Annotated in this window: 54 protein-coding genes, 1 tRNA gene, 3 pseudogenes and 1 other annotated feature; of the genes and pseudogenes, 55 read left to right on the top strand and 3 right to left on the bottom strand. The window is 37.8% G+C overall.

Annotated elements, in window-relative coordinates; translation table 11 throughout:
- Nucleotides 1-15 precede the first annotated feature (15 nt).
- The 22 genes and pseudogenes from A5819_RS12285 (at nucleotide 16) to A5819_RS12385 (ending at nucleotide 23,643) form a co-directional block, all read left to right on the top strand.
- Complete coding sequence (locus A5819_RS12285; RefSeq protein WP_086279068.1) at nucleotides 16-1,128, top strand: ABC transporter substrate-binding protein; 1,113 nt, start codon at nucleotides 16-18, stop codon at nucleotides 1,126-1,128.
- 26 nt (nucleotides 1,129-1,154) lie between these two features.
- Entirely contained in the window at nucleotides 1,155-2,324 is a 1,170-nt protein-coding gene (locus A5819_RS12290; protein ID WP_086279069.1) for a double-cubane-cluster-containing anaerobic reductase, read from the top strand.
- Nucleotides 2,321-3,073: an acyl-CoA dehydratase activase gene (locus A5819_RS12295; RefSeq protein ID WP_086279070.1), complete on the top strand. Its 753-nt coding sequence runs from the start codon at nucleotides 2,321-2,323 to the stop codon at nucleotides 3,071-3,073. The genes A5819_RS12290 and A5819_RS12295 overlap by 4 nt, the downstream gene beginning before the upstream one ends.
- Nucleotides 3,074-3,182: 109 nt before the next feature.
- Nucleotides 3,183-5,759 carry a selenium-dependent xanthine dehydrogenase gene (gene xdh / locus A5819_RS12300; protein ID WP_086279071.1) on the top strand — a complete coding sequence of 859 codons (2,577 nt, stop codon included), beginning with the start codon at nucleotides 3,183-3,185 and terminating at the stop codon, nucleotides 5,757-5,759.
- Nucleotides 5,760-5,879: 120 nt separating this feature from the next.
- Entirely contained in the window at nucleotides 5,880-6,476 is a 597-nt protein-coding gene (locus A5819_RS12305) for an NTP transferase domain-containing protein (RefSeq protein ID WP_086279072.1), read from the top strand.
- A 4-nt stretch (nucleotides 6,477-6,480) separates the two neighbouring features.
- Nucleotides 6,481-7,632 carry a selenocysteine lyase SclA gene (gene sclA / locus A5819_RS12310; RefSeq protein ID WP_086279073.1) on the top strand — a complete coding sequence of 384 codons (1,152 nt, stop codon included), beginning with the start codon at nucleotides 6,481-6,483 and terminating at the stop codon, nucleotides 7,630-7,632.
- A gap of 18 nt (nucleotides 7,633-7,650) precedes the next feature.
- Nucleotides 7,651-8,673 carry a selenide, water dikinase SelD gene (gene selD / locus A5819_RS12315; RefSeq protein WP_086279074.1) on the top strand — a complete coding sequence of 341 codons (1,023 nt, stop codon included), beginning with the start codon at nucleotides 7,651-7,653 and terminating at the stop codon, nucleotides 8,671-8,673.
- 16 nt (nucleotides 8,674-8,689) lie between these two features.
- Nucleotides 8,690-9,280, top strand: coding sequence for a sulfurtransferase-like selenium metabolism protein YedF (gene yedF, locus A5819_RS12320; protein WP_086279075.1), 591 nt, complete (start codon nucleotides 8,690-8,692; stop codon nucleotides 9,278-9,280).
- A gap of 14 nt (nucleotides 9,281-9,294) precedes the next feature.
- Nucleotides 9,295-9,552 carry a DUF3343 domain-containing protein gene (locus A5819_RS12325; protein WP_086279076.1) on the top strand — a complete coding sequence of 86 codons (258 nt, stop codon included), beginning with the start codon at nucleotides 9,295-9,297 and terminating at the stop codon, nucleotides 9,550-9,552.
- A complete protein-coding gene (yqeC, locus tag A5819_RS12330; RefSeq protein ID WP_086279077.1) occupies nucleotides 9,540-10,271 on the top strand; it encodes a selenium cofactor biosynthesis protein YqeC in 732 nt (243 codons plus the stop codon). The genes A5819_RS12325 and yqeC overlap by 13 nt, the downstream gene beginning before the upstream one ends.
- On the top strand, nucleotides 10,259-11,089 hold the full coding sequence (yqeB, locus tag A5819_RS12335; protein WP_086279078.1) for a selenium-dependent molybdenum cofactor biosynthesis protein YqeB: 831 nt from the start codon (nucleotides 10,259-10,261) through the stop codon (nucleotides 11,087-11,089). The genes yqeC and yqeB overlap by 13 nt, the downstream gene beginning before the upstream one ends.
- A 296-nt stretch (nucleotides 11,090-11,385) precedes the next feature.
- Nucleotides 11,386-11,829, top strand: a complete 444-nt coding sequence (locus A5819_RS12340) for a flavodoxin (RefSeq protein ID WP_086279079.1) — start codon at nucleotides 11,386-11,388, stop codon at nucleotides 11,827-11,829.
- Between the two features lie 64 nt (nucleotides 11,830-11,893).
- A complete protein-coding gene (locus A5819_RS12345) occupies nucleotides 11,894-12,733 on the top strand; it encodes a sulfide/dihydroorotate dehydrogenase-like FAD/NAD-binding protein (RefSeq protein ID WP_086279080.1) in 840 nt (279 codons plus the stop codon).
- Nucleotides 12,726-14,153, top strand: a complete 1,428-nt coding sequence (gene gltA, locus A5819_RS12350; RefSeq protein WP_086279081.1) for an NADPH-dependent glutamate synthase — start codon at nucleotides 12,726-12,728, stop codon at nucleotides 14,151-14,153. Before A5819_RS12345 ends, gltA begins: the two co-directional genes overlap by 8 nt.
- 22 nt (nucleotides 14,154-14,175) lie before the next feature.
- On the top strand, nucleotides 14,176-17,715 hold the full coding sequence (gene nifJ, locus A5819_RS12355) for a pyruvate:ferredoxin (flavodoxin) oxidoreductase (protein WP_086279685.1): 3,540 nt from the start codon (nucleotides 14,176-14,178) through the stop codon (nucleotides 17,713-17,715).
- Nucleotides 17,716-18,062: 347 nt separating this feature from the next.
- Nucleotides 18,063-18,788: a hypothetical protein gene (locus A5819_RS12360; protein WP_086279082.1), complete on the top strand. Its 726-nt coding sequence runs from the start codon at nucleotides 18,063-18,065 to the stop codon at nucleotides 18,786-18,788.
- A gap of 66 nt (nucleotides 18,789-18,854) precedes the next feature.
- Nucleotides 18,855-19,589, top strand: a complete 735-nt coding sequence (locus A5819_RS12365; RefSeq protein WP_086279083.1) for a GntR family transcriptional regulator — start codon at nucleotides 18,855-18,857, stop codon at nucleotides 19,587-19,589.
- A 17-nt stretch (nucleotides 19,590-19,606) separates the two neighbouring features.
- The gene (locus A5819_RS12370) at nucleotides 19,607-20,236 is read left to right on the top strand and encodes a class II aldolase/adducin family protein (RefSeq protein ID WP_086279084.1); all 630 of its coding nucleotides are present in this window, start codon (nucleotides 19,607-19,609) and stop codon (nucleotides 20,234-20,236) included.
- Nucleotides 20,237-20,241: 5 nt separating this feature from the next.
- Complete coding sequence (locus A5819_RS19855; RefSeq protein ID WP_176271420.1) at nucleotides 20,242-20,379, top strand: hypothetical protein; 138 nt, start codon at nucleotides 20,242-20,244, stop codon at nucleotides 20,377-20,379.
- Between the two features lie 11 nt (nucleotides 20,380-20,390).
- A pseudogene (mtnA, locus tag A5819_RS12375) lies at nucleotides 20,391-21,076 on the top strand (S-methyl-5-thioribose-1-phosphate isomerase).
- A 15-nt stretch (nucleotides 21,077-21,091) separates the two neighbouring features.
- Nucleotides 21,092-22,289, top strand: a pseudogene (locus tag A5819_RS12380) (NupC/NupG family nucleoside CNT transporter).
- A gap of 79 nt (nucleotides 22,290-22,368) precedes the next feature.
- Nucleotides 22,369-23,643: an NCS2 family permease gene (locus tag A5819_RS12385; protein ID WP_086279085.1), complete on the top strand. Its 1,275-nt coding sequence runs from the start codon at nucleotides 22,369-22,371 to the stop codon at nucleotides 23,641-23,643.
- Between the two features lie 188 nt (nucleotides 23,644-23,831).
- Here A5819_RS12385 and A5819_RS12390 read toward each other — a convergent pair whose 3' ends face one another.
- Complete coding sequence (locus A5819_RS12390) at nucleotides 23,832-25,232, bottom strand: TrkH family potassium uptake protein (protein ID WP_086279086.1); 1,401 nt, start codon at nucleotides 25,230-25,232, stop codon at nucleotides 23,832-23,834.
- 315 nt (nucleotides 25,233-25,547) lie between these two features.
- On the opposite strand from A5819_RS12390, the gene A5819_RS12395 reads away from it, so the two are divergent.
- From A5819_RS12395 to upp, 8 genes are all read left to right on the top strand, one after another.
- Nucleotides 25,548-27,065, top strand: a complete 1,518-nt coding sequence (locus tag A5819_RS12395) for a flavocytochrome c (RefSeq protein WP_086279087.1) — start codon at nucleotides 25,548-25,550, stop codon at nucleotides 27,063-27,065.
- A gap of 119 nt (nucleotides 27,066-27,184) precedes the next feature.
- Nucleotides 27,185-27,643, top strand: coding sequence for a GNAT family N-acetyltransferase (locus A5819_RS12400; RefSeq protein WP_086279088.1), 459 nt, complete (start codon nucleotides 27,185-27,187; stop codon nucleotides 27,641-27,643).
- Nucleotides 27,644-27,864: 221 nt separating this feature from the next.
- Nucleotides 27,865-28,461, top strand: coding sequence for a thymidine kinase (locus A5819_RS12405; RefSeq protein WP_086279089.1), 597 nt, complete (start codon nucleotides 27,865-27,867; stop codon nucleotides 28,459-28,461).
- A gap of 58 nt (nucleotides 28,462-28,519) precedes the next feature.
- Entirely contained in the window at nucleotides 28,520-29,593 is a 1,074-nt protein-coding gene (gene prfA / locus A5819_RS12410; protein WP_086279090.1) for a peptide chain release factor 1, read from the top strand.
- A complete protein-coding gene (gene prmC, locus A5819_RS12415) occupies nucleotides 29,586-30,419 on the top strand; it encodes a peptide chain release factor N(5)-glutamine methyltransferase (RefSeq protein WP_086279091.1) in 834 nt (277 codons plus the stop codon). Before prfA ends, prmC begins: the two co-directional genes overlap by 8 nt.
- Nucleotides 30,420-30,438: 19 nt before the next feature.
- Nucleotides 30,439-31,476 (top strand): L-threonylcarbamoyladenylate synthase, encoded by a 1,038-nt coding sequence (locus A5819_RS12420; protein ID WP_086279092.1) that lies wholly within the window; start codon nucleotides 30,439-30,441, stop codon nucleotides 31,474-31,476.
- Between the two features lie 55 nt (nucleotides 31,477-31,531).
- Nucleotides 31,532-32,770 carry a serine hydroxymethyltransferase gene (gene glyA, locus A5819_RS12425; RefSeq protein WP_086279093.1) on the top strand — a complete coding sequence of 413 codons (1,239 nt, stop codon included), beginning with the start codon at nucleotides 31,532-31,534 and terminating at the stop codon, nucleotides 32,768-32,770.
- Between the two features lie 79 nt (nucleotides 32,771-32,849).
- Entirely contained in the window at nucleotides 32,850-33,479 is a 630-nt protein-coding gene (gene upp, locus A5819_RS12430) for a uracil phosphoribosyltransferase (RefSeq protein ID WP_086279094.1), read from the top strand.
- A gap of 91 nt (nucleotides 33,480-33,570) precedes the next feature.
- Here upp and A5819_RS12435 read toward each other — a convergent pair whose 3' ends face one another.
- Complete coding sequence (locus A5819_RS12435) at nucleotides 33,571-33,807, bottom strand: hypothetical protein (protein WP_086279095.1); 237 nt, start codon at nucleotides 33,805-33,807, stop codon at nucleotides 33,571-33,573.
- A gap of 137 nt (nucleotides 33,808-33,944) precedes the next feature.
- Between A5819_RS12435 and A5819_RS12440 the strand changes: the two genes are divergently transcribed.
- The 19 genes from A5819_RS12440 (at nucleotide 33,945) to A5819_RS12530 (ending at nucleotide 49,518) form a co-directional block, all read left to right on the top strand.
- A tRNA-Thr gene (locus A5819_RS12440) sits at nucleotides 33,945-34,017 on the top strand.
- Nucleotides 34,018-34,211: 194 nt separating this feature from the next.
- Nucleotides 34,212-35,306, top strand: coding sequence for a MucBP domain-containing protein (locus tag A5819_RS20115; RefSeq protein WP_369596907.1), 1,095 nt, complete (start codon nucleotides 34,212-34,214; stop codon nucleotides 35,304-35,306).
- On the top strand, nucleotides 35,210-35,491 hold the full coding sequence (locus A5819_RS19865; RefSeq protein ID WP_254907312.1) for a MucBP domain-containing protein: 282 nt from the start codon (nucleotides 35,210-35,212) through the stop codon (nucleotides 35,489-35,491). The genes A5819_RS20115 and A5819_RS19865 overlap by 97 nt, the downstream gene beginning before the upstream one ends.
- A 321-nt stretch (nucleotides 35,492-35,812) precedes the next feature.
- Nucleotides 35,813-35,998 (top strand): hypothetical protein, encoded by a 186-nt coding sequence (locus A5819_RS12450; protein ID WP_086279096.1) that lies wholly within the window; start codon nucleotides 35,813-35,815, stop codon nucleotides 35,996-35,998.
- Nucleotides 35,999-36,229: 231 nt separating this feature from the next.
- Nucleotides 36,230-36,490 carry a hypothetical protein gene (locus A5819_RS12455; RefSeq protein WP_139843300.1) on the top strand — a complete coding sequence of 87 codons (261 nt, stop codon included), beginning with the start codon at nucleotides 36,230-36,232 and terminating at the stop codon, nucleotides 36,488-36,490.
- A gap of 131 nt (nucleotides 36,491-36,621) precedes the next feature.
- On the top strand, nucleotides 36,622-37,182 hold the full coding sequence (locus A5819_RS12465; RefSeq protein WP_254907268.1) for a phage major tail protein, TP901-1 family: 561 nt from the start codon (nucleotides 36,622-36,624) through the stop codon (nucleotides 37,180-37,182).
- An 84-nt stretch (nucleotides 37,183-37,266) separates the two neighbouring features.
- Entirely contained in the window at nucleotides 37,267-37,674 is a 408-nt protein-coding gene (locus A5819_RS12470; protein WP_086279099.1) for a tail assembly chaperone, read from the top strand.
- A gap of 53 nt (nucleotides 37,675-37,727) precedes the next feature.
- Nucleotides 37,728-38,048: a hypothetical protein gene (locus A5819_RS12475; RefSeq protein ID WP_086279100.1), complete on the top strand. Its 321-nt coding sequence runs from the start codon at nucleotides 37,728-37,730 to the stop codon at nucleotides 38,046-38,048.
- Complete coding sequence (locus A5819_RS12480) at nucleotides 38,032-40,959, top strand: hypothetical protein (protein WP_086279101.1); 2,928 nt, start codon at nucleotides 38,032-38,034, stop codon at nucleotides 40,957-40,959. The genes A5819_RS12475 and A5819_RS12480 overlap by 17 nt, the downstream gene beginning before the upstream one ends.
- Complete coding sequence (locus tag A5819_RS12485) at nucleotides 40,959-41,678, top strand: hypothetical protein (RefSeq protein WP_086279102.1); 720 nt, start codon at nucleotides 40,959-40,961, stop codon at nucleotides 41,676-41,678. The genes A5819_RS12480 and A5819_RS12485 overlap by 1 nt, the downstream gene beginning before the upstream one ends.
- Complete coding sequence (locus tag A5819_RS12490; RefSeq protein WP_086279103.1) at nucleotides 41,678-43,090, top strand: phage tail protein; 1,413 nt, start codon at nucleotides 41,678-41,680, stop codon at nucleotides 43,088-43,090. Before A5819_RS12485 ends, A5819_RS12490 begins: the two co-directional genes overlap by 1 nt.
- Nucleotides 43,091-43,101: 11 nt before the next feature.
- Nucleotides 43,102-43,833 carry a hypothetical protein gene (locus tag A5819_RS12495; protein WP_086279104.1) on the top strand — a complete coding sequence of 244 codons (732 nt, stop codon included), beginning with the start codon at nucleotides 43,102-43,104 and terminating at the stop codon, nucleotides 43,831-43,833.
- A 15-nt stretch (nucleotides 43,834-43,848) separates the two neighbouring features.
- Nucleotides 43,849-44,319, top strand: coding sequence for a hypothetical protein (locus tag A5819_RS12500; RefSeq protein ID WP_086279105.1), 471 nt, complete (start codon nucleotides 43,849-43,851; stop codon nucleotides 44,317-44,319).
- A 163-nt stretch (nucleotides 44,320-44,482) separates the two neighbouring features.
- Nucleotides 44,483-45,667 carry an FtsW/RodA/SpoVE family cell cycle protein gene (locus A5819_RS12505; RefSeq protein ID WP_086279106.1) on the top strand — a complete coding sequence of 395 codons (1,185 nt, stop codon included), beginning with the start codon at nucleotides 44,483-44,485 and terminating at the stop codon, nucleotides 45,665-45,667.
- Nucleotides 45,668-45,685: 18 nt separating this feature from the next.
- The gene (locus tag A5819_RS12510) at nucleotides 45,686-46,042 is read left to right on the top strand and encodes an arsenate reductase family protein (RefSeq protein ID WP_086279687.1); all 357 of its coding nucleotides are present in this window, start codon (nucleotides 45,686-45,688) and stop codon (nucleotides 46,040-46,042) included.
- Nucleotides 46,039-46,371, top strand: coding sequence for a glycine cleavage system protein H (locus A5819_RS12515; protein ID WP_303393683.1), 333 nt, complete (start codon nucleotides 46,039-46,041; stop codon nucleotides 46,369-46,371). Before A5819_RS12510 ends, A5819_RS12515 begins: the two co-directional genes overlap by 4 nt.
- 55 nt (nucleotides 46,372-46,426) lie before the next feature.
- Nucleotides 46,427-46,671, top strand: a binding site (T-box leader).
- Between the two features lie 242 nt (nucleotides 46,672-46,913).
- A complete protein-coding gene (locus A5819_RS12520) occupies nucleotides 46,914-47,951 on the top strand; it encodes a methionine ABC transporter ATP-binding protein (protein WP_086279107.1) in 1,038 nt (345 codons plus the stop codon).
- A gap of 49 nt (nucleotides 47,952-48,000) precedes the next feature.
- Complete coding sequence (locus A5819_RS12525) at nucleotides 48,001-48,630, top strand: methionine ABC transporter permease (protein ID WP_176271467.1); 630 nt, start codon at nucleotides 48,001-48,003, stop codon at nucleotides 48,628-48,630.
- A 36-nt stretch (nucleotides 48,631-48,666) separates the two neighbouring features.
- Entirely contained in the window at nucleotides 48,667-49,518 is an 852-nt protein-coding gene (locus A5819_RS12530) for a MetQ/NlpA family ABC transporter substrate-binding protein (protein WP_086279688.1), read from the top strand.
- A gap of 47 nt (nucleotides 49,519-49,565) precedes the next feature.
- On the opposite strand, the gene hemH is transcribed toward A5819_RS12530, so the two are convergent.
- Nucleotides 49,566-50,507, bottom strand: coding sequence for a ferrochelatase (gene hemH, locus A5819_RS12535; RefSeq protein WP_086279109.1), 942 nt, complete (start codon nucleotides 50,505-50,507; stop codon nucleotides 49,566-49,568).
- Between the two features lie 317 nt (nucleotides 50,508-50,824).
- Between hemH and sufC the strand changes: the two genes are divergently transcribed.
- The 6 genes and pseudogenes from sufC to A5819_RS12565 form a co-directional block, all read left to right on the top strand.
- Nucleotides 50,825-51,595, top strand: a complete 771-nt coding sequence (sufC, locus tag A5819_RS12540) for a Fe-S cluster assembly ATPase SufC (protein ID WP_086279110.1) — start codon at nucleotides 50,825-50,827, stop codon at nucleotides 51,593-51,595.
- Nucleotides 51,596-51,609: 14 nt separating this feature from the next.
- On the top strand, nucleotides 51,610-52,896 hold the full coding sequence (gene sufD / locus A5819_RS12545; protein ID WP_086279111.1) for a Fe-S cluster assembly protein SufD: 1,287 nt from the start codon (nucleotides 51,610-51,612) through the stop codon (nucleotides 52,894-52,896).
- The gene (locus A5819_RS12550) at nucleotides 52,893-54,128 is read left to right on the top strand and encodes a cysteine desulfurase (RefSeq protein ID WP_086279112.1); all 1,236 of its coding nucleotides are present in this window, start codon (nucleotides 52,893-52,895) and stop codon (nucleotides 54,126-54,128) included. Before sufD ends, A5819_RS12550 begins: the two co-directional genes overlap by 4 nt.
- Entirely contained in the window at nucleotides 54,115-54,582 is a 468-nt protein-coding gene (gene sufU / locus A5819_RS12555) for a Fe-S cluster assembly sulfur transfer protein SufU (protein ID WP_086279113.1), read from the top strand. Before A5819_RS12550 ends, sufU begins: the two co-directional genes overlap by 14 nt.
- Nucleotides 54,583-54,648: 66 nt before the next feature.
- Nucleotides 54,649-56,043, top strand: a complete 1,395-nt coding sequence (gene sufB / locus A5819_RS12560) for a Fe-S cluster assembly protein SufB (RefSeq protein WP_086279114.1) — start codon at nucleotides 54,649-54,651, stop codon at nucleotides 56,041-56,043.
- A 410-nt stretch (nucleotides 56,044-56,453) separates the two neighbouring features.
- Nucleotides 56,454-56,826, top strand: a pseudogene (locus A5819_RS12565) (hypothetical protein); the annotation flags it as partial.

The raw sequence follows: 56,826 nt of genomic DNA on the forward strand, positions 1-56,826 counted from the left end.
AAGGATAGAATTTTAATGAAAAGAAAGATAAATTTGCTTTTAGTATTAGGATTAGCACTAGTTACAACGATTGGTTGCACTACTAACGAAAAAAAAGCCAATGAAACTGAAAAAACGCAAACAGCTATTAGTTCCGAAAACAAACAGTCAGATGGGACACGCACTTTTGTTGATTCTGCTGGGCGTGAGGTAATCATCCCAACACAGATCAATAAAATAGCCCCTTCTGGACCACTGGCTCAAATCGTATTGTATACTAGCTCCCCTGATCTACTTGTTGGTTTAGCCAGCCCTTTTTCGTCAGAGGCTAAAGAATTTATTGATATAAAATATCAGAAATTACCGGAATTTGGACAATTTTACGGAAAAAATGCTAGCTTAAATATGGAAGCCTTGAGTGCTGCTGAACCAGATGTCATTATCGATATCGGTGAGGCTAAAAAAACAGTGAAAGAAGATATGGACAAACTGCAAGAGCAAATCAATATTCCCACGCTTTTCATTGAAGCAAATTTAAAAAATATGCCAGAAACCTACCAGAAATTAGGTGAATTATTAGAAAACACACAAACAACAGAAAAACTAGCTTCCTATTGTCAACAGGTTATAGAAAAAGCTGATAGTGTTCGATCTTCACTAAAAGAATCAGAGCAAAAAAGTATCTATTATGCAGCCGGAAATGCTGGACTAAACACAAATGCTGAAGGGTCATTTCATGCTCAAGTTATTGATGAGATTGGCGCAAAAAATGCGGCAACAGGTGTTGATGTTGTGTCAAAAGGTGGCGGAACCGTTATTTCGATGGAACAGCTAGTTCAATGGCAGCCAGATTATATTTTAGCTGAGACAAAAGCTGTCTATGATCAAATCAAAACTGATGAGTCATGGCAAGAATTAACAGCGGTCAAAGCTGGCAAGGTTTATCAAGTGCCAACTGCACCCTATAACTTCATTAGTTCACCGCCGTCTGTCAATCGGATCATTGGCATTCAGTGGTTAGGGGCGTTAGTTTACCCTGAACAATACAAACTAAATATGGAAGAGACAGTTAACGAGTTTTACAAGCTATTCTACCATGTTGAACCGACAGCAGAACAAGTCAAAATGATTCTGACAAATGCACAATAAAGAGACAAAATAATGGGAGGGATTTTATGCAAATCAAAACAGAATTACCAGAAATAGTTGCGGAGTTCGATGATGCTAGACGTCAAGGTTTTATTCAAGTAAAAGAACTAAAAGAACAAGGAGTACCGGTTGTTGGTGTGTATTGTACTTTCATGCCAGAAGAAATCGTCTTAGCAGCTGATGCTGTCCAAATTAGCCTCTGTTCGACGTCAGATGAAACGATTTCAGCTGCAGAAGAGGATCTACCTAGAAATCTTTGTCCGTTGATCAAATCCAGTTATGGTTTTGGGAAAACTGATAAATGCCCATTTTTCTATTTTTCCGATTTAGTTGTAGGGGAAACAACTTGTGATGGAAAGAAAAAGATGTATGAATACATGGAAGAATTCAAACCACTGTATTTAATGAACTTACCAAACGCACGAAATTCAGAGGCAGCGTTTGGCTTATGGAAAGATGAAATCATTCGTTTTAAAGAAAAATTAGAGTCATTTCTTGATGTGGAGATTACAGAAGAACGCATTCAAAAAGCGGTTCGTCTAAAAAATAGAGAGCGAGCAGCTAGAAAAAAGTTTTATGGACTTGGGAAACTAAATCCCCCTGCAATTGAAGGCTCAGAAATTTTTAAAGTGATGTATGGCGCAAATTATACTTTTGAAAAGGAAAGTCTGATCCAAAAATTAGAGGATGCAACTGCAAAAATCATCGTACAATATTCCGAAAACCATCAGCCTAATGGAAAACCTAGAATTTTAATCACTGGTTCACCAATGGGGGGTGTAACGGAAAAAGTGATTCGTGCAGTCGAAGAAAATGGTGGAACCATCGTAGGATTTGAAAATTGTACAGTAGCCAAGGCTGTTGAACGGCTAGTCGATGAAGAGAATGAAGACGTTTATGAAGCCTTAGCAGAGAAATATATCGATATTGGTTGTGCCTGTATGTCTAATAATACCAGTCGTTTTGATTTATTAAGCCAAATGATCGATGACTATCAAGCTGATGGGGTTTTAGATATGGTGCTACAATCCTGCCATCCATATTCGATCGAAGCATTGAAGGTTCGGCGTTTTTGCCAATCTGAAAAAAATGTACCGTATTTATATTTAGAAACAGACTATTCTACGGCAGATATCGAGCAAATCAATACTCGAGTGACAGCCTTTATCGAAATGTTAGAGGCGCGCTCATCATGAAAGTAATTGGTCTTGATAGTGGATCGACAACAACGAAAGGTGTTCTTTTTGAACAAAACAATCTGGTGAAAAAATACTTGGTACTAACTTCAGGTGATCCCAAACGAGCAGCTGCAGAAGTTGTGACAAAACTAAGTGGAAATGAACCCTGTAAATTGATTACGACTGGCTATGGTCGCAAACTGTTAAAAGCCGATAAAGCAGTTACGGAAATAACTTGTCATGCTAAAGGAGCATCATATCTAAGTACTGGAATTCAAAATGTGATCGATATCGGTGGGCAAGATAGTAAGGTGATCAGGATGGACACTGATGGGCATGTCTTAGATTTTAACATGAATGACAAATGTGCCGCTGGAACAGGACGCTTTGTAGAAGTATTAATGCGGACCTTAGGGGAAAGGATCGATCTGATTGATCCCTTTGTGGCCTTAGCTGAGCCAGTAAAAATCAATAGCATGTGCACCGTATTCGCAGAATCAGAAGTCATTAGCTTGATTGGAAAAGGCGAAAAAAGAGAAAATATCGCTTTAGGAGTCTTGCATTCGATCGCGGCTCGTATTAGTAATCAACATCGACAGATTAATCCTGATCAAGGTCCGATTTTTTTTTCTGGTGGTTTGTCTCATAGTAAGAAAGTTGTAGATTTAGTTGCTGAATATACTCAAAAAGAAGTATACTATGATCAAGAACTATCTCAATACGCAGGCTCGATTGGGGCTGCATTGATCGGTATTCAACAAAAGTGAATAAAAAATATTTTTTTTGCTAAATAATAATTTTTAGACTAAAATTTTATGGTATAATCATAGTGATAAAAAGCTATAATTATAACAGAAATTGAGGTGTAAAGAAAAAATGTATTCATTAGTTGTAAATGGTAAGACAGAGACCTGTGACACGAATAAAAAGTTAATGGACTTTCTTCGTGAAGATTTAAGGTTGACTGGGACAAAAGATGGTTGTAATCAAGGTTCTTGTGGCGCTTGTTCAGTATTATTAAATGGAAGGGTTTCCAAAGCGTGTTTATTTAGCTTAGAAAAGGTAGATGGAAAAGAAATTGTCACGATCGAAGGCTTGGACCAACATCAAAAAGATGTTTATGCCTATGCTTTTGCTAAGACTGGCGCTGTTCAATGCGGTTATTGTATTCCAGGGATTGTTATTTCAGCTCACGGATTATTGAATAAAAAAGCCGAACCTAGTGATGAAGACGTTCGCAAAGCAATTCGTGGGAATATCTGCCGCTGTACAGGTTATGTCAAAATTGTTGAAGCAATTCAATTAGCAGCTAAAATGTTTCGTGAAAAATTGAGCATTCCAGAAGAGCAGTCAAATGGAAAATTAGGAGAAGACTTCAAACGAGTAGATGCTGTTGAAAAAACCTTAGGAACAGGACAATATGTAGATGACATCACAATTGAAGGAATGCTTCATGCATCAGCTGTCCGCAGTGCCTATCCAAGAGCGAAGGTTTTGAAAATCGATATAAGTAAAGCTGTTGAGCATCCAGAATGTGTTACAGTGCTGACAGCAAAAGATGTTCCTGGAAACAATAAAATCGGTCATTTGGAATTTATCTCTGATTGGGACGTTATGATATCAGTTGGGGATACCACACGTTATGTTGGTGATGCGATTGCCTTGGTTGTTTCTACAACAAGAGAAGCTTTAGAGGAAATCAAAGAATTAGTAGAAATCACTTATGAAGAACTGACACCAATAACTTCATGTGAGGCCGCATTAGTAGAAGATGCACCATTGATTCATGAAAAAGGCAATATTTTATCTCATGAACATCTTATTCGTGGTAATGCGGATGAGCAGTTGGCTTCATCTGAATATGTTGTAACCCAACATTATTCAGTTCCGATCAATGAACATGCATTTATGGAACCTGAATGTGCCATTGCAATGCCTGAAGGTGAGGATGGTATTTTACTATATAGTGCAGGTCAAAGTATCTATGATGAACAACGAGAAGTTGCTCGTATGTTAGGGGTGGAAAAGGAAAATATTCATGTTCAAGCGAAATTAGTCGGCGGCGGTTTTGGCGGAAAAGAAGATATGAGCGTGCAACATCATGCTGCTCTTGCGGCTTGGTGTTTACAAAAACCAGTCAAAGTTTTACTTAGCCGACAAGAAAGCCTAATGATTCATCCAAAACGTCATGGCATGGAAATGGACTTCACCACAGGTTGTGATGCACAAGGAAATCTAACGGCTATGAAAGCTGTCATTTATGCAGATACGGGAGCCTATGCTTCTTTAGGCGGTCCTGTTCTTCAACGAGCATGCACACATGCGGCTGGTCCCTATAAATACCAAGATATTGATGTCGAAGGTTATGCTGTGTATACAAATAATCCACCAGCTGGTGCTTTCAGAGGTTTTGGGGTTTGCCAAACAGCTTTTGCAATTGAAAGTAATCTTAATCTATTAGCGGAAAAAGTCGGTATTTCTCAATGGGATATTCGCTATAAAAATGCAGTAGAACCTGGAGATTCTTTGCCAAATGGTCAATTAGTTTCAAAAAATGCCGCATTGAAAGAAACGTTATTGGCTGTTAAAGATGCCTATGAAAACGCTGAAATTGCTGGAATTTCTTGTTTCTTTAAAAATAGCGGGATCGGCGTTGGATTATCAGATGTTGGTCGTTGTATTGTTTCAGTTGAAGACGGTAAGGTTCATGTTAGAACTAGTGCGGCTTGTATTGGACAAGGGATGGCAACAGTGACAACTCAAGTCGCATGTGAAACCTTGGATCTACCGCCAGAAATGATTATTGCTGAAGCGCCAGATACGCGCCGAACACCAGATTCCGGTACGACAACAGCCTCTCGCCAATCCTTATTTACAGGTGAAGCGACCAGAAGAGCAGCGATGCAATTACGTTATGAGCTTGATATGGGGCGTGCGTTGTCTGATTTAGAAGGACAAGAGTTTTACGGAGAATATTCAGCTAAAACAGATCCTTTGATCAACGATAAGAAGAGTCCTGTTAGTCATGCAGGCTATGGTTATGCAGCAGAAGTTGCGATTTTAGATGAAAAAGGCAAAGTCGAAAAATTTGTGGCAGCATATGACATGGGGCAAGTCGTCAATCCTAAGGCAGCAGAAGGGCAAATCGAAGGTGGGATCGTAATGGGGATGGGTTACGCATTGACCGAGAAATTTGTCATGGAAGATGGTTATGTCAAAGCAAAATACGCTACGCTAGGCTTGCTAAATGCTGCTCAAGTGCCACCAATCGAAACAATTTTAGTTCAAGCGAACAATATTCATGATGGCTTGGCTTATGGAATCAAAGGTGTGGGAGAATTAGCAACGATCCCGACCGCACCAGCTTTGGCTGGTGCTTACTATGCACTTGATGGAAAACTAAGACCCACATTACCTATGGAAGATACTTTTTATCAAAAGAAAAAGAAATAACTGAATGATTCTGTGAGGTGCTGAAAAAACGATACACAAAAGCTCAAAAAACGCATCCGATAAAGACAATTGGGTGCGTTTTTATTTTTAACGATCGATGAAATCAAAAGGAGTAAACCAATGCTGAAAGTAAGTGCAATCATTATGGCTTCAGGATGTTCTGTACGAATGGGAACAAATAAACTCTTTCTTGATTATCAAGGGGAGACTTTTTTGGAGCGGACGTTAAACCTCACTAAAAAAATGCCATTTTTTGAACGGATTTTAGTTATTTCACCTGAAAACTTGCAAGGATTAAAGTTACCTACTGATCTAAAGGTCGTTCAAAATATAGAAGCACAGAAAGGGCAAAGTGCAAGCGTTCGTTTAGGAACAAAAGCGGCTACTGGAGAAGGCTATCTTTATTTAACTGTGGATCAACCACGATTAACGCAAGCGTTGCTTGAATCCCTTTTTTCAGCTTACTCTAAAGAAACCATCGTTTTTCCAATTGATCAAAGGGAAGCACCATGTAGTCCTATGTTTTTTGGTGAAGCGTTTCGTTCTGAATTACTAAAGGTCACAGGAGCTTCTGGTGGTCGAGTTGTTCGGGATAATCATCCAGAAGCTTGGCGTAAAATTCGTGTAGACAGGCCTGAATGTTTGATTGATATCGATACGCCAGCAGAATATCAGAATTTAACCAATCAAAGCATTTGTCACAGTAGGAAGGGATAAAAAGATGAAACAGTCTGTGTATCTAAACCATGCAGCTACTTCAAATCACAAATTTGAAGCGACTATTCAATCATTATGTCAATACTTAGAAAGAAATAATAATTTAAATACGAATCGTGGTTCACAAAATATCGATGAACTTGAAGTGGTTTTTGAGGCTCGCCAATTGTTGGCGGAATTTTTTCATGCACCTGATCCGGCACATATTATTTTTACGGCAAATGCAACGACTTCACTAAATATGGTGCTAAATGGTCTATTAAAACCAGGGGATCATATCTTAACAACTGAAGTAGAACATAACGCCGTGGCTAGACCTTTACACCTGCTAGAAAAGCGACAGAATATTTCAGTGACACGTATTCCTTGCAAATTAGATGGCAGGCTTGATCCAGAAATAATTGAATCACTGATTCGTCCGGAAACAAAAGTCATAGTGATGACACACGCATCCAATGTATTAGGGACGATTTTACCTGTGAAAGAATGCTTTGAAATTGCAAAAGCACACGGTATCATCACAGTTTTGGATAGCGCACAAACTGCGGGTTTTTTAGCAATTGATATAGAAGAGATGTTGATCGATGTTTTGGCATTTACAGGACACAAGAGTCTAATGGGGCTTTCTGGAATCGGAGGATTTGCTCTAGCACAAAATATGGAGCACAAAATCAAGCCCTGGATGAGTGGTGGTACGGGCAGTGCCTCGTTATCACTTGCGCAGCCTGACTTTTTACCAGATAAATTTGAACCGGGCACACAAAATATGTTAGGAATTTTAAGTTTGAAGAGTTCACTTGAATCTATAAAAGAACTTGGGCTCAACAAAATCGCAGATCATGAGCGCGCCCTGACCTCGCGATTTTTGACGGGATTAAAAAAATTGCCTGTAACAATTCTAGGATGTACAGAAGCAATTCAAAGGGTACCCGTTGTTTCAATCAAGTCAGCAAGGGTTGATTCTGGAGAACTTTCTCAGCAATTATTTGATCGCTATCAGATTGTCACACGATCGGGATTACATTGTTCTCCGTTGGCACACCAAACTGCTGGAACGCTAAAAATCGGTGCAGTTCGTTTTAGTTTTGGTTGGAATACGACCTTAGATGAAATTGAGTACACTTTAAAAGCCTTAAAGGAAATTTTGTCAGAATAGAGATGAAGGAGAAAGAGGATGGATTTTTTATCACAATGTACGTCAGGTGGATGTGGTGCCAAAATTGGACCAAATGAATTAGCTGGTTTTTTAGGTGGTTTGCCCAAATTCTCTGATGAAAAGTTATTAGTCGATTTTAATGCATCTGATGATGCAGCAGTCTATCAAGTATCAGAAAATCTTGCGCTGATCTCAACAGTGGATTTTTTTTCACCGATGGTCGAAGATCCCCGCACTTTTGGCAGGATTGCCGCAGCAAATGCACTGAGCGATGTTTATGCAATGGGAGGAGAAGTGTTGTTTGCATTGAACTTAGTTTGTTTTCCAGAGAAAATGGCAAAACAAAAGCTTTCAGAAATCCTGATTGGCGGTGCTGAGAAATTAAAAGAAGCACAGGCTTCATTAGCTGGTGGGCATTCGATCTATGATCATGAACCTAAATATGGATTAGCCGTTACAGGACAAGTGGACCCCAAAAAAATCATTCATAATAATACTCCAAAAGTTGGTGATATTTTGATTCTTACCAAAGCCTTGGGGGTGGGACTAGTTCAATCTGCTGTTAGAGGAGGAGTAGCGTGTAAAACATCAGAAAAGGCAGCAATCGCCTCGATGGAACGACTAAATAAATATGCGGCTGAAAAGATGCATGATTTTCCTGTTCATGCGTGTACAGATGTGACCGGTTTTGGCTTATTAGTGCATGCATCTGAAATGGCGTGTACAGATGTGACGCTTGTGATTGATCCAGAACAATTACCACTTTTACCGCACGCCTATCATTATGCAGAAGAGTTTTTAGCAACAGCGGCCGGACAAAGAAATCGCAAATTCTTGGAAACTAAAATTGACTTGACCAACACTACGCCAGCGTTTCAGGAGATTTTATTTGATCCTCAGACCTCGGGCGGATTACTGATTAGTGTCGCTGCACAGAAGGCTGTAGAATGTCTTGCGGCAATCCAAAAAGATGATCCAATAGCGGCGATTATCGGGGAAGTTTGCCAGAAAGAATCAGATCAGTCGATTATTATTGTATGAGAAAGAAGGAGCAGCAATGAAAAAAATTAATGCTTTAGGTAAACCCTGTCCAATTCCAGTGATTGAAGCAAAAAAAGCGATTCGGGAAATCAAGAATGATGGTGGGCTTATTGAAATCACCGTAGATAATGAAGTTTCTGTGAAAAATATCGAGAAAATGGCTAAGGGATTGGGGCTTAAAACAACCAGTCAAACACTAAAAAACGATGAATTTACGGTTGAAATCGTCGTTCCCAAAAATCAAGATCAGTTAAACCAAACAGTATCAGATAGTGAATTAGTCGTTGCTTTTGGACGTAAAACTATGGGGGACGGTGATCCAGATTTAGGGGCGATGCTATTAAAAAGTTATATTTATTCTTTGACTGAACTAGATACACCACCAGAGCATCTCTTGTTCTTTAATAGTGGGGCATTTTTGACGAATCAAGGCTCCAATACATTGAATGACTTGAAAGTGTTAGTAGATAAAGGGACACAGATCAGTACGTGTGGTGCCTGTTTAGATTTTTACCAAATCAAAGAAACATTAGCAATCGGTGAAATCACAAATATGTATGGGATTTCAGAAGTAATGGCGCAGGCGAAAAAAGTCATCAATTTCTAAAACGAGGTGGAAAAATGGAGTATCTTTTAACGTTTCAAAATACCCATTATGCGGTTCATAGTGAGAAAATTTTACTCAATAAAAAAATACCTGTTTCAGTTATGGCACTACCGACAAGCTTAGGCGATTTTTGTGGTATTTGTTTAAGACTGGCGAGAGAAGATTTTGAACAAGGGCGAATGCATTTAGCGGATGCTAAGATACCGATTAAAGGAGTATTTACAATTGAAGGAAGTAACAGTGAAAGGAAGTATGTCCCATGGAAACCTTGAGCGGCTGTTTTGATTTTCAAGGTCAACAAGTCGTTTCATTGATCGGCAGTGGTGGAAAAACAAGCTTGATGTGGTATCTTGCTGAGTATTATCGTGATCAAACTATTTTAGTCAGCACAACGACGAAAATTGGTTATCCAGTGGAACAATCATATGATTATTTTTATAGTGAAGACTTTTCAACACTAGGTAAAGATGGATGTGGGATCACATTGGCAGGTTGTTTGACTGCTGATGGCTATAAATTGGGTGCACTGCCTCTTGCTGTCTTCCGACAATCACTTCAGTATTTTGACAAGGCATTTTTAGAGGCCGATGGTTCCAAGCAATTACCTTTAAAAGGCTGGGAAACCTTTGAGCCTGTTGTGTTGCCGGAAACAACTGTTACGATTGGTTTGATTCCCATCTCTGCTGTAGGAAAAGCTATTGATGATAGAACGATCCATCGTTTGCCGCTTTTTCTGCGTGCAACCGGGGCTACTCAAGGAGCAAAAATCCATGAAGAAACATTAGCTGAAATCATTACTAGTCCCACAGGTTTATGGGAGAAAAGTCAGGGACAACGGATTCTTTGTATCAATCAGGTGGAAACACCAGCGCAATTGAATCAGGCAAAAAAAGTCTTATCCTTATTACCACAAATGTTGTTAAAACGCTTGAGTAAAGTGATTGCCTGCAATATTCAATCGAAAGAAGGCATTGTATTATGGGAAAAATAAAACAATCGATTTCTGAAGCAATCATAGCTGTAAGAGGTGGTGGCGATTTGGCAACAGGCGTGATTCAAAAATTAGTTCATGCCGGTTTTAAAGTCGTCATTTTAGAAACAGCCAAACCTTTAGCAATTCGCCGTACTGTGGCCTTGTGTACGGCTATTTTTCAAGGAAAACAGCAGGTAGAAGATCTAGAAGCTATTTTAGTAGCTGATGTCTCGGAATGTTCCGCAATCTGGGCTGACGGGCAAATCCCCATGCTGGTTGATCCCACAGCAAGTTCATTATCTGAGTTACAACCAACCGTTTTGGTAGATGCAATTTTAGCTAAAAAAAATTTAGGAACGAACAGAAAAATGGCACCCATAACAATTGCTTTAGGACCAGGTTTTTCAGCACCAGAAGATGTTGATGTTGTAGTTGAAACGATGAGAGGGCATTATTTAGGACGCTTGTATTTTGAAGGGCGTGCTATCCCGAATACTGGGACACCTGGTGAAGTTGGTGGAAAGAGTGCGGAACGCGTTATCCATTCGCCAGCCTCAGGAGCTGTCAAACACATAAAAAAACTCGGTGATGTCGTAAAAAAAGGCGAAGTACTTTTTTATGTTGGAAAAGTAGCTGTACAATCACCATTAGATGGTGTTCTAAGAGGGATGATTTCAGATCAAGTATCCTGTCAAACGGGACTAAAATGTGGCGATGTCGATCCTCGTCCTATTGACCAAGTAGATTGCTTTACGATATCAGATAAAGCACGAGCATTAGGTGGTGCTGTTTTGGAAGCGGTTCTTTGGTTAGGGCGAGAAAAAAACTTGTTTTAACACGGATGAAACAGATTTGCTAAAAATTATTTTTTTTACCTAAAAAATATTGTTTTAAAGTAGCTGTTTATGTTATAGTATAAGTGAAGTTTTTACATGATTTTGATCTAAAAAAAGAAAGCGTTTTAGCGCATTTGTTTATATGTGAAAAAGGTAATTTGGAATAAGAGATCCTTAACAGGTACGACAGACATGTAGTTTTGTTGATATTAGGTATGAAAAGAATGAAAAGGGTTACAACTCAATCTTTTTATACTTTAAAATATCATGTAAAAAAGTTGAGAGGATGAGTAAATATGGCATTGGTTAAAATCATTTATGCAAGCATGACAGGAAACACCGAGGAGATTTCAGAAATCATAGAAAGTACCGTACAAGAAGCGGGATTTGATGTAGAAAGAGAAGAGTGTTCAGAAGTAGATGTTGACTTTTTTGATGATGCAGATGCTTGTGTGCTTGCTACTTATACTTATGGCGATGGTGAATTGCCATTTGAATTTGAGGATTTCTATGATGAGTTGGAGGAAAAGGATTTAGCTGGAAAAATTTTTGGCGTTGTTGGTTCTGGAGATCGTGAGTATGGCGATTTGTTCTGCAAATCAGCCCATGATTTTGTAGCGGCTTTAGAAAAATCTGGTGCAAAAAAAGTTGCCGAAACAGTTGAAATTGAAAATAATGCAGAAGATGAAGATGTTGAAGCATTAAAAAAATTCGTTCAGGAACTAACGGCTGGGTTATAGAGATAAGCAGATATCATATGAAAGAAGGAAAAATGAATGAGGCTATTCATTAACGGTAATCCATATGTATAAGATAACCAAAAAGGTTCATCTTTCCAAAAATGAATATGATTTTTGGATCGAAGCTCCTCGAATCGCAGCAAAAGCACAACCAGGGCAATTTGTAATTCTCCGTATCAATGAAGTTGGAGAACGGATTCCTTTGACTATTGCTGATGCGGAACCTTCCAGCGGTAGCATTCGTTTGGTATTTCAAGTAATCGGTAAAACAACTGCTGAACTTGGTACTCTAAAGGTTGGCGATGCTATTTTAGATTTGACAGGACCACTTGGCATGCCGACCAAAATAAAAAATTACGGGACCGTAATGATCGTAGGCGGTGGGGTTGGTATCGCTGCAATTTTTCCAATTGTTAAAGGATTAAAAAAAGCGGGGAATCGAGTTATTACGATTCTTGGTGCCAAAACCGCAGAATTAGTGATTCTTCAAGACGAGTGTCGTGAATATTCCGATGAGTTGATCATTACAACAGATGACGGCACTCTGGGTATGAAAGGACTTGTAACTGAAGCAATGGAACAAGTGATTGCTAGAGAAACAGTTAATTGCAGCTGGGCGATTGGTCCCAGCGTAATGATGAAATTTTGTACGATGACTGCAACAAATCATGAATTACCGATTTACGTTTCATTAAACCCAATCATGATCGATGGAACAGGTATGTGTGGTGGTTGCCGGGTAACGATCGATGGAAGTATTAAATTTGCTTGTGTTGACGGTCCGGAATTTAAAGGAACTGAGGTCAATTGGGAAGCGTTTATCAGTCGGATGAAACAATATAAGACTGAGGAAGAAAATAGTTTAACAAATTACCAAAAAGCGCAGGTGGGGAATCATGGCTAGAAGAAGCAGAACAAAAACACCCATTACTGAACAAGATCCTGCTCTTCGCAAAACAAATTTTTCTGAAGTTTGTTTAGGCTATACAATCGAAGAAGGACAAGCAGAAGCAATTAGATGCTTACAATGTAAAGATGCTCCTTGTATCTCCAATTGCCCTGTGATGATCGATATTCCTGGATTTATCCTTGCAATCAAAGAAGGCCATATGCAAGAAGCCGCTAATGTATTAGGAAAATATACAAATTTTCCAGCTATTTGCGGTCGAGTTTGCCCTCAGGAAAAACAATGTGAGCAAGTTTGTAAATTAGGGATGGCGAAAAATTTTGAACCAGTCGCAATTGGCAAACTTGAGCGTTTGGTGGCTGACTGGGCTTTGGAAAATCAAGACTTTTCTAGACATATTCAGAATGATCAACCAAAAATCGGGCGAATCGCTGTGATCGGCTCCGGTCCATCGGGCTTAACGGTTGCAGGGGATTTAGCCAAAATGAACTATGAGGTCATCGTTTATGAAGCTCTACATGATTCTGGCGGTGTCTTGACGTATGGTATTCCGGAATTTAGATTACCTAAAAGGATCGTAAAAAAAGAGATTGAAAGTATTGAAGCGTTAGGTGTAACGATCGAAACCAATATTGTCGTTGGAAAAACGATCACTATGGATGAGATCATGAACGATTTTGATGCTTGCTATATTTCTGTTGGTGCAGGAGCACCTAATTTTATGGGGATTCCTGGTACAGCACTAAATGGCGTTTATTCTTCTAGCGAATATTTAACACGGATCAATTTGATGCATAGTTATGAATTCCCAAAATATGATACACCGATGAAACAATCGGATAATGTCGTCGTGATCGGTGGTGGGAATGTAGCGATGGATGCCGCACGCTCAGCTAAACGTTTAGGTGCTGAACATGTCAGCATTGTCTACCGTAGATCACTGGAGGAGCTGCCAGCACGTATTGAAGAATATCATCACTCTGTTGAGGAGGATATCATGTATCATTGGCTGACTAACCCTATCGAATATATAGATAATGGTACTGGTGATTTAACTGGTGTGAAATGCGTCAAAATGGAACTTGGTGAACCAGATGAGTCTGGAAGACGTCGCCCTGTTCCAATCAAAAATAGTGAGTTTATTATCGAAGCTGACACAGTGATCGAAGCAATCGGTCAAGGGTCCAATAAAGTCTTATTATCTACTTTCCCAGAACTTACATTAACAAAATGGGGTTACATTGAGGCGGATCCAAAAACGGGAGCAACATCGATTCCCGGCATCTTTGCCGGCGGAGATATTGTTACAGGTGCAGCAACAGTGATTTTAGCCATGGGTGCTGGAAAAGTTGCTGCTGTAGAAATCGACAAGTATGTACGAGAAAAAAAGAAAACGCCCGTAACAACAAAAGTTTGAGGGAAGATAAAAGGTGAGAAAAATGAAAAAAACGAAGACAATGGACGGAAATACAGCCGCAGCGTATATTTCCTATGCCTTTACTGAAGTAGCAGCGATTTATCCGATCACACCAAGTTCTACGATGGCAGAATTAGTCGATGAATGGGCAGAAACTGGCTTGAAAAATGTCTACGGACAAAAAGTCCAAGTAATTGAAATGCAATCAGAAGCTGGAGCCGCAGGTGTTGTTCATGGTTCATTAAAAACAGGTGCTCTAACAACAACCTATACAGCTTCACAAGGTTTGCTGTTGATGATTCCTAATATGTATAAAATAGCTGGTGAACTTTTACCAGGTGTTTTTCATGTAGCAGCAAGAGCGATCACGACAAGTGCTTTGAGTATTTTCGGGGACCATGGAGATGTTATGGCAACTCGTCAAACTGGTTTTTGTATGTTGGCCGAATCCAGTGTACAAGAAGTGATGGATCTTTCAGCAGTAGCACATTTAGCTAGTATCGAAGGTAGCTTACCTTTCGTTAATTTCTTTGATGGCTTTAGAACGAGTCACGAATTACAAAAAATCGAAGTATTGGATTATGCTGATTTAAAAGGGATGCTGGATCAAGATGCAGTGGACCGCTTTAGAAAAAGGGGGATGAACCCAAATCATCCAACAGTTTCAGGAACAGCTCAAAATCCAGACATTCATTTTCAACAAAGAGAAACAGTTAATGCCAATTACGAAGCAATGCCGAGAATCGTTCAAAAGTATATGAATCAAATCAATGAATTACGTGGTACGAATTATGATCTTACAGACTATTATGGTGCGGATGATGCAACAGAAGTCATTATTTCCATGGGATCAGCTTCACCAGTTATTCAACAAACGGTTGATTATTTAAATGAGCAAGGTCGCAGAGTTGGTCTGATCAATATCCATTTATACCGTCCATTTCCAACAGAAAACCTATTAGAAAAATTACCAAAAACAGTGGAAAAAGTTGCGGTTCTAGATAGAACAAAAGAAGCTGGAGCTGACGGAGAACCATTGCTTTTAGATGTTCAAAGCGCGTTATATCAACATGAAAATCGTCCGATCGTAATTGGTGGGCGTTATGGATTAGGCTCAAAAGATGTAACACCTAATCAAATCAAAGCGGTCTATGATCATCTATTATTACCATTTGCTGAATTGAAACAACGTTTTACAATCGGAATCGTAGATGATGTGACCTATCGCTCATTACCGCATGGCGAGGTGTTGGATTTAACCCCTAATTCAACATTCCAAGCAAAATTCTGGGGCTTTGGATCAGACGGAACAGTTGGTGCCAATAAACAGGCAATCAAGATTATCGGTGATAACACTGATTTATATGCTCAAGCTTATTTTAGTTATGATTCTAAGAAATCAGGCGGCTTGACTCTTTCTCATTTACGTTTTGGAGAAGAACCGATCACTTCAACTTATTTAGTAGAACAAGCAGATTTTATTGCCTGTCATAATGCTTCTTATATTCACAATTATGATTTATTAAAAGGCTTGAAAGACGGCGGGACGTTTTTATTGAATACTATTTGGGACAAGGAAAAAGTCTATCGATTACTTCCAGCGAAGCTAAAACAATACATTGCGCAACATAATATTCAATTTTATATTATCAATGCTGTTGAATTAGCTCGAGAAGTTGGGTTGGGTCGCAGAATCAATACGGTAATGTCCACTGCGTTTTTTGAAGTAACGGATATTATGACGCGAGAAGAATACATGCCTTTACTAAAAGCAGAAGTTCAAAAAACATATGGCAAAAAATCAAAAGAGATTGTCAATAAAAACTACCAAGCAATTGATAGAACCTTTGATTCACTTCAAAAAATCGAAGTACCATCAGAATGGGCAACGATCGTCATTGAACCTGAGAAAAAAGATCTAACCTTGCCTAAGTATGTTACGAATATTCTACAGCCAATCAATCGCCAAGAAGGGAACGACTTAACGGTTGGTGATTTAATCGACAATGGCATGAAAACAGGTGAAATGCCAATGGGCACAGCGGCCTATGAAAAACGTGGGATTGCTTTAGAAGTGCCAGAATGGCAGATGGATAAATGTACCATGTGTAATGAATGTGCTTTTGTTTGTCCACATGCAGCGATTCGTCCATTTTTAGCAGATGAAGCTGAGATGGAAGAAGCACCAGAAGGATTTGTTGCTAGAGAAATGCGCGGTGCTGACGGTTTGATGTATCGGATTCAAGTCTCTTTAGAAGATTGTACAGGTTGTGGTTTGTGTGTTCAAGCCTGCCCTGTCAAAGAAAAAGCCATTCTTATGAAACCTTATGAAGAACAAAAAGAGCAAGCAATCAACTGGGCCTTTGCAATGACCTTGCAGCAAAAAGAAAACCCAGTTAGAAAATTATCAGTCAAAGGCTCTCAATTTAATCAGCCATTGATGGAATTTTCAGGAGCGTGTGAAGGGTGTGGCGAAACACCGTATATCAAACTATTAACACAGCTATTTGGGGATCGTATGATGATGGCCAATGCAACAGGTTGTTCTTCTATTTGGGGTGGCTCCTCTCCTGTAACACCTTATACGACCAATGAATGCGGTCAAGGTCCTGCTTGGAGTAATTCACTGTTTGAAGATAATGCTGAATACGGCTACGGCATGTATGTAGCCAATAAAACAAAACGGCAATATTTAGCGGATCAAGTGCAAGAAGCAGTCGATAAAAAACTAGGAACAGAGGAGCTTCATGCTTTAATGGAAGATTGGTTAGAGCATTATTTGGAAGGTGAAGGAACACAGCAACGAGCAACGAAACTAGCTGCTGCTTTGAGTGAGGAATATCAAACAGATCCACTTTTGGAACAAATCTATCAACAAAGTGATTTACTTGTAAAAACCAGTCAATGGATTGTTGGTGGTGATGGTTGGGCTTATGATATTGGTTTTAGTGGAATCGATCATGTTTTAGCGAGTGGAGCCGACGTCAATATTTTTGTCATGGATAATGAAGTTTATGCAAATACAGGTGGTCAAACATCTAAAGCAACACCAGCTGCTGCTATCGCAAAATTCTCTGCTGGGGGAAAACAAACATCTAAAAAAGATCTAGGCATGATGGCGATGACTTACGGAAATGTTTATGTTGCTCAAATTGCATTGGGTGCTAATTCAATGCAGACAATCAAAGCCATTGATGAAGCGGAACGCTATCCAGGACCATCATTGATTATTGGCTACACACCTTGTATCAACCATGGTGTTAAAGGTGGAATGATCGAAACATTGGCATTAGCAAAAGAAGCTGTTGAGTCAGGTTATTGGCAATTGTATCGTTATAATCCACAACTTATTGAAAAAGGTAAAGATCCTATGGTCATTGACTACAAAAAAGCTGATTTCTCTAAAATACGTGATTTCCTTGAAAAACAAACTCGTTTCTCTGCACTTCATACAATCAAAGACAATCAAGAAGTTGTAGAAGATCTTTTAACGAAAACAAAAGATGATGCAGAAGACCGTTCTGAAAATTATGTTAAATTAGTGAGTCAGATAAAGAAATAAAAATAGGGTCGGACAAATGACCTTAGCAGGTAAAATGTCAGAGTTTCAAAAAGCTAATGGAATCGAAATACAGTCTGTTTTTTAGGCGCTTATTAAAATCAGGAGTATGAAACAAAACTAATTTTTAGTTTTGTTTCATACTCCTTTTTATATAATACTAAAAATAGATAGGATGATAGAAACCAGCTAACTACATAGGATTGATAAAGTAATCAGGTAGTAGAAGATAAATAAATCATTTAACCAAAAAACTAAATTTAGTTCAATTTACTGATTGATAACGCTATCATTTCTGATATTATAATAAGTAAAGAGGTCTGACTTGTTGGTGAGGAGGACAGAGAATTATGGAAGAAAAAGTATATTTGCCAAATATCAAAGTACACGCTGGAGAAATAGCCAGCAAAGTGATTGTTTGTGGTGATCCAGGGCGTGCTAAACAGATTGCAGAGCTATTGGATGACGCACAAGAGCTATCATTTGCAAGAGAATATCGGATTTTTAATGGGGTTTATCATGGAACTAACGTGACAATTGCCAGTCATGGAGCAGGTTGCCCAGATGCAGTAGTTTCTTTTGAAGAGTTGATTAAAGCGGAAGCAAAAGAAATCATTCGTGTCGGAACAGCTAGTTCATATGTAGAGGAATTACCACCAGGTAGTTTGATTGTTGCAGATTCGGCAGTTCACGAAGACGGTTTAACTTACCAATTGGTTCCTAGAGGAATGCCGGCTGTTGGGGATCTTTCTTTAGTACAGAAAGTAGAAAAAAATGCTGCAACGAAAGATATTCGCTTTAAAAGAGGTACGATTTTTACCTTAGATGTTTTTTATTCAGGAGCAGTGGCATTTCCTCATATGGAATACAAAGCAGCAGGAGCATTGGGAGCTGAAATGGAGCTTGCATCATTGTATATCATTGCACGGATGCGTGGAGTAGCAGCGGCAGGGATCTTTGCTTTAGATGGTTATGCGTTTTCTGATATGATTGACTATAATCCTCATACCGAAGTTGTTGGAAAAGTAGTAGAGGCTGAAATTACGATTGCCTTAGAAGCTTTATGTGATGAATAATTGATTTCAACTCATTATTATTTCTGAATATGCTATAATTTATAGACAATTATTCAGGAGGATCTAATGACAAATTTTAAAATTAAAAAACAAACATTAGCGCAAGCGACGTATCAAAAATTAAAAACATTAATAGAAAGTAAAGAGTTATCGGAAGGGAAAAAGCTTTCCTCAGAGTTAAATCTGTCTAAAATGCTAGATGTAAGCAGACCTATTTTAAGAGAAGCTTTATTACGATTAGAGACGGAAGGTTACATTGTGAGAAAACATGGTGCTGGTACTTTCGTATTAGACAGTAAACCAAATTTACGCTCAGGATTAGAAAAACTTGATAGTATTACTGAATTTGTGACAGAACGCGATTATCAAATTGGTACAAAAATTACAGAAACGTTGCGTGCAGTTCAAGACCAAAAGATTGCTTCTGATTTATTATTGGAAACTGATCAAAAATTGGTTTATTTTCAGCGAGTCCGCACAGCAGACGGTGTTGCCTTTTCAATTGATAATGTGTATATTCCGGAAAAATATTTAGATGAACAATTATTAGAAGTTCAATCAAAAGAATCGATGTTGGAATATTTTGATCATGTTTTACAGCATAAAATCAAGAAGTCCGATTGTTTGTTTTATGCTGAAAATGCTAACCAAAAAACCGCAAAACAGCTGGAAATTGAAGAAAATCAAGCAGTTCAAATAATGGAACAAACCTTCTTTAATACCTTGAATCAGCCGGTTTTTTATTGTAAAACGACCGTTTCAAATACTATCTTACAGTTTTATTTTGTTCGTAACCGATAATTTAAAGAGGATTATCAATGAAAACACCACTTAAAAAAGTTGTATTAGAAACAGCTTTAACGGCTTATGAAAATGGGTTAATGGCAGGAACCAGCGGCAACTTCAGTGCGATTGATCGAGAAGCTGGAGTGATGGTGATCACGCCAAGCAGTATTCCTTATAGAGAACTTCAGGAAGATGATATGAGTGTCATTGATCTGGAAGGATTACTGATTTCAGGAATGAAACCGTCTTCAGAATGGCAAATGCATATAGAAATCTATCGAACTTCACAACAAACAGGGGCAATTGCCCACACCCATTCTCCTTTTGCAACGGCATTCGCTGTATTGAATGAAGTTATTTCAACGGTTTTGATTGAAATGGCTCTGTTGGGAGGCGCAATTCCTGTGGCACCCTTTGCAATGCCTGGTTCAATTGAATTAGGGGTTGCCGTAGCGGAAACATTGAATAAATATGAAGTAAATGCTTGTCTGTTGGAAAGCCATGGTGCATTAGCCATTGGAACAACGATGGCACAGGCCTATTCAAATGCTGTCTATTTAGAAGATGTTGCTAAGATTTATCATTATGCGCGGACTGTGGGTCAGCCGAAAATTGTGAAAGAAACAGCCATTAATCAAATGTTGGCTAGTATAAAGGGGTAGATAGCATGTTGCAAGTAGAATCAGTCCGTTATTTAAAAGAAGAGAACCAAATTATTATTTTAGATCAAACCTTATTACTAATAAAACAAGAATATCTAACTATCTCAACAATCTTGTTAGCGATCATTCGCACCAAAGTGTAGCGCAATTAAAAGTGCAATTGATAGAAGAAGCTGATTTAATTAAAAAAGAAGATGCTCAAATGTGTAAACAAATTGGGGAACATGCGCTAACTTTATTGGAGGATGGCCAAACGGTTCTAACGCATTGTAATGCTGGGGTCATTGCAACGGCGCAATATGGAACCGCTTTAGCTCCGGTTTATTTAGCGAAAGAACGTGGTATGACACTGCGAGTCTATGCTGACGAAACACGGTCACTGCTACAAGGAGCACGTTTGATTACTTGGGAATTGATGAAAGTCGGGATCGATGTCACATTGATTACCGATAATATGGCGGCGATGGTCATGCAGCAAGGGAAAATCGATGCAGTTATTGTTGGGTGTGACCGGATTGCGGCCAACGGGGATGTGGCGAATAAAATTGGAACATACGGTGTTGCTGTTTTAGCTGAAAAACATGGGATTCCATTTTACGTTGTAGGTCCAACTTCAACAATTGATATGGACACTAAAACAGGTTCAGAGATTCCAATCGAAGAGCGTGAAGCAATAGAAATTACCAACGGTTTTGGCAAACAAACGCGCCAGATGGTGTAAAAGTCTATAATCCAGCATTTGACGTTACGCCACATGAATTAATTACAGCGATCATTACTGAAAAAGGGGTTATCGAGCGGCCTGATGAAGCTAAAATGCGGGCTATGTTTGGTGAATAAAAGGAGTTAGAGAAGATGACAATATATTTATTGATCAATATACTTGGTGTATTACTATTTATGGGGATTGCTTGGTTATTTTCAAAAGATCGCAAAACAATTTATTGGCGGTCTATTATTGTGTTAGTGTTGCTAAATATTTTTCTAGCCTAGTTTTTGACCTCATTTTCGGCTGGACGTTTTGCCATTGAAAAAGTCGCTGATGGTTTTAATTGATTGATCGAAACCTCATTTTCTGGTATCGGTTTTGCTTTCTCTAGTATGGTGAATGTCAAAAATATGGATGTTGTTGTTAGCGCCTTGATGCCGATTTTATTAGTGGTGCCCCTATTTGATATTTTAACGTATATTGGGGTCCTGCCATTTATCATTAAATGGCTAGGAAAAGGATTGTCTAAACTGACAGGACAACCAAAATTTGAATCTTTCTTTGCAGTTGAGATGATGTTTTTAGGAAACACAGAAGCTTTAGCCGTTTCTAGTGGTCAATTAAAACGGTTGAAAAGTGCGCGAATTCTGACAATCTCAATGATGTCGATGAGCTGTGTCTCTGCAGCGGTGATTGTTGTCTATCTTCAAATGTTGCCAGCCCAATTTGTGTTGACCGCTATTCCGCTAAATATTATCAATGCAATGATCGTAACAAGTGTCTTAAATCCAGTCACGATTACAGAAGAAGAAGATACGATTTATAAAATCGAAAAAACAGATCGTGAACCATTTTTCTCATTTTAGGAATTCTATTTTGGAAGCAGGGAAACTGATTTTGATCATTAAAGCGATGATTATTTCATTCGTGGCTTTAGCAGCGTTGATTGATAAAGTTTCAGCTCTATTTCCAGGAGGTCTATCTTTAAGTAAAATTTTAGGAGTGTTTATGACGCCCTTTGCATTTATTTTAGGTTTACCTTTGGACGAAGCCTTTGAAGCAGCTCAATTTATGGGGACAAAATTAGTTACAAATGAGTTTGTAGCAATGGGGGAATTGAATCCGCAGTAAGCATCTTTAAGCAAACATATGGCTGCTGTATTAAGCACATTTTTAGTGTCATTTGCGAATTTTTCTACGATAGTTATGATTTTAGGGTGTCTAAATGGTATCTTAAAGAAAGAGGTTTCAGATGAAGTATCAAAAAATGTTCCTTATATGTTATTATCAAGAGTGTTAGTGTCATTATTAAGTGCAGGTATGGTCGGTTTGTTTAGTTGGTAACAGTGTTTTGTTGATTAGAAATAGTATGATAAAAAAAAATCGTACTTGCATGTGAATCTGAATAATAAGGAGAGTTTATATGTTTCAATGGAAAAAACTTAGCAAAGCAGACCTAAAACGTGAAATTTTGGCTGGAACAACGTCATTTTTCGCCATTTCTTACATCATAATGGTAAATACAGTGATATTAGCAGAGGCAGGTATGCCAAAAGAATTGACAGTCTTTGGGACGATCTTTATTTCGATTATCGGATCGATTTTGATGGGATTCATTGCAGATGCACCAATCGTTTTAACAACGGGAATGGGTGTGAATTCTTTCTTTACCTACACCTTGGTTCTGTCTTTAGGCTTGACTTGGCAACAAGCTCTAGCCGTTAGTTTTTGTGCTGGTATCGTCTATCTACTGGTGGCTTTCACGAAGTTAAGCAAGCTGTTTGCAGAAGTTGTTCCTGAAACGTTAAAAACTGGGATTACTGTGGGGATTGGTTTTTTTCTGGTGCTGATTGGGTTAGAAAAAGGGCATCTTATTGTTCGAGGTGAACATACATTTACTCAATTAGCGTCATTAAGTGATAGTTTGACATTACTAACCTTGTTTTCGTTGGTTTTAACTGTTTGTCTTTTTTTAAAAGGGATTCAAGGTAGTTTTTTCATTGGGATTGTTGTGGTGACGATCATTGCCAATCTCATGGGTTTAGTGAATTCAACCGAGCATTTTTCATTGAGTTGTTTAAAGAGTTATACTCAAATTTTTTCAAAGTTAGATTTTAGCACATTCTTTTCTAAAAGCTTTTTACTAGGCGTGTTTGCTTTATCAATGATTTTGATCTTTGAATCGATGGGATTACTGAAAGGCTTGATGCCTGAAGCCGACGAAAAAAAATATTTACGAGCGTATCGTGTGACAGGATTTATTACACTGTTATCTGGTATCTTTGGCACAAGTCCAACTGTAGCGGCGGCGGAAAGTGCTACTGGGATCGAAGAAGGTGGTAAAACTGGAATCACGTCAATTACCAGTGGTGTTTGTTTCTTCTTAGCATTATTAGCGTTACCATTTCTTTCTTATATTCCTGACTCAGCACTGGCGCCGGCAATCATTATAACGGGGTTCTTGATGATTCAACAAATCAAAACACTGCATTTTGACGATTTTAGTGATTATTTTCCAGCGATGTTGATGATTGTCTTGATTCCCTTTACGATGAACATTTCTGACGGAATGGCCTTTGGGTTTGTTGCGTATCCTTTAACAAAATGGGTTGCTGGTAAAAAATCAGAACTTTCATTGCCAATGTGGCTGATTTCAGGTTTATTCTTGATGTATTTGATTGTTAATGTATTAATCTAAACTAGAAACTTGAGGCTGTGACAGAAGTGTTTAACCCCGAGAAATAGGAGGGAATTCACGAAAATTGCTCTTCAAATTTTTGTGAATTTCAGCTTATTTCCAAAGGGGTTGCTTCTGCTCCCACCGTTTATTCGCATTTAGGGTGTGAAATAAAAGTGCTTTTTACTTTTGTCCCACACCCAAGTTTTTTATCCAATAATAATTTTTTCAGAAGGATACTCATACCCAATATCCCGAGTTTCTTTTGGTACAAACAACATTAAAGTATACAACATACCAATACGCCCAATAAACATCAATAGTGCAATCATTAGCTTACCAACAGTTGTTAAATCCGAAGTGATACCTAAAGACAAACCAGTTGTACCAAAAGCTGAAGCCACTTCCACAATAATGGCGATCAGTGGATGGTCTTCGGTTGCTGTTAAAAATAAAACAGCAAAGAAACACATGATCAAGGAAAGCATAAAAACAACGATTGATTTTTTTACATCATCATCATCGATCCGCCGACCAAAAACATTGATCTTATCTTCGCTCTTTAAAAAGGCATATAAATATAAGCCAATGATAGCAACGGTTGTTGTTCGGATACCCCCACCGACAGAACTAGGACTACAGCCAATGAACATCAATAGAGAAAAAACAATTAAGGTTGTTACCTGAAAGTCGCCTAAATCATTGATCTGCAAGCCTGCATTTCGTGTAGTCATAGAATAGAACATCGAAGTAATCCATCGCTGAATCTCACCCATTCCGACAAATAAATGATCTTTCTCCAATAAATAAATCAAAATCGTTCCACCGACAAATAAAATCACAAAGGCTAAAACGGCAATTTTGCTAAATAACGAGAAGCGGAAAGGGAGACCGCGTTTTTTCTTTTTAAAGAAAAGCCATTCACGAAATTCCATCAATACTGGAAACCCAATCCCACCGACAAAAATCAAGAACATGATCACGAGTAAAAAAAGATAATCGTGGGCAAACGGAATAATCGAATCACCAGTCACATCAAATCCAGAGTTGGTCACAGCTGAGATCGACTGATAAAATCCAAAGAAAATTGCTTTTGACCAGGTTTTATAATAGCCTGAAAAATAGAAATAAATTGAGAAAAATGTTCCAAAAATCACCTGAAACCATAAAATGATTGTAAATGTGATCCGAATCAAACGAACGATTCCACTCAGTTTTGGCTGATTCATATCGGTCATGATCAATTGTCGCTGTTTTAAAGAAATCCTCCGTTTGGATAGAATGATAAAGGCTGTAGAAATCATCATGATCCCTAAACCACCGATCTGAAAGAGGACTTCGAGTAAGATCACGCCACGATCATTAAAAACAGAATTAATATCGAAGGTAGACAAACCAGTAACACTAACGGTACTGATCGCCATAAAAAGCATATCAATAAAACGAACATGAGAATTTGGTTCTCTAAAAAACGGTAAACAAAATAATAAATAAGAAACGACTGTCATAATAATATAATAAGAAACAATTATCTGAATAGATGAAAAATGAGTAGAAATAAAACGCCTTCCCTTGCGTTGCGCCAGCCATAAAAGCCGAAATCGATTCATAATGGACCTCCTGAACATCGTTAAAACAAGTATAGCAGAAAATAAATGATGGGCAAACAAAGAATAAATACTTAGAAGAAATAAGAAATTGATTAAAAAAAGCCAGAATATTGCACAAATTAATCAGAACATGTTATTTTAATTGTGAGAGAAGTAACATTCATATGTTGATTCTTTTTAAAAAGGAGTGAAATCAATTTTTTTTCTGGTATTTACGCTTTTATCGAATGTGAATAGAATCACATTTGTGTGAAGGAGTTTAAAAAATTGTGTAATCAGGATTGTATGGATAAAAATTACTGAGGTGGGGAAAAAATGAAAAAAGTTATCATGAGTTTAGTATCATTAAGCTTATTTGCAGGAATCGCTGTAGGGTGTACGAGTGATCAAGACAAAACAGCTAAGAAAAGTAAAGAATCAAAAGAAAGCACAGAAGTAACTTCTGGTGCTTCAGCCAATGGCTATACAGATTTAAGTGAATTAGAAGACCAATACGATATCGTGATCATCGGCGCAGGTGGTGCTGGAATGACGGCAGCACTGCAAGCAAAAGAAGCAGGAATGAATCCGGCTATACTAGAAAAAATGCCTGTTGCTGGTGGAAACACGATCAAATCATCATCAGGTATGAACGCTTCTGAGACAAAATACCAAAAAGAAGAAGGCATCACAGACAGTAACGATAAATTCTTTGAAGAAACCTTAAAAGGCGGAAAAGGCACGAATGATAAAGAACTATTACGCTTTTTCGTAGACCATTCAGCAGATGCGATCGATTGGTTAGATACAAAAGGGATCGAGCTAAGCAACTTGACGATCACAGGCGGTATGAGCGAAAAACGTACTCATCGTCCAGCTGACGGATCAGCAATTGGCGGTTATCTGGTAGACGGACTAGTTCGCAATGTTAAAGAAGAAAAAATTCCACTTTTTGTGAATGCCAACGTAACTGAAATCACCGAAAAAGACGGACAAGTCAATGGTGTCAAAGTTAAACTGAACGATAAAGAAACCAAAGAAATCAAATCAAATGCTGTAATCGTAACAACTGGTGGGTTTGGTGCTAACAAAGAAATGCTAGAAAAATATGATCCAAAATTAAAAGATTACGTAACAACAAATCAAGAAGGAACAACAGGTGACGGGATCAAGATGATTGAAAAACTTGGTGGTGCCACAGTTGATATGAAAGAAATCCAAATTCATCCAACTGTTCAGCAAGATAAATCATTCTTGATCGGCGAAGTTGTTCGTGGTGAAGGAGCTATTTTAGCTTCGCAAGAGGGAACACGTTTTGTTAATGAGATGGATACTCGTGATAAAGTTTCCGCTGCAATCACTGCATTACCAGAAAAATCAGCATACTTAGTGTTCGATCAAGGTGTTCGTGAGCGTGCCAAAGCGATTGATTTTTATGATGAACAAGGCTTTGTTGTAGAAGGTGAAACGATTGAAGAACTAGCGAAAAAAATCGATATGCCTGAAGCAAAATTAAAAGAAACAATTGAGCAATGGAACAAAGAGGTCCAAGCAAAATCTGATACTCAATATAATCGTGCAACAGGTATGGATCATGATTTATCAACTGGACCTTATTACGCAATCAAAATCGCACCAGGAATCCATCATACAATGGGTGGTGTGAAAATCAATACGAAAACAGAAGTATTGAAAGAAGATGGCGCACCAATCAAAGGTTTGTATGCTGCTGGTGAAGTAACTGGTGGACTACATGGTGCAAACCGTATCGGCGGAAACGCTGTAGCGGATATTATCATCTTTGGTCGTCAATCAGGAACAGAAGCAGCGAGCTTTGCTTCAGCACAAAAATAAATAGTTTGATTAAGCTGACAGATATAACACTTATGTGTATCTGTCAGTTTTTTTATTAGTGATTGTGAGAGTGTATAAATAACGCTATACTATAAATAAAATCAGAATTCGGAGAAAAAATGAAAGAATTTACAATAGTAAAAATAAAAGAGCATCCTAAGTTTCTACCAGAAGCGGCTGAATGGTTTCATCAAAAATGGAAGATACCAATTGAAGCTTACATTCAAAGCATGGAAGAATGCATAAATTCAAATACTTCTGTTCCCCAATGGTATATTGTTTGTGATGACAAAAAAATTGTAGCAGGTATCGGAGTCATAGAAAATGATTTTCATGATCGAAAAGGTTTAACACCTAACATATGTGCTGTCTACGTTGAAGATTCTTATAGAAATCAAGGGCTAGCAGGAAACATGCTTCAATTCGTTTGCGATGATTTCAAAAACAAAGGCAACGATTATCTTTACCTTATAACGGATCATTCTACATTTTACGAAAGGTATGGTTGGGAATTTATATGTATGGTTCAAGGTGATGGAGAACTCACAAAGACTAGGATGTATAGGCGCAAATTATAAGTAAATAGTAGATGATTCTATAGGCATAACCTATTTCTTAAATGTTGATAGTGAAAATTAACGATAGCGGTTAAGTAAAGAAGCAGTTTTTCTTTGCTATTTTCGTTTACAGATATGGTTTCTTTTCAAAAACTAAGAAAGCAATTTTTCAAAAATACTGCTTTTTTATCAAAAATATAGTAAAATACGAGAGAAACTACACGAGAGGTGACGACAAAGGAATGGCACAATTATTTTTTAAATATGGCGCAATGAACAGTGGGAAAACCATTGAGATCTTAAAAGTAGCACATAACTATGAAGAACAGGACAAACCTGTTGTGATTATGACAAGCGGACTGGATACTAGAGATGGCGTTGGTGTCGTTTCAAGTCGTATCGGACTTAGAAGAGAAGCAATCCCGATTTTTAAAGAAACAAACGTTTATCAAGTGATCCAAGAGCTAGATTATAAACCCTATTGTATTTTGGTTGATGAATCTCAATTTTTAGGAAAACAACATGTGATCGAATTTGCTCGCGTGGTGGATGAATTGAATATTCCAGTCATGGCGTTTGGCTTGAAAAATGATTTTCGGAATGAACTATTTGAAGGTTCAAAATATTTGATGCTGTATGCAGACAAACTAGAAGAGCTAAAAACGATTTGCTGGTTCTGCCACAAGAAAGCAACAATGAATTTACACTATATTGATGGTCAACCAGTATATGAAGGGACTCAAGTGCAAATCGGCGGTAATGAAGCCTATTATCCTGTATGCCGTAATCACTATTTCCATCCACCAATCGATGGTGAACAAGTAACAAACAATGAATAAAGTAAAAAATGAAAAATAAAATAGACTTATTACTTAACTATAAAAGGAGCAACTAACTATGTACGATCAGTTACAATCAATTGAAGATCGCTATGAAGAGCTGGGCGAATTATTAAGCGATCCTGCAGTCATCAGTGATACGAAACGCTTTATGCAATTATCAAAAGAAGAAGCAAACACTCGTGAAACTGTCGATGTTTATCGCCGTTATAAACAAGTCGTCGAAGGGATCAGCGATACAGAAGAATTATTAGGTGAAAAACTAGATGCTGAGATGGCTGAAATGGCGAAAGAAGAACTTTCAGAACTAAAAAAAGAAAAAGAAGTGCTGGAAGAACGTATTAAAATACTACTATTGCCGACAGATCCAAATGATGACAAAAATATCATCATGGAAATCCGTGGTGCCGCAGGTGGCGATGAAGCAGCTTTATTTGCTGGTGACTTATTCGGTATGTATCAAAAGTATGCAGAATCCCAAGGGTGGAAGACAGATGTTATGGAGGCCAATATTACGGGGATCGGTGGCTATAAAGAAGTAATCATGATGATTTCTGGAGACAATGTCTTCTCTAAATTAAAATACGAAAGTGGTGCACATCGTGTTCAACGTGTCCCTTCAACAGAATCTCAAGGTCGGATCCATACCTCAACTGCAACAGTTGTTGTTTTACCGGAAGCGGAAGAAGTAGAATTAGATTTAGCCGATAAAGATATCCGTACAGATATTTACCATGCGAGTGGTGCTGGTGGTCAGCATGTCAATAAAACTGCTTCTGCTGTACGTTTGACTCACATTCCAACAGGGATTGCGGTTGCAATGCAAGATGAACGTTCTCAAATCAAAAACCGTGAGAAAGCTATGAAAATTTTACGTGCCAGAGTCTATGACCAAATGCAACAAGAAGCGCAAAGCGAATATGATGCAAATCGTAAATCTGCTGTAGGAACTGGAGACCGTTCAGAACGAATCCGTACCTATAACTTCCCACAAAATCGTGTGACGGATCACCGTATTGGGTTAACAATCCAAAAATTAGATCAAATTTTAGCTGGGAAATTAGATGAAATCGTTGATGCTTTAGTTTTATACGATCAAACATCAAAATTAGAAGAGATGCAAAATGGGTAACCGTTATTTTGAAGTCCTTGAACGGGCTTTTTCTTTTTTAGAAAAACAAGGGATAGAAGGATACAGTATTCTCTTTGTCTTTCTTGAAAGAAAAGGTTGGACTAAAACGGATTGGTTACTTCATTTAAAAGAAGAAATCTCACCAGAAGAGGAACAGCAAATTGCGGAAGATTTAAAGCAACTTGGGCAGAATTATCCGCCACAATATTTGTTAGGCTATAGTGATTTTTTCGAGCACCGGTTTTTAGTGAATGAGCATACCTTGATTCCTAGACCTGAAACAGAAGAACTAGTTGATCGTTGTCTAAAGGAAAATCTCAATCAGCCGTTAATTGTTGTGGATGTTGGAACTGGAACGGGCGCAATTGGAATCAGTTTAAAATTGGCTCGACCTGATTGGCAGGTAACAGCAATCGATATTTCTAAGGAAGCACTAAAAATAGCAGAACAAAATGCAGCACGTTTGGGAGCTACAGTTGATTTTATTCATGGTGATGGACTAAAACCAATCAAAGGGACCAAAATCGATATCTTGATTTCAAACCCTCCCTATATCAGTAATGCCGAATGGGATTTGATGGATAAAAGTGTTCGGACCTTTGAACCAAAAACGGCATTGTTTGCGGAAAACGACGGTTTAGCGATTTATCAACAGTTAGCTGAGGAAGCAAAAGATTGGCTAAATCCAAATGGTAAAATCTATTTAGAAATCGGTTTTCAGCAAGGGCAAGCTGTTAAACAGTTATTTCAGCAAGCCTTTGCGCACAAGCAAGTAGATATTGCTCAAGACTTATCTGGAAATGATCGAATGATCATCGTTTCATAAAAAGAGGAGGGATCAGCAAGTGAAAACAAAACAATTTACAGCAGATGAACTTGAGCAAGCGGCAACACTCATTCGCCAAGGTGAATTGATCGCTTTTCCCACTGAAACAGTCTATGGACTGGGTGCAAATGCATTGAATGAAGCTGCGGTAAAGCAAGTATATGCTGTTAAAGGACGTCCTAGTGATAACCCACTAATCGTTCACGTAAGTGATTTTGAAATGGTCAAACAATATGTAGCAGATTTTCCAGTGCAGACTAAAGCGTTAGTTGATACTTTTTGGCCGGGGCCATTGACGTTGATTTTTAATGTAAAACCAAATGCTTTTTCTACTACTGTAACTGGTGGGTTGAAGACCGTTGCTTTTCGGATGCCCAATAATGCTGAAACATTGAAGTTGATCAAAAGCGCAGGAGTGCCGTTAGTTGGACCCAGTGCCAATACTTCTGGTAAACCTAGTCCGACGACAGCTCAGCATGTTTATCATGATCTTCAAGGGAAAATAGCTGGTATAGTCGATGATGGCCCAACACAAATCGGTGTGGAGTCAACGGTATTAGATTTAACTGCGAAAAATGGTGTTCCAGTAATATTAAGGCCTGGTGCAATCACGAAAGAACGTTTAGAACAAGTTATTGGTCAGGTAATGATCGATCAGCACTTAATTAGCGAAAAAGAAGCACCTAAAGCGCCGGGAATGAAGTATAAGCATTATTCTCCAGATGTACCTGTGTGGATCGTAGACGGTGATCAGAAGGTGTTTAAAAAGGCCATCACTTGGGCCAAAAATAACAATCAGCGGATCGGGTTATTTGCAGATGAGCAAATAACGGCAACATTTTCAGCTGAAGTTGAGGCAGTCTTTTCTTTTGGCGAGCATTCAGTTGAACAGGCGACTAAATTGTTGTTTGCTGGACTTAGAAGTTTAGACGAACAAGCGATAGATGTGATTTTTGCTCAAGCTTTTCCTGAATCAGAGTTGGGAATTGCCTATATGAACCGATTAAAAAAGGCAGCAAATCAAAATATTTTAAAAAAAGATTCGATTTTCAAGTAGAGAGCATTTAATTATGATACAATCGATACAAACAAATGAAATGGAGGCTTGTTTAATGGATTATAAAACATTTGATTCTGATTTATGGGATGCAATTGCCAAAGAGAACGACCGTCAAGAAAATAACTTAGAGCTGATTGCATCGGAAAACGTTGTTTCTAAAGGAGTTATGGCAGCACAGGGAAGTATTCTTACTAATAAGTATGCTGAAGGCTATCCAGGCAAACGTTACTATGGTGGTTGCGAGTTTATCGATATCATTGAAAATTTAGCAATCGATCGTGCCAAATTATTATTCGGGGCAAAATTTGCTAATGTTCAGCCGCACTCAGGTTCACAAGCCAATTCGGCTGCTTATCTTTCGTTGATCGAACCAGGAGATACCGTTTTAGGGATGGATTTGTCTGCGGGAGGACATTTAACTCATGGTTCACCAGTTAATTTTAGTGGTAAAACATATAATTTTGTTAGTTATGGTGTTGATCCAACCACTGAAGTGATTGATTATAATGTTGTACGTATTTTAGCGCGCGAACATCAACCAAAGCTGATCGTTGCTGGGGCTAGTGCATATTCTCGGACAATCGATTTTGCCAAATTCCGTGAAATCGCAGATGAGGTTGGCGCTAAATTAATGGTAGATATGGCACATATTGCAGGTCTTGTAGCTGCTGGTTTACATCCTAATCCAGTACCATATGCTGATATCACGACATCTACGACACATAAAACATTACGCGGACCACGTGGCGGCCTTATTTTAACAAATGACGAAGAGCTAGCGAAAAAAATCAATAGCAATATATTCCCTGGTATTCAGGGCGGACCATTAGAACATGTAATTGCTGGTAAAGCAGTTGCGTTTAAAGAAGCATTAGATATTACGTTTAAAGAATACAGTGAACAAGTTATTGAAAATGCTAAAGCGATGACAAAGGTTTTCAATCAAACACCTGAGGCTCGTTTAGTGAGTGGCTCTACTGATAATCATTTATTATTGATCGATGTGAGTGGTTTTGGGTTAAATGGTAAAGAAGCAGAAGCGATTTTAGACAGTGTCAATATCACGGCTAATAAAAATTCAATTCCATTTGAACAACTTAGTCCATTCAAAACAAGTGGGATTCGTCTTGGAACACCTGCAATCACTACACGAGGATTTAAAGAAGATGATTGTGTAGAAGTAGCGAAATTGATCGTGAAAGTCTTAAATGACCACGAAAATGAAGCAATTTTAACAGAAGTCCGGACAGCTGTTAGCGAGCTAACAAAAAAATATCCACTTTATAAGTAAAAGTTTCGAGTGATTGACTAGTCAATCGCTCGATTTTGTTTTACAATAGGAAGGAATAAATTATTGAAGGAGAATGAGCATGGGAAAATTCCAAGTTATTGATCATCCACTGATCCAACACAAATTAACAATCATTAGAGATAAGGATTGTGGAACAAAGGTTTTTCGTGAAGTTGTGAATGAGATTGCAATGCTTATGGCTTATGAAGTTTCAAGAGATATGCCTTTAGAAGATGTTGTTATCGAGACACCAATCTGTAAAACAACACAAAAAACATTATCTGGTAAAAAGGTTGCAATCGTACCGATTTTACGCGCAGGTATTGGAATGGTAGATGGTATTTTGGAATTGATTCCAGCCGCAAAAGTTGGACATATCGGTTTATACCGTGATCATGATACATTAGAGCCAGTAGAGTATTTTGTAAAAATGCCTGAAGATATTGATGCACGTCAATTATTCGTGGTTGATCCAATGTTAGCAACTGGAGGATCAGCAATCATGGCGATTGATGCATTGAAAGCGCGCGGCGGCAGCAATATTAAATTCGTTTGTCTAGTAGCCGCTCCTGAAGGGATCAAAGCTTTACAAGAAGCTCATCCAGATATTGATATCTATACTGCAGCGTTAGATGAAAAATTAGACGAAAATGGTTATATTGTTCCTGGTTTGGGCGATGCTGGGGACCGTTTATTTGGAACGAAGTAATAGCAAAAGAACGGGTAAAAACAGGAAGATGTTTTTACCCGTTCTTTCTTCTAAAATAAAAAATCCATCCAGTAATTATGGATGGAAAAATCTATACTTTTTTAAGTTTTTTGTAATTGATGACGATCACACCATTACTTTTAACCATTAAATCGGTGTTATCAGAATTCTCATCAATTTCCACTACAGCAGAATTATTTAACTGTTTTGTGATAATTCCCGTTTGTAGCTGACCATGCATCAAGAAAGTGACCTGAGTATCAACAGTGAATAAATCCCCTTCTGAAGAAGGCTCAACAGGACGATTAAAGTTACCGAAATTAGACATTCAACAAAACTTCCTTTCTTAACTTATTTTATTATACCATAAATGAAGAAAAATTTCAGAAAACTACTTTTATTTAAAAAAAGGTACCGTTTTTCCTTTACAAAAGGTAGGTTTAGTCTTATAATTTTGAATATATTGCCAGCTTAGCTCAGTTGGTAGAGCAATGCACTCGTAACGCATAGGTCACAGGTTCGATCCCTGCAGCTGGCATAATGATAAAGCTTGACTCCTCAATGTTTTAGTCGTTGATGGGGCGGGCTTTTTTATTTTGTCCCTAAATATAGCTAAAAAATAAGTCGTTTTTGAAAATGCTCTAATTTTTTATTCTACGAATATAAAAAAACACCTTAGACCGTAATGCTGTGTTACGATTCTTTTGGTAAAAAAACGTAGATGAGGGATAAATGATGAAAAAACTGTACTACTATACAGGACTTTTATTTTTAGGATTTTTGTTGCTAGCTTCACCATCTGTGTTTGCTCAAGGAAATACTTCTAGTTCAGCAATAAAAACGTCAGATGATGGAAACGACTATGTTATTGTAGGAAAAGCTTTTCACGATATTTTCTCTGAACCAACTATGATAGATTTAAATCAAAATAAGACGGTCTACTTTCTACAAGAAATAATTGTAAATCAGGGCACGATGTCAAAATATTTAGCAAAATTTATTAACCAAGATGCGACAGGGATTTCTTGGTTTCAATTTACGTCCTACCCTACCGTTGCAAAGGGAAATGGCAAGCCAACCTATACAACTGATGGCATTAATTTTAGCGAAACACTTCCCGAATTAAGTGATTTACTAGGGTACAAGATGGAGCTTACTCAAAATATCGTTCATCCAGAAGATGAGACTAATTGGAATGCAGATTTGCTTATATCGTTTACTATGGCGCCAAAGAAAGCAACGATTCTAGAAAATGGTGCTTTAGGTCGGGACATAGTCCCTTTTAGTGGTGGTTATGACTCGGGAGGCTATGGCACATATAATGATTGGAGATTTGGTAGAGGCGTGAACTTTACGAACACTCCGATCTCAGCTGAAGCTGTCGAAGTTGTTTATGAAGACGAAAATGGAATGGAAATTCATGATCCTCAAGTGATTGAAGGGAATATTGGTGAGGAGTATAATGGAGGCACAGAGCAATATAGAGTAGAAATCCCTGGCTATACACTAAATCAAGATAATTTGCCTCAAAATACTATTGGGCATTTTACCGCTCAAAAACAAGTCGTAACCTATGTATATAGTAAGGATTCAGTAAAAGTAGCAGACGTGACAGTAAACTATCAAGATACAACCGGTCATAAGTTGACAGAGGATCTTGTCTTGTCAGGAATGCTTGGAGAGCAATATACCACGGAAAAAAAGAAGTTGAGGGATATGTTTTTCAAGAAGTGCAAGGAAACAAGAGTTGGTTGTTTACAGAAGAACCTCAGACTGTCAGCTATATCTACACAAAGACAACACCAAAAAATTCAACTATTACTATAAAATACGAAGATAGCACTGGGAATAAGTTAGCAGATGATATCTTTGAATCGGGAATAATTGGAGAACTTTATAAGACAGAGCAAAAAGAAATTGTTGGCTATACTTTTAAAAAGGTAATTGGACGTCCTGAGGGTGTATTTATGGATGAGAACCAAATTATTACGTATATTTACGAAAAAATGTAATACGAAATTTCAGTAATAAGACTAGCAATAGTGATAAACTAACGACACCAACTTCTACACCAACACTGACATCTACACTGCCACGTACCGGTGAGAATGATCGGAATTCAACTAATTTAGCCGTAATCGGAAGTCTATTAGCCGGATGTGTTGTTACAGTTTTATTAAGGACCAATAGAAAGAAATGGCAAGAATAATAAAGTCTTAGTTAGAGCACGGGTATTATTCAAAATTTCTTCTACAAGATACGCGTAATTTTTGTATATTTACAAAAAAGAGCCTAAACTGGTTATATAACTAAGTATATAGGAGGAATGCATCATGTCAGAAAAAATTGATAACATCACCAAATTAGCTAATGAAGCAAAAAAAGCAGTCGAACGTTTAGAAGACAAGCGTCAAGAAAATCTTGGAAACTCGATCAATTATATTGAAAATGAATTGCAGATCCAACGTTTATATGCACAAGTTGAAGCGTATGAAAAAGTATTAGATGTTCTAAAATAATCCGAGCAATCAAAATCTAACCAAATAGGTCAGACAAAACGATTTTAGTTTTGTCTGACCTGTTTTTTTATTTGGTTAAGGAATCAGTTGGCAGAATGATGACAGAATAATGGGAGTAACTTGAACGGAACGACATCACAAAATGATCTATTATAAGAAACGTAGTAACCACAAAGATTGGAGGGGAACCTGATCGAAAAAAAGCAAGAATGTAAATATACTGACACTGATGTGGATAGAATTGTTAGACAAAAGCTTGAACGCTGGAAGAAAAAAAATAAAGCCGAGATAACCGATTTTGAACAACATAAAAAAACTCTTTCGTCTTATAAACGGGCAGTGTCGATATTTTTAACACATGGTTTACCTTTTGATGCAGATGTTATGGATTGTGTCGTACATCAAAGTTTGGCAATTACTGAGAAAAATGCGCAAGCCATTGTTAATTATATTGCGTCTATTGGAAATCAAAAAAGCTCATTATTCAAATAAAAAACTATTTTATCGTCCAAGCATTGAAGACATAAAAAGCCATGGAAACGTGCAAGCATTTATCCACGTAAAAAGATTTGGAAAAGCAATTATGATCTATCAAAAAGACAATCAAGAGGAGAGAATCAATTATGGAAAAAGCAATTCATGGTAAAAATGTCAAATTAATGTTTCGTTTATTAAAGGAACGTGCCCACAAAAAAGCGGGATTATTAGCTTTAGAAATGAGTCATACGTATAACCGCGAAACAAACGTAGAAACACAAGCGACGAAAGACGGCAGTGTCGCAACTGGCGGTAGTATTGAGTCAAACATCGAAATGGAATTTTTAAAAACCAATACAGATGTTTTTAGTATGTTGGAATATGCCTATGAAAATGGGGAAGAGATCGAAGTTTGGCGTATCTTTTTTGATAATCCTGTAGAAGGGGCAAAACGTAAGTACAAAGCGCAATACGGTACAGGGATCTTAGGTAATTTTCCGGATGCGGCTGAAGCTGAAAGTAATGCATCTGTCTCAACCATGCTGAATCTAAACGGTTTATTAGTCAATGGAGAAGCAACAGTAGATGCTGAAAATGATGAGCTAGCTAAAGCATTCTTCTATGACACTGTAGTGGATGCTAAACCAGAAGAGCCTAAAGCAATTTATGAACCACAAACAACAAGTCCTGAACTACCAGCAAAATAATAAATGGGTCAACGATAACGATAAGAGACGAGACTACTTCAGTTTGGTCTCTCATCGTTTAAAAAACATATTGGAGGAAATACCATGGCAAAAAAAACAGTAAAAGCAGTAGTAACGATTGCAGAGAAAAAATATCCATTGATTTTTGGCTTTAAATTTTTAAATGACATCAATGCACTTCCCAAAGAATCAGAGCAAGTAGATAATTTGACATTACTGATCGGTGGCTTAATCGATGGTGATCCCAATGCATTAAAAACAGTTTTAATTGCTAGTTTAAGCACATATGGAGAGTTGGAAGAAAAAGATATTATTCATTATTTAGAAACAGCAGACGAGGTTGACGCATTGTTTGAAAATTTTATCGAGTTCTTAACATCAGCACCATTATTGAAAAAAAGAACGCTGAAGATCAAAACCTCGATCGAGCAAATGATGAAAACGGTCGAAGCACAAGCCAAAATCGGTTTGGAGCAAGCTATGACGAAATAGTTCTCAGCTGTTTTCGTTTTTTTCCAGGGATCACACTAAAAGAAATTGAACAAATGACTCCTTGGGAATATTCGCTTCGAACAAAAGCCTATTTACTGAATGAAAATGAAAAAGAACGAAGAGTTTATGCGACAGCTTTTGCGAATCGTTTATTTAAAGCAGAAAAGAAAGGCCGTTTTGCGATAAAAGATGTGAAAAGTATCTATGATTACGAAAGAAATGAACAAAGAATTTTAACAGATCTTCAACAAAAAAGTACACCGAAACAGGAGGATACTGAAAGTTTGTATGTAATGCGTAAACGGCTTTTACAAGCAAAAGAAATTGTGGCTAAAAAGAAGAGAAAGGAGGTAAATGATGGAGGAAACAAATGAGGTAACAAGTTCGCTAAAGCAAGCAGCTGAAATCTTAAGTGAGTTTTCAAAAATAGCTCAATCAGCTAGTCAAGTGAGTGTTCAGTTAGCAAACGCTATAGGAACCGTTGCAGGTGCCATGGACTTACTAAGTGTTTCAAGTGGTTTAGTATCAAGTGTTTTATCAGAATATGAAAAATATGGGCAAGCTTTTGTTAATGTTAAAGACTATTTAGTTGCATTGAATACGACACTTGGTGGAGAGTTTTTAAATAATATTACTAATACAGGTAATAAGATGTCTGAATACTTTTCAACTATGGATTCAACTGCCACAACAGCGATGTCTAATTTTCGCTCAGCAATTGAAGAATCTGGTGGAATCGTGCCCTTTTTCCAAGACAAAATTAGTGGAATGGTCACAAGTACGACAGAGCTATTTGGTGGTATGGTGACTTCTGTCTCAACATCAATGAAAAGTTTTAGGCAATCAGCAATGGTTGGGATGAATGGATTCAAACTTTCAATTGCAAATGCCGGTGGGATCGTACCCTTTTTCCAAAGCCAAGTTGCCAATATGGTTACAGGCGCGATGGGTGCTTTTCAATCGTTCAGTGCTTTTTTATTAGGCAATCCAATAGGTGTTGGCTTAGCATTGATCATTGGAGCGGTTGTAGCAATGACCGTTGCTTGGAAGTCAAATTTCAATAATATCCAAGGATTTGTTTCATCGGCATTTAATGTTATCAAAGGCTCAGTCACTAGTTTAGCACCCGTTTTTAATCAACTAATGGCGGTATTAAAACCAGTCGGAGCTTTTCTAATTCAAACGTTAGTGGTGGCTGCCGCCGCCGTGGTAGACGCCTTTAGATTTTTAGTTGTGACAGTAATGTCCGTTGTTAATGGCTTTATGACTCTGTTAACGCTAGGCAAAAGCGTTGGTAAATTATTATCAGGTGATTTTTCTGGTGCAGGTGAAGAATTTAATAAGGTCAAAGATAGTATTAGTGGTATAGTCGATGATTTTAAAAATCTAGGAGAAAACTCAGCTGTTAAAGGTGTACTGACAGAATCAACCAAAGAACTTGGGAAAGAAGCGACTATCACTGGTGACAAAGTAAAAGAAATGGGCGAAGCTTATAAAACAAGCTTAGATGAAGCTGGTACTAGGATCGATAACTTGAAATCTAAGTATTCAGAAGTCGGACAAGCTGCAATCACAGCTTTTTCTGGTGAAGGCTTGGAGCAATCCACGACCCGTTTTGAAGCGGCTGAGCAAATTATGGGACGACATGCTGATAATCTGAAATCAATCAAAGAAAAAGTCGGTGAAGAACTTGCCAAATCAGATGAACTCACAGGCGAGAAACAAATTGCAGCCCAGAGTAATGCCTATTCAATGATGATTACTCAGGCTAGTGTAGGAGCTAGCGAAATGTTGACAATTGCCAATGCCAACAAAGAAATGTTGCTCACAAATAAAACGTTAGAAGGGCAAGAGCTATCTGAAGAACAGCGAAAAACACTACAAGATCAAAATAATGCTGTTCGTGAAGGTTTAATGGAGCAGCAGCAATTAATCATAGAAGCTAGCCAAGAAAAACTAGCTTTAGGACAGCAACTTAGTGCAACAGAACTAGAAGCGACAATAAGTGCAACACAGGCTCTTTATCAGAATCGCAAAGATCAAATGTTAGCAAATGAAGCCGAAATTGCTGCGTTACAGCAACAAGTCAATGAAACCTCGGACGAAGTTCAAAAAGCCAATCTAAACCAGCAACTAACAGCCTTAACCTTACACAATGAGCAAGCCAAAGAACAGCAAGCTCTAGCAGGTGCAGACATGTTAACGATGTTGCAGCAAAACGAACAATTAAAAGCTGAAACTGTTTCAAACGGTTTAAAAGGTATGGGGGAAATGACGGGGCTAGAGTTAGCTAATATTGTCAGTAAATATGCTGAATCCAACAATAATGTCAACGATCAAATGACTGTACTGGCTGGGATTTTGCAAAGTAGAGGACTTGACGCTAGCGATGCGCTTTTAACTGCTTTACAAAGTGGTGATCTGACTCAAGTTGGGTCTCAGCTAAGTCAAAATGCAATTGAAGGAATCAGTAATTTACCAAATGAATTATTTTTACAAGGTGATATCGGCAAAAATAAATTAATTGAAGGGTTAAAAGCTGGAGAGCTGGATGCCACTGAAGTTGGAGCTTTGCTGATTAGTTCAATGAATACTGGTTCAGCCTCTAAAATTAGTGATGTTCAAACAGGAAGTCGACTTATTTCAACAGCTGGATCGGATGCTTTAAAACAAGGTGAAGGGCAACATAAAGCCTCTGGTGTTAGCAATGCAGGAGCTTATGTGGGAGGCATTACGCAACAGGCTAGTAACGCTGGTAATGCTGGACGAGTGCTTGCAGTAACTACAGGTAATGCAGCTGGTTCAGTCGATTTTTATTCGATTGGTTTCAATATGGCGGCAGGCGTCGCTAATGGAATTAGGGAAGGCCAAGGGGCTGCTGTGGAGGCGATGCGCCAACTAGTAAGTGCAGTCAATGAAGAAGCTAAGAAGAAAGCTGAAATCAAATCACCTTCAAGGCTATTTAGAGATACTGTTGGTAAATTTATCGCACAAGGTGTGGCAGTTGGAATCGAAGAAGATACAGCAGTAGCAGTAGCAAGTGCTAGAAATATGGTGACAGAGATCCAAGATGCAGTATCAGATAAAAATGCTAATATGCCTACTGCAACACTAAAAGTGGAACATGACGTGCAAAACAGCATGGTAAATCAGATGCATGAAATGATTGAAACAATCAAAAATATGAAAGTAGTCTTAGAAAGCGGCGCATTGGTTGGTGGAATCGGCAACCAGATGGATGGCTTTTTAGGTAATCAAGCTGGTTATGCAGGGAGGTATCGTTAATGGCAATAGAAATAACTGAATATATCGAGATGGGGCGTTTCAATAGTAAAGAAGCTGGTTATTATATTTTAGAACACGATTCTCCTAGTCCGGATGAACAAGAAATTATTGAAGGGATTCCTTTTATGCAAGGGGTTTATGATTTTTCAATGTTATTAGGCGAACGTGTTTTTGATAATCGTAAACTCACAATAAAATTGTACCGACCGTTAACGCTTTATGAAGACCGTAAACGTTTAGAACAAGAGGCAAAAGAACAATTGATGTTAAACAAAACTTCAGCAATTACTGATTCTTGGCTAGGTGGTTGTCACTGGCTAGGGAAGTGTACGAGTGTATTTGCAGATGACGATCAAAGTCGAAACTCATTGACTTTAACCTTAACTTTCGATTGTTATCCGTTTGCTTTGAAAAATGCTGCTGGTTATACAGATGAATTTGATGTGGATTATTTTGTTGATGGAGTCGATCAATGGACTGGATTTTTTGTGAAAGGGCAAAGAACTATTTTATTGATCAACGAAGGAGTCAATGCGACAAGTCCAACCATTACTGCAACTGGAAAAATGCAATTAATCACTGGAGCAGGTGAACGATTAGACATCCAAAAAGGACAAAATCAAGATTTGTTTTTCAAATTACAACGTGGTGAAAATTATCTTACCATTCACGGAAATGGTCATCTTAGCTTTGTTACAGAAACTGAGGTGATGGTGTAATGTATCGTGTAACGCTCTTTAAAAATGCACAAGACAAATCAGGAACTGTCATACATGAGCCAGCTAATTATGGGAACAAAGTCAACTCAGGCGACCTTGAACTATCATTAGAGGGTTTAGGGATCAGTACCTTTGAATTTTCCATCAATGTCAATAATCCACTATATAGAAAAACAGAACCTATCGTCAATTTGGTTACTGTTGCTGATCGGAATGGTCAACTATTTAAAGGAAGAGTCGCCAAAATTTCCAATACAATGAACAGCCAAGGTCACTTTATCGAAAAAATTCTATGTGAAGATCAAAAAGCCTTTCTATATGATAGTACGCAACAATATATGAAAGCTAAAATAATGTCTATTAGAGATTTTTTAGGAAAACTTTTGAGTGAACATAATGGCCAAGTAGAAGCAAATAAAAGGATCTATTTGGGCACAGTCACTGTAACGGATTCTGAAGCAGTTTACCGAGGCTCAGACTACGGAAAAACTGCTGATATCATAAAAAATCAATTACTAGATCGTTACGGCGGATATTTAGTTCTTCGAGAAAAAAACGGGCAGCTTTATCTAGATTATTTGGCAACGTTTGGTACTACTTCGACAACACCATTACAGATTGCTCGTAATTTAAAGAGTGCTAGCCGTGAAATTGATATTTCCGAATTAGCAACGAGAATTGTACCTGTAGGGAAAGATTTGGAAGTAAGTGGTGAAACAACGTCTGCAACCAGTCAGTTTCGTCCTAAAACAACGATCGAAAGTGTTAACAATGGAAAGAATTTTTTGGAAGATTCAACTCTTGTCAAAAAATTTGGTGTGATTCAAGCAATTGTCGACTTTCCTAATATAGAGGACAAAAATATGTTAAAACGTCGTGGACTGGAATTTTTGAATAATCAACGCCTGATGCTGATCACCTGGACCGCTGAAGTGATCGAGCTTGGCTTGTTGGATAAACGCTATGAAATCATTGCACTAGGCAATTCTTATCCAGTATCCAATCCTTATTTGTACGAGAAAGAGACGTTGCAAGTCATTGAGAAAAAAATTGATATTTTGAATCCGCAAAAGATTAGATTAACCATCGGCAGCGGGAAAAAAACATTCTCCCAATACCAACTGGAATATCAAGGGATGCGTCAAACAATTGAAATGGTCAAAACCAATGTGGGTGCCAGCAGTCGCACGGTCGATGACTTAAAGGTACAAGCGCAACAATTGAAAGAACAGACAGCGGTTTTACCAGAATTTGAGCGAACCTTAAATGAGCAGCAAGCAGGATTGAAAGAGCAGATCAATGGACTGGCGGAACAAAAAGAGTTGCTCCAAACGCAAGCAACGACCTTAACGGATCAGCAAATCAAAATAGCTGAACTTTTTACAATAATAAAAGAATTACAGAAAAAGTAGGTGAATAGAAAATGCCGGAACAAAAATTTTATGATACACAACCAACAGGTGAAAATCATGAGGTTGATTATAAAGACCCCACAGATGTTGAAGAAATCGAAGAAGCAATCAAATTTGGCGTAATCGATCCCTTGACCCAAAAGTATGCGTTATGGGTGAGAACAAAAATGTGGCGTCGTCATGTAAGAGAAGCGATTGCTAGAATATCAGAATATTCGAGTGTTTTATTCAACCGTATCAAAGAAATTGCTGAGAATACGGAAAAAAGACAAACACAAGTTGAACAACGGCAAACTCAGATAGAAGAGCAATTTAGAGCTGTTCAGCAAAATGCAACAGTTGATAGTGAATTGATTAATGCAAGAAATAGCGATTTGTATGGTAAATTTCCAGTGTTAGATGATCGATTAGAGAATATGGAACAATTACTTGTTAAATTTTTACCGATTGGTTTTGATGTGACGATCGATCACGCTTTAGGTGTACAACCCGAAGTTAATGTTCGAACATGGACTCACGGAATTGGCGTCATGAATTTGGGAACTGAGCCAACTGGATTATTTGGCGGTTCAGCAAGTCAGTCGATTCCTTGCCAAGTAACACATATTGGTGCTAATGAGAGCATCGTTTCACTGCCAGTTGAGTATAAAAATGAAGCCGAGCTAGTGATGCTAGATGAGTTGCATTATATGATTATCGATGAAGAAAATGTACGTTCAATTATTTTTGAATTACGTAAATAAGAAGGAGGAAAAATGATGGAATTAGAAAAAATTTATAGAGGAATGGAAAATGGAGCGGAAACGATTCAAAGTAATTTTTCTACGATAGAAAAAAAGGTAGAAGAAAATATAGTTGATATTGATAAGAATACAAAATTATTTACAAAGAGCCTTTTGATTACTGATAATTCATATTATTCTGAAGGGAGATTTACGTTTAAACGTATAGGTCAAGTGGTGACTCTCTCTATAATTATTACTTTAAAAGGTAAAGCGGAATGGCAAACAATTTTACCAAAAGATGCTTTTCCAAATGGTTTTTTACCAATTGCAAACGCAGATATAGCTGGTCCATTATCATCCAATTCACATGTAGGTTCATTTGCCAATATCTATATGAATAATGCTGGACTTAGAATAATTACAAATGGATCACTTAATTCAGATCAACTTCAAGGGTCTTATACTTATATTACTGATCAGAAATTCCCAGTAATTGAATCTTAAAATTATAAGAATAAGTAATCTATAAAAGGAATTGATAGTAAGTTTATGATCAACAAGTCTTTAATTCCCTAAAGTTTTTCCAAAATCATCAAGACTATACTTTCTTTTCTCCCTATAGAAAGTTATAATAAAAAGCGTATGATATAAGGAAAAGGGATGACGAATGAATAAAAATAAACTAATGCGTAATTTAGATAATAGAATTGATTATGGTGTGATTTTACCTGTATTCCTTCTATCGATCATCGGAATATTGTCACTTTATGTGGCGCTAAGCAATGATCCTAACCGACCAGAGATTGGTAATATGCTTATGAAACAAGGCTTATGGTATTTAGTCGGTGGTGTCAGTATTGTAATTGTTATGAATTTTAGTTCCAAACTTCTATGGCGATTGACCCCTATCTTCTATGCGATTGGTTTAGTCATGATGGGACTACTTTTAAAATTTTACGATCCTTATTTAGAATCACAAACCGGTTCTAAAAACTGGATCAGTATTGGCGGAACGACATTCCAACCTTCAGAATTAATGAAAGTCGCTTTTATCTTGATGTTGGCTTACGTAGTGACGATGCATAATGTGAAAAATGTCAATCGAACGTTAAAATCGGACTTTTGGCTGATTGGTAAAATGATGTTAGTCACGATGCCAGTCATTATTCTAATTTTACTACAAGACGATTTTGGGACGATGTTGGTTTTCTTAGCCATTTTTGGCGGAGTATTTTTAATGTCAGGGATTACTTGGAGAATTATTTTACCAACATTTTTGGCTGCGTTACTAATAGGTGCAGGAACAATTTATTTAGTGACAACGACTACGGGACGTGAATTTTTGTATTCTGTTGGCTTTAAACCTTATCAATTTGACCGAATCGATTTATGGATGAATCCTTTTCATCATGATCCAGATCGTTCTTTCCAACCAGCATTAGCAATAACTGCGATTGGTTCAGGTGGTTTACTTGGTAAAGGCTACAATGTCAGTGATGTTTATGTGCCAGTTAGAGAGTCAGATATGATTTTCACTGTTGTCGGTGAGAACTTTGGTTTCATTGGCGGCTGTTTTATTATTTTGCTATACTTTATCTTGATTTACCGCATGATTCGTGTTTGTTTTGAAACAAATAATGAATTTTATGCCTACATTGCAACAGGGATTATCATGATGATTCTGTTCCATGTATTTGAAAATATTGGTGCAAATATTGGGCTATTGCCTTTAACAGGAATTCCATTACCATTTATTAGTCAAGGTGGTTCCTCGATTTTGGGCAATATGTTAGGCGTAGGATTGATTATGTCAATGAAATATCAAAAAGAAGCAACAATCGAAGACTATTAAATGAAAGAAGGCGTTAAAATGTACACATTTTTCTGGTATCCAAAATGTTCAACTTGTAAGAAAGCAAAGGCTTGGTTAGATGAGCATCAGGTAAAATACGAAACAATCGATATGATCGAAAATCCACCCACTGCAAAACAATTAGCAAGTTGGATGGAGCAAAGTGATTTACCAGTCCGCCGTTTCTTTAATACAAGCGGCATCCGCTATAGAGAACAAGGTTTGAAAGATAAAGTCAACGACTTTTCAATCAAGGAAGCAAGTGAATTATTAGCAACTGATGGTATGTTGATCAAACGTCCGATTTTTGTTAAAGGAGAGCAATTTTTAGCAAACGGATTTAAAGAATCTGATTACAAAGGAGCTACTCAATAATGGCGGAAGAATTGAAAATAATCGATAGCTTGTGGCTCTTAAAAACAGATGCTGGCTATAAAATCGGTTTGACCAATGAAGCGCAAGAAGATCTAGGCAATATTACGTTTGCAACCATGCCGAAAGTAGGGCAAACGTTGAAAAAAGGAGAGTCATTGATCGAATTGGAAGCTGAAAAAGCAGTCAGTGAATTTAGTACACCTCTTAGCGGGACGATTTCAGCGATCAATGAAGCGGCTGAACAAGATCCGAGTACATTGGATGATGCTGATCAAAAGAACGCTTGGATCGCCATTCTAACCGATATCGATGAAGCAGAATTAAGCTAAGCGTGAAAATGATTGACAAGCGATTTGGATATTGCTATAATTTCATCAATATAAAGTGAAAGCTTTGAAAAGAAGAGTACATGTCAAACGTGTTTGAAGAGAGCCTTGTTCGCTGAAAATGGGCAGCATAGTTGAGATGGAAGATGGTCTTTGAGCAGAATAAGTGAGCGCATGTGAACTTATTACGGGAGTGCCCGTTATAGCACAATAGTATGCGAATTCAAGTACTGTATAAGGCTATTATTGTGAAATAATGGTAAATCAAGGTGGTAACACGAAAGACAAGCTTTCGTCCTTTTGTCAGATCGATGACATGGGGCGGAAGCTTTTTGCATGTTCAACACAGTTTACAAAGTAAACTGATGTTGAACAGTACTTGGCGAACGAAGTGAGAGAAGTTTCCTTACTAGTGAATTACATTCCAGGCAGTAGATTAATCACACTGTATTATAAAAAATAATCTACCAGCTATTTCACAACGCAAAGCAAATCATGTAGTATAATAAAAAAGAAGCAAAACCAAAGAAAGTGGAGGGGAAGAAATGCCTCTAATTGAATTACAAAACGTACAAAAACAATTTTCCGGTAAAAGTGGGCAAGTAACAGCGGTGAAGGATGTTTCACTAACGGTTGATCAAGGAGATATTTATGGAATCGTTGGTTATTCAGGCGCTGGTAAAAGTACCTTGGTTCGTTTATTAAATGGTCTAGAATTACCAACACAAGGAGAAGTCATTATTCAAGGTCAAAATGTTGCTCAAATGGCCAACCGAGAGTTACGCCAATTTCGTAAAAAGATTGGGATGATTTTTCAGCACTTTAATCTATTATGGTCAAGAACGATTTTAGAGAATATTATGTTACCTTTAGAGCTAGCAAATGTTCCAAAGAAAGTCAGAAAAGAACGAGCACAAGAACTTTTAAGCTTAGTTGGATTAGAAGGTCGTGGAGATGCTTATCCAAGTCAATTATCTGGTGGACAAAAACAACGTGTAGGGATTGCTCGAGCATTAGCCAATAACCCTGAAATTTTACTTTGTGATGAAGCAACAAGTGCATTAGATCCACAAACTACAGATGAAGTATTGGATCTGCTTTTGGAAATCAATCAAACGTTGAACTTAACCATTGTTTTGATTACCCACGAAATGCACGTGATCCGAAAAATCTGCAACAAAGTTGCAGTAATGGAACAAGGCCAAATCGTTGAAGAAGGTGATGTTTTAGAGGTCTTTAGACATCCTAAACAAGTTGTTACGAAACGTTTTGTTCAACAGGAATTAGAACCAAAAGAAGATACAGAAGAGCTGTTACAAGAGCTGATCAAAGAAAATCCAGCAGGACTTGTCGCAACACTGCAATTTAGCGGTGATAATGCCAACGAGCCTGTGATCTCACAAGCAATTCGTCAGTTTGCTGTAGATATCAATGTGGTTCAAGGTCAAGTTCAACAAGCAAAAGAAGGAGCCTTTGGGACCTTGACTGTCATGATTACAGGAACAACTAGTGAAATAGATAAGGCATTGGCATTTTTCAATGAAAAAGAAGTTGTGATGGAGGTGATTCACCGTGGCGAATGAAACATTTGCAGAGAAATATTTAAACTTTAGCCGAGTGAATCCAGAATCAATGCAGCAGGCGGCGATTGATACATTATTTATGACGGTCGTTGCGATGATTTTTGTTATTATTATTGGTTTTTTATTAGGTTTGTTATTATACAGTTTAAGCCGTAACAAATCACCTTTTGCAAAAATTTGCTATAGTATTTTATCAGTCGTTAGCAATATTTTCCGCTCGATTCCTTATATCGTGTTGATTATCTTGTTGATGGACTTTTCAAGAAAATTAGTTGGCACAGGAATTGGCGCAAAGGCAGCAATTCCATCATTGATCGTATCAGCTGCGCCATTTTATGCCCGCTTAGTCGAAATTGCTTTTCGTGAAGTGGACAGTGGTGTGCTAGAAGCAGCAGATGCAATGGGGGCTTCTAAAATTCAAAAAATCTTTAAAGTCTTGATCCCTGAAAGCACACCAGCGTTATTATCGGGTGTAACGCTAACAACGATCACAATGATTGGCTTTACAGCAATGGCTGGGATCATCGGTGGCGGCGGTCTTGGTGGTTTAGCATATCAAGAAGGATTTAGTCGTAACAATAATACAGTCACGTTGGTTGCAACAGTTTTAATCTTGGTTATTGTGTTTATTATTCAGTTTGTCGGCGATCAATTAGTGAAACGCTCTGACAAACGATAAACAATCAAAATAGAACATAATTGGAGGAAATATATGATGAAAAAGAAATTATTCGGTTTAGCAGCATTGGCAGTTGTAACATTTGGTTTAGTTGCTTGTGGAGGCGCAAAGGACAAAACAACTGATAGTAAATCAGCAGGATCTGCAAAAGAATCTTCAGTTTTAAAAGTCGGTGCATCAGCTTCACCTCATGCAGAAATCCTTGAACAAGTTAAACCAATTTTGAAAAAAGAAGGTGTTGATTTAGAAATCGTTCAATTCGATGACTACATCTTACCAAATAAAAACTTAGCTGAAGGCGATATCGATGCCAATTACTTCCAGCATATTCCGTACTTTAATTTACAAGTCAAAGAAAACAAATATGATTTTGCCAATGCTGGCGGTATTCATATTGAGCCGATGGGTCTATACTCAAAACGAATCAAAGATATTAAAGACTTAAAAGACGGTGCAACGATCATTACGTCAAATTCAGAATCTGACTGGGGTCGAATTATTACGATTTTACAAGATGCAGATTTAGTTACGGTTAAAGATGGTGTTGACTTAGAAACAGCGACATTTGAAGATATTGATAAAAATCCTAAAAACTTGAAATTTATCCATAATATCAATCCAGAGGTACTAACTACAACGTACAATAACGATGAAGCAGATCTTGTAGCAATCAACGCTAACTTTGCTTATAGCGCAGGGTTGAACCCGTTGAAAGATTCAGTTTTACTTGAAAAAGACAACTCACCATATGTAAATATTGTGGCTGTTCGTTCTGAAGATAAAGATAGTGATAAGATCAAAAAATTAGTTGATGCATTGCATAGTAAAGAAATCCAAGATTGGATTCTTGAAAAATGGGATGGATCTGTAAAACCAGTAGATAAATAATAAAAAAGACAGAAAAAATTTTAATCGATTTTTTCTGTCTCTTTTTATTATTTTTGTATCATTTTTTCTAAAATATCAATGAAAATAGGATCAGCATTAAATGGATGAATATAGTGGAAATGTTCACCGCCATTTTCCATAAAATAGCCATAATTTTCTTTTTCAATTTCTTCTATCGTTTCTAAACAGTCAGAAACAAAACCAGGTGTCAGAATCAAAATATTTTTAGCTCCCTGCTTAGGTAACTCTTTTAACGTTTGATCAGTAGCTGGTGTCAGCCATTCAGCAGGTCCAAATTTTGATTGAAAGGTGCTAATGTGCGAAACATCACCGACCTGTTCCATAACAGCTTGGGTCGTTTGTTGACAATGCTCTAAATAATGATCGCCTTTTTCTACATAAGAAACTGGAATACCGTGATAAGAGAACACAATTTTATCTATTTTTCTTTCTGTTAAAGCTTGTTTGATTTGATTCGCTAAGGCTTCGATATATAATGGCTCATCATAAAATGATTGAATAAAATGTAAGCTAGGAATCGCTTCAGCTTTCAAATAAAATTTTGCTACTTCGTCGAATATTGGCGCTGTAGTCGTTGTTGAATATTGGGGATACAATGGAATGATCGTCAAATCAGTTACCCCTAAATCATGCATCTCTTGTAACACTTCTGGAATCAAAGGGCTGCTGTATGACATGGCATAACGCACAACTTGATCTGGAAAGCGTGCTTGCAGTTGCTTCGTTTGTGATTGAGTATAAATAAGTAACGGTGAACCAGCTTCTTGCCAGATTTGTTGGTACAAAGCAGCAGATTTTTTTGGTCTGGTTCGTAGAATGATCCCATGTAAAACAGGAAGCCAAATCAAACGATTAGTATCGATCACTCGTTTATCTCCTAAAAAGCGTTTAAGATAAGCTCGAACTTCCTTGGTTTCAGGTTTATCTGGTGTACCAAGATTAACAAGAATGATGCCTTTTTTAGACATTAAAAACCCTCTTTTCGATTGGCTGGACAAAATGATTTTTGCTCTAGTCAAAATTATTCTGAAATCGTTGTAAATTATCTCACAATATGTGGGGAAAATCAAAGTAATCAGGAATGTATAAAAGCAAGTAACAGAGTAAAATCCAAATAAAAGAACAATAGTTAATTTAGAAAGATTCTAATTAAGTCCACTTTTTCACAAACAAAAGCTAGCTTAATTAAGAATTATTCTAGTAAAGAGATTGCTTATCATTCTCAATTAGGATAAAATGAATGAGAACGATAAAATAATTATTTTTAAGTTGGAGGGAATTATACATGTCCGTTTTAGAGATTAAAAATTTACACGTATCAATCGAAGATAAAAAGATTTTAAAAGGTGTGAACCTGACCATGAAAACAGGAGAAATCCACGCGATCATGGGACCAAACGGAACAGGTAAATCAACGTTATCTGCTGCGATCATGGGAAATCCAAACTACGAAGTCACAGAAGGTGAAATTCTTTTTGACGGTGAAAATGTCTTAGAACTTGAAGTAGATGAACGTGCTCGCTTAGGTCTATTTTTAGCGATGCAATATCCAAGTGAAATTCCAGGTATCACGAATGCCGAATTCATGCGTGCAGCGATCAATGCTAAACGTGATGAAGACGACAAAATTTCTGTGATGCAGTTTATTAAAAAATTAGATAAAAAAATGGAACTACTAAATATGCCCGAAGAAATGGCTGAACGTTATTTGAACGAAGGTTTCTCAGGTGGAGAAAAGAAACGAAATGAAATCTTACAATTATTGATGCTAGAACCAACATTTGCCATTTTAGATGAAATCGACTCTGGTTTAGATATCGATGCTTTAAAAGTTGTCTCAAAAGGCGTGAATGAAATGCGTGGCGAAAACTTTGGTGCATTGATCATCACTCACTACCAACGTCTATTGAACTATATTACACCAGATGTGGTGCATATCATGATGGAAGGCCGTGTCGTGAAAACAGGCGGTGCTGATCTTGCAAAACGTTTAGAAGCAGAAGGCTATGCTGGAATCAGTGAAGAATTAGGTATCGAATACAAAGAAGAAGCGTAAGGAGGACAAGATAAATGAAAGACATCACAACAGCAAATTATCTTGACGACATCAAAGCTTTTTCAGCACGTAACGAAGAACCCTCATGGATGACGGACTTGCGTGCAGCGGCTTTAGAAAAAGCTGAAAACTTAGAATTACCAAAGATTGAACGAGTGAAATTTCACCGTTGGCCTTTGTTTAATGTAAATACAGAAGAATATGCACCACAAGCGATGAATATCCCTAGCTTTGACGCAATGAAAGACAATCCAGTCATCGTACAACAAGGATCGATCACAGCCTTTGAACAACTTTCAGCGAAATTAGCCGATCAAGGCGTGATTTTCGCTGACATATTTACAGCGATGCAAGAGCATGGCGATCTAGTCAAAGAATACTATATGACGAAAGCTGTAGAAATGGACGAAGACAAGCTAACGGCTTTCCATACAGCGTTTATGAACAGTGGTGTATTTTTATATGTACCTAAAAATGTAGTGATCGAAGAACCGATTGAATCGATCTTTATTCAAGATTCAGATAGTGAACAATCTTTCTTCAAACATGTTTTGATCATTGCAGACGAGCACAGTGAATTCAGTTATTTAGAAAGATTCCAAACAATCGGCGAAGGGAAAGCAAAAGTTTCGGCAAACATCGTTGTTGAAGTAATCGCTAAAGCAGGATCAAAAGTGAAATATTCTGCAGTCGACCAATTAGGCGAAAATCTTTCGACTTACATGAACCGTCGTGGACATATTATGCGTGATGCATCTGTTGATTGGGCTTTAGGCGTAATGAATGATGGTGACGTGGTTGCTGATTTTGATTCAGATTTAGTTGGTGAAGGTTCTCATTCAGAAGTGAAAGTTGTGGCAATCAGTGCTGGTAAACAAACACAAGGTATCGATACGCGTGTAACCAATAAAGCCTCTCACTCAGTGGGACATATTTTACAACATGGGGTAATTCGTGAACGTGGTACTTTAACATTCAACGGAATTGGTCATATTCTAAAAGGAGCTAAAGGGGCAGATGCTCAACAAGAAAGTCGTGTCTTAATGCTTTCAGACAAAGCCCGTGGTGATGCCAATCCTATTTTATTGATCGATGAAAATGAAGTAACTGCAGGACATGCGGCCAGTGTTGGTCGTGTTGATCCAGAAGAAATGTACTATTTAATGAGTCGTGGTCTTCGAAAAGAAGAAGCAGAACGTTTGGTTATCCGTGGTTTCTTAGGTTCCGTGATCACAGCGATTCCTGTAAAAGAAGTGCAAAAAGAATTTGTAGACGTAATTGAAGGGAAGTTGAATGCATGATAAACGCAGATAAGATTCGGCAACAGTTTCCCATCTTGTTTCAAGAAGTAAATGATGAGCCGCTTGTTTATCTGGATAATGCAGCAACAACTCAAAAACCCCAAACAGTTTTAGATAGACTGACTTATTATTACGAACATGATAATGCTAATGTTCACCGTGGTGTGCATACGTTGGCAGAACGTGCGACCAAAGATTATGAAGCGGCTCGTGAAAAAGTTAGAGCTTTTATCAATGCGAAAGAAACAGCGGAAACGCTCTTTACCCGAGGCACAACGACGAGTTTAAATTGGGTCGCAAAAAGCTATGGCGATTTAGCGGTTGAAGCAGGGGATGAAATCGTGATTTCCTATATGGAGCATCACTCTAATATTATTCCTTGGCAACAACTAGCAGAACGCAAAGGCGCAACCTTAAAATATATTGAGATCACAGCAGATGGCTTTTTAGATATGGAAAGTGTGAAACAACAAATTACGGATAAAACCAAGATCGTTTCTATCGCACATGTATCCAATGTTTTAGGCGTGATCAATCCAGTGGCAGAGTTGGCAGAGCTAGCTCATAGTCACGGTGCTGTCTTAGTTGTCGACGGTGCTCAAGCTGTACCGCATATGTCAGTGGATGTTCAAGCAATCGATGCTGATTTTTACGCATTTAGCGGGCATAAAATGTGTGGTCCAACTGGAATTGGTGTATTATATGGAAAACGTGAATTGCTAGATCAAATGGAACCAGTTGAATTCGGTGGGGAAATGATCGATTTCGTGAATTTGTATGACAGTACCTGGAAAGAACTGCCTTGGAAATTTGAGGCAGGAACACCAAATATTGCTGGAGCAATCGCTCTAGGTGCGGCAATCGATTTTCTAACGGAGATTGGTTTAGAAGACATTCATCAACATGAAGCGGAATTAGTGGCTTATGTATTACCAAAACTATTAGCGATTGAAAGTCTGACGGTTTACGGACCACAAGATCCAGCTCATCATACAGGTGTTTTGGCATTTAATTTGGATGGCTTACACCCACATGACACGGCGACAGCTTTGGATATGGAAGGTGTGGCAGTTCGGGCAGGACATCATTGTGCGCAGCCATTACTGAACTATTTAGACGTTCCGGCGACAGCCCGTGCAAGCTTCTATCTTTATAATACCAAGGAAGATGCTGATCGATTGATCGAAGCAATTTTAGCGACAAAGGAGTTTTTCCGACATGGCTCTATCTAAATTAGATAATTTATATCGTCAAGTGATTTTAGATCATTCAAGTCATCCTCATCATCATGGGACATTGGCAGAATCAAGCAAGAAAATCGAAATGAATAACCCGACTTGTGGAGATGTGATTGAATTGCAAGTAACTATCCAAGACAATATCATTAAAGATATTGCGTTCAGCGGAAGTGGTTGTTCGATCAGTACAGCGAGTGCTAGTATGATGACAGATGCGGTGATTGGGAAGACATTAGCTGAAGCAGAACAGCTAGCTGAAGATTTTTCTCAATTGGTACAAGGAAATGACGTACCAGAAGAAGAAAAACTAGGTGACGCAGCAATGCTTAGCGGTGTGGCAAAATTCCCGGCACGGATCAAATGTGCAACACTTGCTTGGAAAGCGTTAGAACAAGCGGTTGAAAATGATGGACAAGGAACCGCAGGACAATTACACTGCGAAGAATAAAAATATAAATCAAGAGGAACGTTGTTTCCTTTTAGTTCGAACTTATATTTAAGGGAAGGTGAAATAATGAGCAACGTACCAGAGTTAGAAGAATATAAATTTGGTTTCCACGATGATGTGAAACCGATCTTCAGTACAGGAGATGGACTAACAGAGGAAGTCGTTAGAGAAATTTCACGTAAAAAAGAAGAACCAGAATGGATGTTGGAATTCCGTTTGAAATCATTAGAACAATTCCACAAAATGCCAATGCAGGAATGGGGACCAGATTTATCTGATATCGATTTTGAAAAAATCAAATATTTCCAAAGAGCCAGTGACAAACCGGCTCGTGACTGGGATGATGTACCAGATAAAATCAAAGAAACCTTTGAAAAAATCGGAATTCCAGAAGCAGAACGTGCTTATCTAGCTGGAGCTTCAGCGCAATACGAATCAGAAGTGGTTTACCACAATATGAAAGAAGAATTCCAAAAATTAGGAATCATCTTTACAGATACTGATTCAGCGTTGAAAGAATACCCTGATTTATTCAAGAAATACTTCTCAAAATTAGTGCCACCAACAGATAACAAATTAGCTGCACTAAACTCAGCGGTTTGGTCTGGCGGAACGTTTATTTATGTACCGAAAGGTGTTCGCGTAGATGTCCCATTACAAACCTACTTCCGGATCAATGCGGAAAATACGGGACAATTTGAACGTACACTGATCATCGTGGATGAAGGCGCAAGTGTTCACTATGTAGAAGGCTGTACCGCACCTACGTACACAAGCAATAGCTTACACGCAGCGATCGTTGAGATCTTTACCCATAAAGATGCCTATACACGTTACACAACGATCCAAAACTGGTCAGATAATGTATATAACCTAGTAACCAAACGTGCTAAAGCTTACGAAGGAGCAACCGTTGAGTGGATCGATGGAAACCTAGGAGCAAAAGCAACGATGAAATACCCAAGTGTCTATCTAGATGGAAAAGGCGCACGCGGCACGATGCTATCGATCGCATTCGCCGGCGAAAACCAAATCCAAGATACAGGGGCAAAAATGATTCATAATGCACCAAACACATCAAGCTCGATCGTCTCAAAATCGATCGCTAAAGATGGCGGAGAAGTGAATTACCGTGGTCAAGTAACATTTGGGAAAGATAGTGCGGGCTCGATTTCACACATTGAGTGTGACACGATCATCATGGATGATAAATCGAAATCAGATACGATTCCGTTTAATGAGATTCATAACAGTCAAGTGGCGTTAGAGCATGAAGCCAAAGTTTCGAAAATTTCGGAAGAACAGCTTTATTACTTGATGAGTCGTGGCTTGTCAGAACAAGAAGCGACTGAAATGATCGTTATGGGATTTGTAGAGCCGTTTACGAAGGAATTGCCGATGGAGTATGCGGTTGAACTTAATAGATTGATTTCTTATGAGATGGAAGGCAGTGTAGGGTAACCTGCAATTATAGGTCAGAAACACTTTAAACAAGGTGTTTCTGGCTTTTTTTAGTTAAATTATATTATAGTCTGAATTTCACTCATCTAATATTTTATGTGCATGATTAGTCATATATTAAATATTAAGCAAACGATACAAGGAAGTTATATTCGCTACTATATCCTAATTTTGCCAATAGAAATAGTACAGAATTATGATTTTTACACATATGGCGTTGGTATTCAGATTTATATTAGACACGATGATGGAGCCATCAACTATTGGAAATCTGCGTTGATTGTGGGAAGATCAGGTAATAGACAGGACAAATTGAAAGGACGGCTCTAAGAAAATAGGTATCTTATAAAAAATCAATATAGATATTTTTTCTTACTCTTGGTATGATTAGGTAAAAAGGAGAATTGAAATTGATTGAACCCATTTTAACTGCAATTAGCACAATCATAACTCTAGTTACAACAGTATTAGGTATTTTTAAAGAAAAGAAAGCTATAGAAAAGACAGAAAAATCAATAAATAATCAAGATCAAAAATTTAACAATATAACAACACAAGGTGATAATTCAGCTATAAATATTAATGCAACTCAAATTCAACAATCAGTTGTTGTAAGAAATCATCAAGAATATAAAATAAAAGATGAAAAATTTAAGGAGAATCTTACAAGATTAAAAGGGTATAACAAATTCTTCTTAATAGTGCTTCCAGTATTGATGTTTGTTTTAACTTATTTTAAGAAAATTGGATCAATTGATTATGCCATTCGTATTAGTGTAATAG

This window comes from Enterococcus sp. 7E2_DIV0204 (assembly GCF_002140855.1).
Classification (GTDB): domain Bacteria; phylum Bacillota; class Bacilli; order Lactobacillales; family Enterococcaceae; genus Enterococcus_L; species Enterococcus_L lemimoniae.

Coding starts and splice junctions, on each gene's coding strand:
- A5819_RS12525 (WP_176271467.1), top strand. CDS start 48,001: ATGCAGCAGGCGGCGATTGATACATTATTTATGACGGTCGTTGCGATG.
- sufB (WP_086279114.1), top strand. CDS start 54,649: ATGAGCAACGTACCAGAGTTAGAAGAATATAAATTTGGTTTCCACGAT.
- nifJ (WP_086279685.1), top strand. CDS start 14,176: ATGAAAAAAACGAAGACAATGGACGGAAATACAGCCGCAGCGTATATT.
- yqeC (WP_086279077.1), top strand. CDS start 9,540: ATGGAAACCTTGAGCGGCTGTTTTGATTTTCAAGGTCAACAAGTCGTT.
- sufD (WP_086279111.1), top strand. CDS start 51,610: ATGAAAGACATCACAACAGCAAATTATCTTGACGACATCAAAGCTTTT.
- sufC (WP_086279110.1), top strand. CDS start 50,825: ATGTCCGTTTTAGAGATTAAAAATTTACACGTATCAATCGAAGATAAA.
- A5819_RS12490 (WP_086279103.1), top strand. CDS start 41,678: ATGTATCGTGTAACGCTCTTTAAAAATGCACAAGACAAATCAGGAACT.
- A5819_RS12405 (WP_086279089.1), top strand. CDS start 27,865: ATGGCACAATTATTTTTTAAATATGGCGCAATGAACAGTGGGAAAACC.
- A5819_RS12365 (WP_086279083.1), top strand. CDS start 18,855: ATGACAAATTTTAAAATTAAAAAACAAACATTAGCGCAAGCGACGTAT.
- prmC (WP_086279091.1), top strand. CDS start 29,586: ATGGGTAACCGTTATTTTGAAGTCCTTGAACGGGCTTTTTCTTTTTTA.
- prfA (WP_086279090.1), top strand. CDS start 28,520: ATGTACGATCAGTTACAATCAATTGAAGATCGCTATGAAGAGCTGGGC.
- A5819_RS12480 (WP_086279101.1), top strand. CDS start 38,032: ATGGAGGAAACAAATGAGGTAACAAGTTCGCTAAAGCAAGCAGCTGAA.
- A5819_RS12435 (WP_086279095.1), bottom strand. CDS start 33,807: ATGTCTAATTTCGGTAACTTTAATCGTCCTGTTGAGCCTTCTTCAGAA.
- hemH (WP_086279109.1), bottom strand. CDS start 50,507: ATGTCTAAAAAAGGCATCATTCTTGTTAATCTTGGTACACCAGATAAA.
- A5819_RS12285 (WP_086279068.1), top strand. CDS start 16: ATGAAAAGAAAGATAAATTTGCTTTTAGTATTAGGATTAGCACTAGTT.
- A5819_RS12295 (WP_086279070.1), top strand. CDS start 2,321: ATGAAAGTAATTGGTCTTGATAGTGGATCGACAACAACGAAAGGTGTT.
- A5819_RS12385 (WP_086279085.1), top strand. CDS start 22,369: ATGTTTCAATGGAAAAAACTTAGCAAAGCAGACCTAAAACGTGAAATT.
- A5819_RS12465 (WP_254907268.1), top strand. CDS start 36,622: ATGGAAAAAGCAATTCATGGTAAAAATGTCAAATTAATGTTTCGTTTA.
- A5819_RS12395 (WP_086279087.1), top strand. CDS start 25,548: ATGAAAAAAGTTATCATGAGTTTAGTATCATTAAGCTTATTTGCAGGA.
- A5819_RS12370 (WP_086279084.1), top strand. CDS start 19,607: ATGAAAACACCACTTAAAAAAGTTGTATTAGAAACAGCTTTAACGGCT.
- selD (WP_086279074.1), top strand. CDS start 7,651: ATGGATTTTTTATCACAATGTACGTCAGGTGGATGTGGTGCCAAAATT.
- A5819_RS12550 (WP_086279112.1), top strand. CDS start 52,893: ATGATAAACGCAGATAAGATTCGGCAACAGTTTCCCATCTTGTTTCAA.
- gltA (WP_086279081.1), top strand. CDS start 12,726: ATGGCTAGAAGAAGCAGAACAAAAACACCCATTACTGAACAAGATCCT.
- A5819_RS12450 (WP_086279096.1), top strand. CDS start 35,813: ATGTCAGAAAAAATTGATAACATCACCAAATTAGCTAATGAAGCAAAA.
- A5819_RS20115 (WP_369596907.1), top strand. CDS start 34,212: ATGATGAAAAAACTGTACTACTATACAGGACTTTTATTTTTAGGATTT.
- A5819_RS12485 (WP_086279102.1), top strand. CDS start 40,959: ATGGCAATAGAAATAACTGAATATATCGAGATGGGGCGTTTCAATAGT.
- yqeB (WP_086279078.1), top strand. CDS start 10,259: ATGGGAAAAATAAAACAATCGATTTCTGAAGCAATCATAGCTGTAAGA.
- xdh (WP_086279071.1), top strand. CDS start 3,183: ATGTATTCATTAGTTGTAAATGGTAAGACAGAGACCTGTGACACGAAT.
- A5819_RS12475 (WP_086279100.1), top strand. CDS start 37,728: ATGACTCCTTGGGAATATTCGCTTCGAACAAAAGCCTATTTACTGAAT.
- A5819_RS12505 (WP_086279106.1), top strand. CDS start 44,483: ATGAATAAAAATAAACTAATGCGTAATTTAGATAATAGAATTGATTAT.
- sufU (WP_086279113.1), top strand. CDS start 54,115: ATGGCTCTATCTAAATTAGATAATTTATATCGTCAAGTGATTTTAGAT.
- A5819_RS12530 (WP_086279688.1), top strand. CDS start 48,667: ATGAAAAAGAAATTATTCGGTTTAGCAGCATTGGCAGTTGTAACATTT.
- glyA (WP_086279093.1), top strand. CDS start 31,532: ATGGATTATAAAACATTTGATTCTGATTTATGGGATGCAATTGCCAAA.
- yedF (WP_086279075.1), top strand. CDS start 8,690: ATGAAAAAAATTAATGCTTTAGGTAAACCCTGTCCAATTCCAGTGATT.
- A5819_RS12305 (WP_086279072.1), top strand. CDS start 5,880: ATGCTGAAAGTAAGTGCAATCATTATGGCTTCAGGATGTTCTGTACGA.
- A5819_RS12390 (WP_086279086.1), bottom strand. CDS start 25,232: ATGAATCGATTTCGGCTTTTATGGCTGGCGCAACGCAAGGGAAGGCGT.
- A5819_RS12360 (WP_086279082.1), top strand. CDS start 18,063: ATGGAAGAAAAAGTATATTTGCCAAATATCAAAGTACACGCTGGAGAA.
- A5819_RS12325 (WP_086279076.1), top strand. CDS start 9,295: ATGGAGTATCTTTTAACGTTTCAAAATACCCATTATGCGGTTCATAGT.
- A5819_RS12510 (WP_086279687.1), top strand. CDS start 45,686: ATGTACACATTTTTCTGGTATCCAAAATGTTCAACTTGTAAGAAAGCA.
- A5819_RS12345 (WP_086279080.1), top strand. CDS start 11,894: ATGTATAAGATAACCAAAAAGGTTCATCTTTCCAAAAATGAATATGAT.
- A5819_RS12290 (WP_086279069.1), top strand. CDS start 1,155: ATGCAAATCAAAACAGAATTACCAGAAATAGTTGCGGAGTTCGATGAT.
- A5819_RS12520 (WP_086279107.1), top strand. CDS start 46,914: ATGCCTCTAATTGAATTACAAAACGTACAAAAACAATTTTCCGGTAAA.
- A5819_RS12340 (WP_086279079.1), top strand. CDS start 11,386: ATGGCATTGGTTAAAATCATTTATGCAAGCATGACAGGAAACACCGAG.
- A5819_RS12400 (WP_086279088.1), top strand. CDS start 27,185: ATGAAAGAATTTACAATAGTAAAAATAAAAGAGCATCCTAAGTTTCTA.
- A5819_RS12495 (WP_086279104.1), top strand. CDS start 43,102: ATGCCGGAACAAAAATTTTATGATACACAACCAACAGGTGAAAATCAT.
- A5819_RS19855 (WP_176271420.1), top strand. CDS start 20,242: ATGTTGCAAGTAGAATCAGTCCGTTATTTAAAAGAAGAGAACCAAATT.
- A5819_RS12470 (WP_086279099.1), top strand. CDS start 37,267: ATGGCAAAAAAAACAGTAAAAGCAGTAGTAACGATTGCAGAGAAAAAA.
- sclA (WP_086279073.1), top strand. CDS start 6,481: ATGAAACAGTCTGTGTATCTAAACCATGCAGCTACTTCAAATCACAAA.
- upp (WP_086279094.1), top strand. CDS start 32,850: ATGGGAAAATTCCAAGTTATTGATCATCCACTGATCCAACACAAATTA.
- A5819_RS12500 (WP_086279105.1), top strand. CDS start 43,849: ATGGAATTAGAAAAAATTTATAGAGGAATGGAAAATGGAGCGGAAACG.